Genomic DNA, 57,671 nt, shown 5'->3' with positions numbered 1-57,671 from the left:
GCGGTGGTGTTTTTCCCGATTCTGTTGCGGCGGTTACCGACTACGTAGCTTCTGCCGTGTAAGGTGAGGAATGGTGTCGTGAATCGAGTGCGATTAGACTTGCACTTAACTGTGTCTTTTAAGGAGTTGTAATGTCTCAGACGGATGAGAAGACGATCGATCAGCTCAATGAGGAAGCTGACATCGCCGCCGATTACCTCGAGGGCCTGCTGGATATCGTCGATTACGAAGGCGACATCGAGATGGGTGTGCGCAATAACCGTCCGGTGGTGCAGATCGTGGCCGACGACGATACGGACATCAAGCATCTGATCGGCCGTAAAGGTGAGGTGGTTGACGCGCTGCAGCAGCTGACTCGTTTGGCCGTGCAGCAGAAGACCGGCGAGCGCTCGCATCTGATCATCGACGTGGACGGCTATCTCAAGCGCAAGCGTCAGCGTCTGAAGGACATGGCTCTGGACGCGATCGACGAGGTGCGCGAGACCGGAGAGCCGGTGTCGCTGGATCCGATGAACTCGTTCGAGCGCAAGATCATCCACGATGTGGTGCGTGACGAGGGACTGAAGTCCCGTTCCCACGGCGAGGAGCCGCACCGTTACGTGACGGTGTACCGCAAGGCCTCCGCGACCGCCGCCGACGTCGATGCCGATGTGGCCGACGACGGCGTGGACGAGGTCGAGGAGTAATCGGCGCAATCGATAGTGGTAAGAACGACGGAACGATAACGACAAGGACGAAGAGTACGCGCATATGACGGATCAGCTTGACGGTTCGCCGATCATTGACGAGGTGCTGGGCGCCGCGGCGGCCCCGCTGCGGGTGTTTCACGAGAAACTGGAACGTGAGGGGGAGCCGCGTGGCCTGATCGGCCCGCGTGACGTGGATATTCTGTGGGAGCGGCATATCCTCAACTCCGCGGCCGTGGTGCCGTTCATTCTTGACGCGCTGGGCGTGCCCGACGACGAGAACGGCGAGGGACGCCTGAACGCCACCGGTCAGCTTGCCGACGTGGGCAGTGGCGGCGGATTCCCCGGCATCATTGTGGCGGCGTGCCTGCCGAAGGTGTCGGTGTCGCTGATCGAGCCGATGGAGCGTCGCGTGGACTGGCTGAGCGAGGTCGTGCACGATCTTGACCTTGGCAATGTGCGTATCGTGCATGCGCGTGCCGAGGATGCGAAGAAGCCTGGTGAGGGCTTTGACGTGGTGACCTGCCGCGCCGTGGCGCCCATGCGTAAGCTTGCCGGCTTCACGATGCCGCTGCTGCGTTCCGGTGGCCGTCTGGTGGCGTTGAAGGGTCGTACCGCGCAGGATGAGATCGACAAAGGCATGAAGATGATCCTGCGTGCCAAGGGCCGCGATCCGCGCGTGGTGGACGCCCCCGTGGCACCCGGTCTCGAATCCACCTACGTGGTGCTGGTGGACAAGAAGTAGCGTTTGGCGGCTGGATTTTCTTCCTATAGGACGTAGACGTTTCATTCGCAGCCTGAATTTGGGACATCGAAAACAGAAAGGAGGAGCTGACGCATCAGCTCCTCCTAGGCGTCACCCGAGGGCTTCCGCCGCAATTGCTATGCAAGTGTAGCATGCAGCATGCGCTATAAGGGAGCTTGTCTCGGAAACACGGGCATTCACACCATTTTGTTCGTTACAGTGAAGCGAACGTCCGTATTGACTGCAGTTTCTGACGTGCCCCCGTATGAACGAGCCTACTAAAGATAGGCTGAGGCAGCTTTTGCTGATATGAATCAAGCAGCGACACGTAACCATCTAGAAAAGCGAGACGGTTGTGCTCGGGTGCTTGCAATTTGGTCATCAGATAGGCGAGCAGGGCCATGTAGTCTGTGATCTCCCCGAAATCCACTCCAATCATTCCCGTGTCCCCGGCGAGCATCTTGCCAATGTCGCGATTGACTCGGGCCTGCTTGAATCGGACATCCATGACCACGCCATTATGGGCGATGGCGTTACGGAAATCCTTGAGTGCGAAGATAATATTGCCAAGCACGGTGGCCGAGTCGTAGTTGCTGGGGAGGCCAAGCTCGCTGACGATGGCGGCCTTCACTCGTGCGTCCAGACATTTATAGAACGTACCAAAAGTTCCCAACGTCATTACCTCGAACAACGCCCAGATAGGGATGGCCTTGTCTTCATCCAGAAAATGCTGGATTACGGGAACCGAACTTTTATAGCGCTGCGCCATCAGAGCATCAATCTCATTTCTGAGCCGCATACGTTGCAATAAGGCCGGCTTGTAATCGCTTGTCCCTCGGTGCGCCCGATAGGCGGTTAGGCTCTGCATGTACACTTGATCGAACGATTCGGAGCCAGCATCCGCCAATACTGCTTCCAACGTATAGTTTTTCAGAGCGGTCTCCACGAACATGATTTCCGGGTATGCCAGTGATTTCAACGACATATCAAAATCGTTCAGTGCGATCACTTGCGCAAAATCAGTAAGTGGGAAACGATTCTTAGCCATACCGGCGAAGCGGTATCCCTTATAGCCGTGATAATAGCCAAGATTCTTTAACTCCTGACGCTGGGTTTCGTCAATGGCAACACCGTTATCAGAGAGATGCTGCATCAGCTCATCCACCGTCTTTATTGCTGGGGCCTTTCCTTAAGATTGCAATACGGGAATTGTATCGCCTGCGAAGGTGATAGGAGGCGGATTAAGGCACAGTGAGGTTGTCGCTGATCGCGCGTAGGTATGTTTATAACGAACGATCGATGGCTATTTTGCCTTGCGGTACGGCGTTGCATGGTGTTTCCCCGTGGCCGACGGCACACTGGAAGGAAGCCTCGTGTTTCATGGTCCTTTCCAACAGTGTCGGTTGGTGAATGAACTCCTGTGAAACAGAGCGTGCTTCATGATGGACAGACATGCCCTCGTGGTGTGAGGAGCGAATCGAGCGGACGCCAATCGGACGTGATGAAATCCTGACGTACTGAATAGTGCGTGTTATGCACACTATGTGGTGGATAGGTTGTGGATAACTTCAACAAAATTGTGGATAACTTTTTGGACGCTGTCTAATAGTTGCAATCGCAACGATGTTAAGGGTTCGGCAAACGATTGCTTTAATGGCAAGAAATGGCATCAAAGCCAGGTTTTCCACATCGTTATCCACAAATATCCACATTCGTCCACAATGGCCGATTTGACTTGCGTTGTCGGTGTGTGATGACCACAATGGGAATCCGATTCGGATACAATCGAAGAATATTTGAACGAAGAAAGGTGAACCATGGCGAATGTTTCACGTGAAACAACACAGGCCGATGGTCAGGAGCAGGGGGAACACATCGAATCCGCCAATGATGTGCTGAACCGCATCTTCAGTGATGGATCCTCCTCCTCGATGGGCTCCCAGCTGGCGGACCTCGCCCGCAGGCGCCAGCAGCTCAGTGAAGCGCAGTATCCCAAGCCCTCCGAGACCCGCGTGATCGCAGTCGCCAACCAGAAGGGCGGCGTAGGCAAGACCACGACCGTGGTGAACCTGGCCGCGGCGCTCGCCGACTCCGGTTCCCGCGTACTGGTCGTCGATATGGATCCGCAGGGCAACGCGTCCACCGCGTTCGGTGCGGAACACTCCTCCGGCAGCCCGTCGGTGTACGACGTGCTCGAAGGCCGTCTGGACATCAACGACGTGAAACAGCCGTGTGAGGACTTCCCGACGCTGGAGATCGTGCCGTCCACCATCGATCTGTCCGGCGCCGAACTGGAGATCGCGAATCTCGAAAATCGTACGTTCCTGTTGCGCGACAGCATCGTCGAATATCTGAAGAACACCGACGATCACTACGACTACGTCTTCATCGACTGCGCGCCGAGCCTTGGTCTGCTCGTGCTCAACGCACTGTGCGCCGCGCACGAGGTACTGATCCCGATCCAGGCGGAATACTACGCACTGGAAGGTCTGGGACAGCTGCTCAAGACCATCGGTCTGGTGCAGGGCACGGTCAACAGGAATCTGATCATCTCCACCATGCTCATCACCATGTTCGATCGTCGTACGATCCTGAGCCAGGATGTGTACGATGAGGTGAAGGAGCATTACCCCGACATCGTGCTCGACACCACGATTCCGCGCGCAGTGAAGATCGCGGAGGCGCCGAGTTTCAACAAGTCGGTTATTGCATACGACGCAAACGGTGCGGGTGCGGTGGCGTACCGTGAGGCGGCTCTGGAGATCGCCAAGCGTTCCGAAAGGGTTCTGAAGACTATCGCAGCACGAAGGAATGGTGACTGACATGGCAACGCGTTCACGTCGCTTGGGCAAGGGACTGGGAGCGTTGTTCCCGACCATCCCCGACGAGTCCGAACTGCAGGGGGTTCCGAAGCCCGAACCGGCTCCGGTTGCACCCGCTCCGGTAAAGAAGGCCGAGAGGAAGGCTGCGGAGCCGGTCAGGCCGGTTGTCGCGACGCCGAAGCCCGTCGCGGATAATAAGCCGAAGTCGGCGGCCGATGCGCCCAAGACCGGTGAATCCGGCGAAGGCGCCGCATCTGTTCGTCCGGCGAAACGTGCGGGCAAGAGCCGTCGTCCGAGCATGCCGTCGCTGGTGGATTCGGTGAATCCGAGCGATCATCCCAGCGATATGTTCTTCGGCGAGGCGCCGTCCGCGCCTGCCGCACCCGCCGCCAAGACCGAGGAGCCGGCCGTTACGGCCGAGTCGCCCGCCGTCGTTGAGGCTCCGGTCGCCTCTGCCACCGCCGAGGTGCCCGCCTCCGCGGTGAAGCTGTCCGTGTCCGCGCCGGCGTCGTCCGATGCGAACGATGACGATATCAAGCCGGTCGAGGGCGGATACCTCGCCGAGCTGCAGATCAAGGACATCATGCCCAACGAACATCAGCCCAGGCTGATCTTCGATGAGGATGAGCTGATGGAGCTGTCGCGCTCGATCCAGGAGGTCGGCGTACTGCAGCCCATCGTGGTGCGTCGTCGTGCGGCGAAGAACATCACCGCGGAGAAGCCCGCCGCATACGAGCTCATCATGGGCGAGCGCCGTATGCGCGCCAGCAAGCTCGCCGGGCTCACCGAGATCCCCGCGATCGTCAAGACCACGTCCGACGACGACATGCTGCGTGACGCGCTGCTGGAGAACCTGCACCGCGTGGCGCTGAACCCGCTCGAGGAGGCGGCCGCCTACCAGCAGATGCTGGACGAGTTCGGCCTCACCCAGGAGCAACTGTCGAAGTCGGTGTCGAAGTCCCGTCCGCAGATCGCCAACACGCTGCGTCTGCTGCAGCTGCCCGCCTCAGTGCAGAAGAAGCTATCGGCCGGCGTGCTGTCGGCCGGTCACGCGCGTGCGCTGCTGAGTCTGCCCACGTCCGAGCAGATGGAGGCGCTGGCCGACCGCATCATCGCCGAGGGCCTGTCCGTGCGCTCGGTGGAGGAGATCGTGGCGACCGAGGCCGCCAAGGATCCGGGCAAGAAGAAGCGCAAGCCGCGCAAGAACGTGTGGTCCGATTCCGACATGGTGCACTCGCTGGAGAACCAGTTCGACACCAAGGTGGCGATCCGCGGCACCAAGAAGAAGGGCCGCATCGAGATCACGTTCGCGTCGGAGGAGGATTTCGACCGCATCGTGCAGCTGCTGTCCATCGCCCGTCGCGACGACGCCGCTGCCGCCGGCAACGACGGTTGGGTGTGAGTTCGCTCGAAACAGCACTATCCCAACGTTTCACATGAAACATAACGGCTCTCTAGTTTCACATAGAGAGCCGTTTTTCGTCGGGCCGCCGGTCCGTCAGCCCCTAGTGTGATCACACTAAGTGTGAAACTTAGTCATCATTATGGTTTCACGTGGAACCACAATAATCAGTGTTCCACACTATCGTGCAGCGATACCGATCGCTACAGCAGCGCGATGAGTTCGTCGACGTGCCCGGGGGTGGTGGCCCAGCTGGTGCAGATGCGCATCACCGAATGATCGTCGTCGTACTTTTCCATGAAACCGAGCCGTACATGCGTGCTCAGCCGGTCGATGGTCGGCTGATCCAGCACGATGAAGATCTGATTCGTCGGCGCCTCGAAAGCGAACCGATACCCCTTCTCACGCAACGCCGTACGAATGCGCTCAGCCGCCTCGTTCGCGTTGCGGGCGATGCGCGTGTACAGGTCGTCGGTGAACAGCGTATCGAACTGCAGGCCGAGCAGCCAGCCCTTGGCCAGCAATGCACCGTGCTGCTTGACGAGCGTGAGGAAGTGCCTGGGCGCGTTGCCGCGCGGGAACACCACGGCCTCGCCGAACAGCGCGCCCACCTTGGTGCCGCCGATGTAGAACACGTCGGCGATACGGGCCAGATCCTTCAACGTGACGTCGTTGCCGATCGCGGTGAGCGCATAGCCGAGTCGTGCGCCGTCCACGAACAGCGGAATCCCGTACTTATGGCAGACGTCGGCGATGGCCTCCAGCTCGGCCTTGGCGTAGATCGTGCCGTACTCGGTGCACTGTGAAACGTAGACGCTGCCGGGAAACACCATATGCTCGTGGTTGTCGTCGGCGTAGAACGTGGCAATGTAATCACGCAGTTCGTCGGCGTCGATCCTGCCGTCGTGCTGGGGGAGCGTGAGCACCTTGTGTCCGGTAGCCTCGATCGCGCCGGCCTCGTGCACGTTCACGTGGCCGGATTCGGCGGCCACCACGCCGGCGTACGGCGGAGTGATCGTATCGATCACGGTCATATTGGTCTGCGTACCGCCTACGAGGAACCAGATCTCAGCGTCCGGGCATCCGCACGCCTCGCGGATACGAGCCTTGGCGGACTCGCAGTAATGATCCATGCCGTAGCCGGTGATCTGTTCCATGTTCGTTTCGGCGAGCCGACGCAGAATAGCCGGATGCGCGCCCTCGCTGTAGTCGTTCTCAAAAGACAACATGATGGTCTTCCCTCTGTTTTATGAACGTGTCGGTGTGATAGACGCGTGGAACAGCGAATATCGAATGTTTCATGCGAAACATCGAGTAAACGCGTGTTCCACGCGGACGGAATAATGCCTCGCCACGGGCGATGTCGAGGACGAGCATGACAGTCCGATCATTGTGCCGACCATCATGCAGTCTTCGAGGTTCTGTGACGTACCGCCTACTCCGTCTCCACCAGATACATCTGTGCGTCAAGCGCAGCGCGGCAACCCATGCCGGCCGCGGAAATGGCCTGACGGTACACGGAATCGGCGTTGTCTCCGGCGGCAAACACGCCCGGCACCGACGTGCGCGTGGAACCGCCGTCCACGATTACCGTGCCATCGCCCGCTAGCTCGAGCGCGCCGTCGAGGAACGCGGTCTGCGGCGTGTGTCCGATCGCCACGAACACGCCGTTCGCATCGATATCGCGCGTCTCGCCGGTCGTCACGTCACGCAGCGTCACGCTCGTCGCACCGTTCGCATTATCACCATGGATTTCGTCGACCACGGTGTTCATCACGAACTCGATCTTCGGATTCTGCTGCGCGCGTTCAATCATGATGCGCGACGCACGGAACTCGTCACGACGATGCACCAGCGTGACCGACGAACCGAAACGAGACAGGAAGTCGGCCTCCTCCATGGCGGAATCGCCGCCGCCGACCACCACGATCGGCTTGTCGCGGAAGAAGAAGCCGTCGCACGTGGCGCAGTACGAGACGCCACGGCCGGAGAACTCCTGCTCGCCGGGCACGCCCAGCTTGCGCGGCTCCGAACCGGTGGCCACGATCACCGTGCGGGCCCGGTATTCATTGCCGCCGTCGGTGCGCACGGTCCTGATGGCACCGGGCGTGGTGTCGGAGAAGTCCACCGACGTCACGTCATCGTACTCGATCATGGCGCCGAACTTCTCCGCCTGCTCGCGCATGCGGTCCATGAGGTCCGGGCCGAGCACGCCCTCGGGGAAGCCGGGGAAGTTCTCCACCTCGGTGGTGTTGATCAGCTGCCCGCCGGGATTGAGTACGCCGGCGATGACCAGCGGCTGGTATCCGGCGCGGGCGAGATAGATGGCGGCCGTGTACCCCGCAGGGCCCGACCCGATGATGATTGCGTCGCGAATGTCACTCATACGCCCCACCCTACCGTGCGGGTGTCGATTCCATGTATCACTGCCGGCGGAATCCGGGGGCGTGCCGAGGATGTTTGCCGGATCCGGTGCGGGTTCGCTCGTCGGACACTACAAACCCGCAGCGGAGCCGACCGTATACTGCGGGTCTGTCATGCGCGCACGACGAACCCGCAGTGAGATGGTGCGCTTGCTGCGGGTTTGTTTATCGAGCAGGACGAACCCGCAGCGAGACGGTATGTTTGCTGCGGGTTCGTTGTCGATCGGCGCCTAACCCGCAGCAAACGGCGGATGCGGGACCGATCGATGATGATCGATCGGCCTACTTCGCCTTCCTGATCGTGGCGATGAAGATGATCGACGCGAGCAATGCCACGATCGACAGCACGAACACCGGCTTGTACGTGCCGAGAACGCCGAACAGGATCGACGTGACGATCGGTCCGAAGATCTGACCGAACGTGTTCGACAGGTTCAGGATGCCGAGGTCCTTGCCGGCCTCCTCCTTGCTGGGCAGCACGTCCACGTTCAGTGCCTGATCGCACGTGTTGTAGATGCCCAGACCGAAGCCGGCGACCGCGCCGAACACGTACATGGCGGTGGCGGTGGGCCATACGAACGGTACGGCGAAACCGATCGCGATGATCACGGCGCAGGCGATGACCAGCGGTTTGCGGCGGCCGATCTTGTCGGACAGCGGGCCGGACACGACCATGGAGACCAGCGAGGCGACCATGCTGCACACCGATACGAGCGCGATCGTGGCGGCCGCGGTCTGCGCGTCCTGGCCGATGTAGTCCTCGACCACGTACAGCTGGTAGCTGATGATCATGTAGTAGCCGAGCATGATGAGCAGACGGCCGACCAGCGCCTTATAGAAGTCGCCGCAATTTTGTGTCGGGGGCTTGAAGCTCATGAGCAGCGACCTGACGCTGAACGCGACGTGCGGCATGTTCGCGGCCGACGGCTCCTTGGGCCAGGTGAGTGCGGTGGCCAGACCGGCGATGCCGAGCGCGATGCCCGCGATGATGAATCCGGTGAGCTGGTTCGTGATGAACCACGCGCCCACGATCGTGCCGAGCGTGGATCCGATGGTCACGCCGAAGCCGTAGGCGGCCGACATCTGTGCGCGCTTGGTGTCGGGCACGCGGTCGGACAGCACGGCGAGGAACGGGGCGAGCAGTGCGTTCAGACCGAGCTGGAATCCCGCCCAGCACAGCAGGATCAGAGGAATGGACGGGGCGAGTGCGGCCAGGAACAGGCTCAGGCCGGCGAGTGCGGAGCCGATGACCATGTACGGGGTGCGTCGGCCGAAACGGGAGCGTGAACGGTCGGACAGCGCGCCGAACACGAGGTTGGCGATGAGGGCTACGGCCGCGCCGACGGCGTTGAGCTGGGCGATGAGTGCGGTGGGGTTGGCGAATCCCTCGTCTCGGAATCGCTGCGGCAGCAGCACCTGAGAGGAGGCTGCGAACGGCACGACCCACAGCAGGCCGCAGATCAGGAAGCCGAGCATGAAGCGGACGATGTCGGCCTTGGTGAAGCGCTCGCCGAGCGCGTTGTCGGCCGTTGCGGCTGCGGCCGATGGGGTAATGGATTCGGTGAGGGTCTCGGTCTCCAATGTTGGTGTGGCGACGGCGCTTCCCATATATCCTCCTTTGGATATGCGGCTGGTCTTCCTCTTCCCTGAGGGTGCTGTGCGGTGACGCACATGCGTGTGCGGTGTGTCTGTGTGCGCGGCGCGCGTTGTGCGTGCGTGGCATGGTCGTTCATGCGGTATGTGGCTGCGATCGCGTCGATGATGACCGCCGCTTCCGTTGTGCGGCGTGCGTCGGTCATGGTTTTCAATCGATCGCGAAGCGGTTACCGATCGGTCACTAACCGGTCGGTAACCCATAATTTAGCACTGTGGGTCGAACGACACGCGGGGCGGTGGTGAGTGATGCCGATCATTCGCTGCGGGTTCGTTTACCGACTGCGACGAACCCGCAGTGAAACGGTGCGCTTGCGGCGGGTTCGTCGTCGGTCGGCACCGGACCCGCCGCGCAGCGTAGGCGAGTATTCGATGCCGGACGATTCGGGCTGCTGTACGGTCGTACAATATCCAGCAGAGAGAACACGAAAGGCCACATATGGAATCGCATATCAAGCCCATCCGGGAGATCCATCCGCGCGTCCGGCAGATCGAGGACGTGTCCGCCACACTGTTCGGCGAATCCGGCTACTACGGCACTTCGCTGCGCGACATCGCCGAGCGTGTGGGCATCTCCAAGGCCGGGCTGCTGCACTACGTGACCAGCAAGGACAACCTGCTGTGCATGGTGCTCAACGACTGCTACGACCAGCCCACCAGGGTCAACATGGCCGTGCATGAACTGTTGCAATACGATGGTCCGGTGCCGGACGACAAGCGTCTGCACATCCCCGCGTACTTCCGCGAGCTCGCCACCGTGAACGAGCAGCGACCGCAGCTCGTGCGACTGTTCACCACCATGAACGCCGAGGCGCTCAACCCCGACCACCCCGCGTACGAGTACTTCCGCGAGCGCGACGCCGCACTGACCGAGGTTGCGTACGCCGACATCTGGTATGCGCCGGATGGGGTGGCGACGCCGGAGGTGATGATGACCGCGTATCGGGCGATGGACGGCGTGCAGATCAGCTGGCTGCGCAATCCCGAACACACGCTGCTCGAACGGTGGGATGCGGTGGAGCGCTCGCTGTTCCCCGCGTCGATCTGGGAAGGGTATATGTAGCGCGGGCGCGCGGTTGTGGTTGCGTTTGGTTGCGACGATGCGACGGAACGTAACCGAAGACGGTTCCTTGAGTACGTTTCGTTGTGCGTGACTAGCGGAACGTACTCGGGGAGGGGGCTGCGGTTACGTTTCGCTGTGCGTGATTGACGAAACGTAACCGGGAGATGCGCTGCGGTTACGTTCCGCTACGGTTTATCTGCGGACCGTAACCGCAGCCGGGTGTGCGATTACGTTGTGCCACATTTGACTAACGGATCGTACTCGAAGGGTGTGGTTTGATTACGGTTCGTCGCGAATCGCTGACGGACCGTAATCCGGACTGAGAGGTTGTTTACGGTTCGCTGTTGAATGGCGGCTGGCTGTAATCAGGATGATCTGCGTATCCGTGCTCATTGGACGCATGTGTACGTCAGATACGCCTGCAACGAGTGGCTACGAGGTCTGTCCGATGTATACGTGCGTCGAATAAGCATGGAAGAACTCAGTATGGTGCTTGTTGGGCGCATGCGTGCGGCGAATAAGCACGGGAAGGGTCGATACGGTGCTTATCCGACGTATGCGTGCGGCGGATAGACCTGGAGGTGTGGCATACGAGGCTCATCGGACGTATGCGTGCGTCGAATAAGCATCGAAAGCGTCAAAAGCGGGTTTACAGGGAGGGGCGGAACGGAGTTGGATATGGACGAACCCGCCCGGATATGTGGTCTCGGACAGGTTCGGCGGATGTGCTGCGTAGAGCGGTTCACCTCAGTCGACTGGCGAAATGCATCAACGTCGCCTCGTGTTTCGGGTCCGACGGCTCCTCTTATCGAGGGGCTGCCGCGAGCGGGGCTTAGTAGACCTTGACGCCGTTGAAGTAGAGGCCGCCTTCGGGGGTGGTGTCGACCGGCACCCAGATGACGATGTCCTGCGTGTTCACGGTCTTGTTGAGCTTCACCTCGGTGGTGCCGCTTGCGTCGAACGAGAACTCGCCCACGAGCTCGCCGCCGGTCGGATCGCTGCTCGTGGCACCCGCATACACCTGCGCCTTGCCGCCCGACTGCCTGATCGACACGACCAGACGGGACACGTCCTGCGGCTGCGTGAGACGAATGTGCCATCCGCGGCCGTTGTACTGGCTCGTACGGTTCACGAACGTCTGCGACGACGTGGCGTATTCCGTGGTGTTCTGCGGCGCCTCGGTCTGCTTCGGATCGGGGACCTTCTTCGCGTTCTTGTCCGCGGTGATCACGGTGGGCGTGGCCTCGGCCGACTTCTTCTCCGACGGAGTGGAAGAGGCCGCGGACGACGAAGCGGATTCCGACGGGGACGCGCTCGCCGAACCGGACGCCGACGGCGATGCCGACTGCGTGGCACCCGGGAACGCCACATCGGACGAGTTGAACGACGGCCATGCGCTGGACTTCTGACCCTCACTCTTGGGGGAGAACAGGCCCAGAGCGGCGGCGGAACCCAGGAAGATCGCCAGCAGCGCCACCACGGTGCCCACCACGATCGCGATGCGCTTGCGTCCCAGCTTGCGCTTGGTCTCCGGAGTGGCGTTGGTCTCGGCCGGCTCGGGGGTCTCCATGTACGACGGCGGATTCACCGGCACCTGCGGCTCGAAGCTCGCGGGCAGCGGTTCGATCACCATCGTGGTCTCCGGATCCTCCTCGGCACCGGCAGCGGCGCCGTTCTCGGAACGTTGCGCGGCGCTCTCGGCCGGCGTGAAGCTCGGCGGCGCCACCTGCCCGGTCACACCACCCGGCAGCGGCACGTTCTCGGGATCTCCCTCCCACGTGTCCTCGTCGCCGAAGTCGTGCGCGCCACGTGCGGCGCGAATCGACGCCACGTCGAGGCCCATCGTCGGACGTCCGCTGAAGTCCTTGCCGCCCTGGGGCATCACGCCCAGCGGTACGCCATCGTCCTCGAAGTCGCTCGGATCGACGTTGTCCACCTCGCTCTTGGAAAACAGCTGATTCGGACGCCACGTCAGCTCGCTCGGCTGCTGCGCGATCTGCGGCTCGCTCACCGCAAGGAACGACTGCGGAATCGGCACGATGCTCGTCTCATTGGCCGGACGGAACTCCGCCAGCTTCACCGACGGGCTCGAGGGATGCGACGGAATGACGATATCGTCACGGGTCAGCTCGGTCATCGGCTTCCACGTGCCGAGCAGCGCTTCGAACTCGTCGAGCGTGCTGATCGGGATCGGCGCGTCATGATCGCGGTCGTGAATGCCGAGACCGCGCGCGCACAGAATCGTATACTCGTCGGGCGTGCCGGCAGGCAGCTCATCGAGCGCGTTCGCGTCGGCCGGATCGAACACGTGACCGGTCAGCGCCTGATAGAGCACGGCGGCGATCTGACGGATCACCACGGACTCGGAGTCGGGGTTCTCGCCGGCATGACGCAGCAGCGGCGGCACGAGCGCGGCGGAGATCGGCGCATCGGCCAGCGTCACGCTCTGCGACGTCATACGGATCGTGGCAGCGGAGATGGCACGATGGTTCAGACCGGACTGACGCAGCGACTTGGCGGCCTCCACGGTCTCGCCCACGATCGTGCGGATGGCCTCCGCGCTCAGCGCGTGCGTCGAATCGTCGGCGTTGTGTGCAAGATAACGTTCGAGCGAAATGCCGTGATCAAGATCGGTGACGATGATGCACGCGCCCTCGTCGGAACGGATCTGCTGGATGGGTGTGAAGTGCTTGTTGTGGCTCAGGGTGAGCGCGCTCGCCACATCGTTGGCCATGCCCGCGAACGTGGAGTCGGTGATCAGGAAGAGCTGGCAGTCCTTGGCCATCACACTGTCGTTCGCCCGCCAGACCGAGATGCCGGGCTCCTCACGCAGGATCTGCACCAGCGTATAGCGGTCGATGAGGGTGTCTCCAAGTCCTGGCTTCATAGTGGTGTTGCTCTTCCCTGCGAATAAATCAAGCTGTTGATGGGCCTTAGTCATTCTATAAGTGGGACTGCCCGATGGGATGCGGTCCGCGGCCGTCTGCGGTGAAGGTTTCGACGACGTCGAAGGGGCGGACGGGGGTGCCACGGGCGGCGTTACGGGCGCTGTGGCGAGTTTTGTGGTCTTGTCACGGTCGGCAATGCCGTGATCCGCATTGTCGTCGTTGGCATCGCCGGACGCGGGCTGATTGTCGGGCGACGAGGCCACAAAACTCGCATCCTCGGTGGCGGAGTCCGATTCGGCGGCCGTGTTCGCCGCGTCTGAGGCGCCATTCGCGCCGCCGCGATGCAGGAACCGCGCCTTGACCGCGTTGACCAGCGACGTGAACTCGTCCACGCGCAACGCCATCAGCAGCAGCGCATACACCACGGCCGTCACGATCGTGCCCACGATGCAGATGATCAGCGAATCGATCCATCCCATATGACCGTCGAACGGACCGACGTCGACGTGCAGCAGTCGCATGACCGGCTTGCACGCCAGCCAGCAGGCCACGCCCGCCGCCACGCCCGCCACGATCGCCTTGGCATGCATGACGATGATGCGACGGCCGTCGAGATTGCCGCCCATGCGCTTGCGCAGACGCAGGAAGATGAACGGAATCGTAAGAATGTACGCGAGACTCAGCGCAAGACCCACCAGCGTGGCCCACTGCTGCGGCGGCGCGATCATGATCGCCGGCAGCAGCAGTGCCATCTGCACCGCATTCTCCAGCAGGGCGAACAGGAACGGACTCTTGCCGTCCTCATACGCGTAGAACGTGCGCTGGATCAGCAGGAACGCGCTGATCGGCACCAGACCGATCGACAGCGTCACCAACGGCCCGGCGATCAGCAAAGCGTCATGCACGTTCACGGACGGCAGCAGCGCTCGCGTGATCGGCACGGGCATAGCGATGAGCGCCGCGGAGAAGAACACCATCGACAGGCCCACCGTGCGTAGCGACGAGCTCAGATCCTCGCGCGCGGTGGCCACGTCGTGATCGCTGATCGCGCGCGACAGTTTGGGGAACACGGCCGTGGTGATCGACACCGCAATCAGCGAATACGGCAGGATGTACAGCGAATACGCGTACTGGTACGAGCCGTTGCCGGCGATGTTGTACAGATCATGGCCGGCGTGCGGCGCACCCGTATTGATCTGCGACGTGACCATGCCCACGACCAGATTGAGCATGGTCATCGCAAGACTCCACGCGGCCACCTTGCCCATCGAACGCAGACCGATGCCATGCAGACCCCACTTGGGACGGTAGTGCAGACCCAGACGCATGAGCGGCAGGAACAGGATCACTGCCTGGAACGCCACGCCCAGCGTCCACGTGCCCGCGGTGAGCAGGATCTTGTCCTCCGTCCAGAAGTCCATCGGCATGCGGTCGGCCTTGCCGAACAGCATGATGAACGCGGTGAAGCCGGCGCAGCTGATCACGTTCGCACCCACCGAGCTCCACGCGTACATGCCGAACCGGCCCTTGGCGGCCAGAATCTGGCCGAGCACCAGATACAGTCCGTAGAAGAAGATCTGCGGCATGCACCACAGCGTGAACGCGTTGACGAGCGCTCGCTGGTCGGGTGCCCAGTTCGGGTTCACGTACAGTCGGGTGACGAGCGGTGTGCCCAGCATCATCACGGCGGTGACGGCGATGAGCAGCGTGATCGACACGGTGATGAGCTTGTTGAGGCGCTCGTTCGCGTCCTCATGCTTGAGCGTGCGCACGATCTGCGGCACGAGCACGGCGTTGAAGATGCCGCCCGAGATCAGCGTGAAGATGACCTGCGGGATCATGGAGCCGGTCTGGTAGGCGTTCGCGGCGATGCCGGTGGTGCCGATCGCGGCGGCCAGCAGGATTGAGCGAATCTGTCCGGTAACGCGCGAGGCCGCCGTGCCGGCGGCCATGATCAATGAGTTGCGTCCTACGGAATTCGTTGTTTCGGAGCTCTGGGAACTCATTCGTCGGGGTCCTTTACACGATGGAACTGTCGCCACAGGCCAAGCAGGCCCAGCAGCACGGCGAGCGCGAGGATCGCGTAGCCGCTCCAGTCATTGATCTGCAGCACGCTGGTGATCTTCGCCTCGGCGGTGTCGCTGATGGGCTGACCGTTGGAGTCCTGCAGTTGGATGGTCACGGTGGCCGTGCCGGAGCTCAGCACGCGGATGGTGAGCGTGGACTGCACTTCGGAGTTGGCGGGAATGGTGAGCTCCTCGCCGGAGGAGGAGACGATCTGTTCGGAGTCGGTGCCCGCCATGAGTCGGACGCGTACGGCGTACGGGTGGCTGTTGGCGATGGTGACGGGCATGCTCGCGCTCTGGCTGACGATGTTGATCGAGTCGGGCTTGGCGACGGTGACGCCGGAGAACAGGCCGTCGGCGATGCGTCCGGCGGCCTTGACGAGTCGTTGGTCGTTCGTCTTGGAGCTGCTGAACGCCTTGAGTGCCAGATCGGTGTAGGCGGAGCGCAGTGAGGTGACCCAGCGGGCGGCGGATTCGCTGAGCTTGGCGGTGGAATCGCCGTTGGCGCCGGAGTCGGTGTTGCCGGTGTCTTCCTTGGCAAGCACATTGTCGGCGAAGCGCGTGATTTCGACGTAGGCGTCGCGCAGCGTGGAGACCTGACCGCTCAGTCGTTCGGCGGTGGCGGCGGTCGTGTTGGCGTTGTCGGAGTCGGTCGTGCTTGAGTCGGCGTCGGTGTTGGTGGCTTCGGTCATCGACGGCACTTCCGCCGCACGCTTGGCCGCGTCGTTGCCGCTGACCGACGGTTCGGCCTGCATCAGATCGTCGAGTCCGGCGAGCTTGAGCCAGGAGCAGGATTCCAGCTGCGTCATGAGCGATTCGACCGTGGTGGCGCTGGCGTTGGTGCCGAACGAGACGAGCAGCGTGCGGTCCTCGTACGGGCGTTCCATCTGGTAGAACGCGCTCTGCGCCACGAATCGGGCCATGCGGCCTGCCGTGGTGCCTTCGGCCTGCGCCTTGGCGTCGGATGAGGTGGCGGAGTCCTGGGCGAGCGCGCTGAGGTCGCGCTGCGTGGTGAGCACGGTTATGTCGCCGGCGTCGGTGGGCACGACCATCTTCGACGTGTGCACGGCGGTGGGGGAGTCGGTGTCGTAGTCGGTTTCGGCCACTACGGCGGAGTATCCCTGTGATTTGGCGGCAGCGAGCGCGCTGAGCGTCCATGAGGCGGTGGACTGCCAGGCCACGGTGGCGGGCGTGGTCTTTTCGTCGCCGGTGACGCTGTGGTACATGTCTGTGGCGGTGGATGCGCTCCACAGGTCGTCGGTCAGGCCGGCGTCCTTCCAGGGCAGGGTGTCGGCGGTCTGCGACTGGAAGGCGATGTCGAATCCGCGCGGCTGCATGAGTGCGGCGATCTGCGGGGTGCCTGAGAACGTGGTGAGATACGACGAGTCGGCCACGGCCTGCACGGCGGTGTGGCGGCGCAGTGTGGCGGCGAGCGACGACTGGTTGCGCCGCTGCTTGTCGGTGAGCGAGGTGACGGTGGTGGATTTCGCCGCTGCGTTGCCGGAGTCGGTTGCGTCGGAATCGTTGCCGTTGCCGGACGCGTTGGACGTGCTGGATGCGGCGCTGGCGCTCTGATCGTGGGTGAGCAGGTTGCGTACGTCGTTAGTGCTGACCTGCCAATTGGAGCCGGTCAGCGGCAGGGCCATGGTCAGTCCCAGCTGTGGTGTGGCGTCGACGTTGAGCCCGTCCTGCGTACGCGTGACGAACGAGTGGATGTTGGTCGTGACGTTCTCGCCGTCGGAGTTCTGCGACGCGTACGTGATGTTGAGCGGCTTGGCGCCCCAGGAGGTGAACTGGTCGAGCACGCTGTCGGCGCTGTTCGAGTCCGACGACGAGGAGTCCGACGAATTCGACGACGTCTTGGCGTGTGCGGTGAGCGTGACGGTGCGGCTGCCGCCGGCCTCGATGGAGTCCACGGTGGCGGTGGCGAGCGTGGTGTTCAGTCGGCGCAGACGGGGATCGGGCGTGGAGCCGTCGGCCCACGACTGCATCAGCGAACTGGAGTTGAACGAATACTTCGGATTGGTCAGCACCTTCACTTCGCCGGACGCGAGCATGCTGTTGGTGCCGTTCGTGATCGTCACGACGGCGGTGTAGTCGTTGGTGCCGTCGATCGTGGCGCTGGTGCCCGATTCAAGACTGACCGAGACCTTGCCCGTCGCATCGTCGGCGGCGTACGTGGGCACGACCCCGGCGAACACCATCGCCAGCGCGATCATCATGGCAAGGCAAACATCAACGAACACGCGTAGGCGTCGTACCGCCCCGCCGGGCATAGTGCCTCCGCTGCGGCCGGTATGGCCTCCGGTATTCACAAGCAAAACGGCCCTTACTTCTAATGACTTTCAGCGTTACTTCTTAGCGTTGCTCTTATGCTTTCGCGCGTACAGCCACGCAATCCTACGTTCGTTAGGATAGCTCAGGACGTCACTTAAGTCATCAAAACGTACCCAGATGGCGTCTTCCGCTTCGTGATCGGGGTCGCCCTCCACGGTGAGTTCGCCGCTGACGCGTCGCAATGCGTAGTGATGGACGAGCTTGTGCACGCGCTGGGCGGTGCCGGTGAACCAGTAGTCGATCGTGGCGATGGAGGTGATCACCTCGCCGAGGATGCCGGTCTCCTCGTGCACTTCGCGCACGGCGGTCTGCTCGGGCGTCTCGCCCTTTTCGATGTGTCCCTTCGGCAGGCACCATTCCAAATGGCCGGAACGGGAATGACGGGCGATGATCGCCACGCGGTCCTTGTCGTCGAAGATCAGTCCGCCGGCGGAATACTCGCGCACCACGGGCAGCTCACGGGCGTCGAGCGACGCGAACGTGGTGGGCTGGGTCTGCTTTTTCGCCATGATCGCGGGCGTCGGACGCATCGGAATCGGACTGTCGGACACTTCACGCACGTCGATCTGCGCCTCGACGTATTCAACTTGTCCCTCAGGCAGTCGCAATGTGATACTTTGTCCATATTTCGGTGTCTGAGAGCTGTACAGGGGACGCGGTTCGCACGCTTCGAAGTCATCGTCGAGCAGGTCGGAAACCCCATCGTTTTGGGTATGATTGCCCGAAGAACTGGCGGCACGGGCCATCATGCGCGCAACATCCCCGGGAGTAGTCATACCTTCTACAATACGCAAAACAATGTGCAGGTGGGGTAACGGTAAGCTTGATTGCGCACAGCGAAAGGAGCACGGAGTGGGATTCGAGGTATGGCCTGAGGCCATTGAACTGGGTGAGCTGTTCAAGGAACAGGGCTACGAGCTGGCGCTTGTGGGCGGGCCCGTACGCGATCTGCTGCTGCACAGGCCCTCGCACGATCTCGATTTCTGCACCTCCGCGCGCCCTGAGGAATTCGAGCCCATCCTGCGCAAGTGGGGCAACGGATTCTGGGATATGGGCCGCAAGTTCGGCACGCTCGGCGCGATGAAGAAGCGCGCCGACGGCAGCGAGATCGGCGTGGAGGTGACCACCTACCGTTCCGACAAGTACGATCCCGACTCGCGCAAGCCGGAGGTCAACTACGGCGACAGTCTTGAAGGCGATCTGTCCCGCCGTGATTTCACCGTCAACGCGATGGCGTTGCGCGTGCCCGAATGCGAGTTCGTCGACCCGTTCGGCGGTGCCAACGACATCAACAAGAAGATCCTGCGCACGCCCGTCGATCCGCGGCAGTCGTTTGACGACGATCCGCTGCGCATGATGCGCGCCGTGCGATTCGTGGCGCAGCTCGGCTTCCGCATCGAGCCGGAGACCGCCGAGGCGATCACCGACATGGTGGACCGCATCGAGATCGTGTCGGCCGAACGCGTGCGCGACGAACTAACCAAGCTGCTCATGAGCGACGATCCGCACGCCGGCATCGAAGCGCTCGTGGAATCCGGCCTGGCCGACATCGTGCTGCCGGAGATCCCCGCGCTGCAGCTCGAACTCGACGAGCATCATCGCCACAAGGACGTGTTCCAGCACACGCTCATGGTGGTGGACCGCGCGATCGCGCTCGAAACCGGTCCGGACGGCCCCGTGCCCGCGCCCGATCTGACGCTGCGCCTGGCCGCGCTCATGCACGACGTGGGCAAGCCGCGCACCCGCCGATTCGAGGCAGGCGGCAAGGTGAGCTTCCACCATCACGATCTGGTGGGCGCCAAGATGACGCGCAAGCGGCTCAAGGCGCTGCGCTTCGACCATCACATCGTGGAGGACGTGGCCGATCTGGTGGCGCTGCACCTGCGCTTCCACGGCTACATCGACGAGCCGTGGACCGACGCCGCCGTGCGCCGCTACGTGCGCGACGCCGGACACCTGTACCACCGGCTCAACCGGCTCACCCGCGCCGACGCCACCACGCAGAACAAGCGCAAGGCGCGCATGTTCGCCGAGGCCATGGACGACATGGAGGCGCGCGTAATCGAGCTGAAGAAGAAGGAGGACATCGACGCGATCCGTCCCGATCTGGACGGCGACGAGATCATGAAGATCCTCGGACTCACGCCCGGCCGCGAAGTGGGCCGCGCGCGCAAGCACATGCTTGACTACCGACTCGACAACGGCCCCGTGGAACATGACGTGGCCGTCGCCGAGCTCAAGCGCTGGTATGCGGAGGAGGGCGCCGCGGCCTGATCGCCGGCGCTTCCTGCGTTCTCCCTCCTTGGGAGGGGGATGTCACGACATCGTCGTGACAGAGGGAGGGGTCGGAGGGTTCATCTCCCAAAACGCTCCGGAACCCGCACTGTAGGCCTAGTTCACGGCCTCGTGATCCACGGCCTTGGGCAGGTTGCCCATCTGGTCGGCGGCCTTGCAGCCCTCGATCGCGGTCAGATCGGCATCGGTCTTGGTCGCGATCTTGTCCTCGTCCACGAGGTCGGAGAACGTGGAGCCGATCACCACGTCGATGAGCTTGTCCTCGCGGTCGTCCATACGCAGGATCGCGTCATTGAAATGACCGGCGAGTGTGTACGCCTCGTTGATCGTGTTCTTGCCGAAGCGGATCTCCGTGCGCTTGATCGTGGCGGTGCCGGGGTAGTTGGACACGCCCTTGGACACGAAGCCGCGGTTGGTCAGCGACTCGCTCACCGCGTCGGCCAGGCCGGCCTTGTCGGTGCCGTTGAGCACGCGCACGTTGATGGTGCTCGGATTCAGGGCCTTGGCGGTACTGCCCTCGGCCGCGGTGGGGCACGGGGCGGTCACGCCGTAGTTGGGCTGCGCGGCGTTGGTGGTCGTGGCGGTCTTGCCAAGCACGCCGAAGTAGAAGAGGAACGAGACGACCAGAGCGATCGCCAGAGCGCCGATGGCGACGGTGAACACGATCTTCTGGCGGTCGCGTACGAATTGCTGACGTGCCTTGCGTTCGTCGAAGGCTTCCGGAGTCGTCATGACGGTCCTAGCTCCTTGTCTGTCTGTGATTGCATTACACATTAACCCGACTGCCTGACGGTCCTTTGGGGTTGGCGCTGATGCTTACGTTCTCCCTTCGGGGGAGGGGAACACCCGGGGCGTATGGGAACAGACGCGCGGTGAATCCGAAACTAGGAGATGATGGGCGTTACCGGGGCGGTGGTCTCGAAGAGGCGGTCGACGTGACGGCCGTTGATCCAGGCACGGCAGACGGCGGCGGATACGGTCTCATCAGGTACGCAGGCCACCACGGACGGGCCGGAGCCGGAGACGAACGCGGCGGTGGCGCCGGCCTCCAATGCGGCACGGATGGCTTCGCCGGAACGTGGATGCAGGGTGACGGCGGCGTTTTGCAGATCGTTGGCCGTGAACGTGAATCCTGTGCCGCCCGCGTTGTTCACGCCGGCGTCCGTGCTCGTGCCCGCGCCGATCGCGTCGAACATGCGGTAGACGTCAGGCGTGCTCAGCTGCGTGTTGTATGCGCCCACGACCATGCATCCGAGCATGCCGGGCAGAATGTCGGGATGGCCGGCATCCACGGTTTCGATGACCTCGCCGTAGCCCGTGCCGTGCGCAAGTCCGCCGGCAAGACAGAACGGCATGTCCGCGCCGAGTTTCGCGGCGATCGGGCGCAGACGCTCGACCGGCCAGTTCAGACCCCACAGGCGGTTCAGCGCGAGCAGTGTGCCCGCAGCGTCGCTGGAGCCCCCGCCAAGCCCCGCGCCCACGGGAATGCGCTTCTCCAGCGTGATTCCCACGTCGGTGGACTGACCGGCCGCCTCGGCGAGCGCGAACAACGCCATGACGGCGTGATTGCGGCGCATGTCGGCATGATCGAGCGCCAGATCGCCCAGATGGCTGCCGGCGAGTTCGAGACTGAATCCGGTGCCGGGCGCCTTGCGCGTGACGGTGACCGTGTCGTAGATGCCCACGCCGCAGTAGATGGTGTCGAGCCGGTGACGGCCGCCCCATTCGGCGCGGGATTCGCCCACGCGCAGGGTGAGGTTGGTCTTGGCCGGGCATTCCACGCGTACGGAGTTCAACGGTTCCGTGGATTCCGTGGAACCGGATTCGGGCGAGCGCGCGGGAACCACGGCCGGCGTTGGCGTGCCCGCCGATTCGGTGGAATCAACGCTGTTCATGATGCTGGGTGCGGTCATCAGGCCTCCTTGCCGTCCGTATCCGCCTCGATGCGGGCCGCGGCCTCGGCGAGCGCGGCGAACCGATCGATCGTCAGCGTCTCGCCGCGCAGCGTCGGATCGATGCCGGCCAATGCGAACGCCTCCTTGGGCATGATCTTCTTCAATGCGGCGTTGAGCGTCTTACGGCGCTGGGCGAACGCGGCGTCGACCAATGCGAACGTGCGCTCGCGGGCGGCCACGTCGGCGTCGGTGCGGTCGGTGTGTGTGCGCGTGAACTTGACGAGTGCGGAATCCACGTTCGGTGCGGGCCAGAACACGTTGCGGCCGATGATGCCGGCGCGTTCGGACGTGCCGAACCAGTGGAGCTTGGCGGTGGGGGTGCCGTAGATCTTACTGCCGGGCTGCGCGGTGAGGCGGTCGGCCACCTCCTTCTGCACCATCACCACGAAGCTGTCCAGGTTCGGATAGCGTTCGAGCAGGGTGATGATGATCGGCGTGGCCACGTTGTACGGCAGGTTGGCCACGAGCGTGAACGATTCGGCGGCCGCGAGCTGCGGGGTGTCGTCGGGCGTGACCTTGAGCGCGTCCTTGTTGATCACGTTGAACCGTGCGGCGGCGTCCGGCATACGTTCGGCCACGGTGTTGGGGATGCGTTCGGCCAGCGGCGGGTCGATCTCCACGGCGGTCACGTGCGCGCCGGTCTCCAGCAGTGCGAGGGTGAGCGAGCCGAGGCCGGGGCCCACCTCCATCACCTGATCGCCTTCGCCGATCTCGGCGGTGCGGGCGATGCGGCGCACGGTGCCGGGGTCGATCACGAAGTTCTGTCCGAACTTCTTGGTGGGGGTGATGCCGGCTTCGGCGGCGATGCGACGGATGTCGGCCGCGCCGAGCAGTCCGCTGTCGTCGATGTCGGCCTGATGTGCGGCGGATTCGGTGGTGTGCGCATTGCCGGGATTGCCGGCCGTGGTGTTCGTCATATCGCTCTCGTACTACGTGATGTCGGTGTGGTCAGGGTCGGTTGATCGGCTCTGTGCTCTTTAGTACCAGCCGGTCTTCTGCGAGTGCGCCCAGGCGGTGTCGGGGTTGCCGTAGCGACCGGAGATGTAGCTCAGACCCCAGTTGATCTGGATGGCGGCGTCGTCCTTCCAGTTGGCGCCGAACGTGGCCATCTTGCTGCCGGGCAGCGACTGCGGGATGCCGTACGCGCCAGAGGACTTGTTCTCCGCGCTCCAGCTCCAGCCGGACTCCTTGTTCCACAGCTTCACCAGCGAGTCGAAGTTGGTGCCGCCCCAGCCGTACTGCGCCACGGCGCCGCGGGCGTAGGTCTGCGCCGCGGACGGGGAGGCGTGCCACAGACCGCTCGAGCTGCTGCCCGAGTTGGAGGAGCTGCCGGAATTCGACGAGCCGGAGTTGCTCGACGAGCCGGAGTTCGAATTATTGCTCGACGAATTGTTGTTGGAGCTGCCGGAGTTGGAGGAGTTGTTCGATCCGGAGTTCGAGCTGTTCGAGTTGCTGTTGCTCGAATTGTTCGACGAGTTGTTGTTCGTGTTCTGGGTCGGCTTCTGCGTGGGCGTCTCCGCCGGCTTGCTGGTTTCCGACTGGCTCGGGGAGCTCGACGGCTTAGACGATGCCGATTCGCTCGGCTTCGATGAAGATGACGCCGACGAGGACGCCGACGAGCTGGGCTTGCTGCTCGGCTTGGACGAGCTGGAATCGGACGAGTTCTTGTCGGAGCTGTCGGACTTGGAGTCGGTCTTGTTGGAATCCGACTTGTTATCGGACTTGTTGGAATCGTTGGAGTTCGAGTCGCTGCTCGAGTTGTCGCTCGGCGTCTCCTCGGTCTTCTCTGGACCCACGGCCACCACCTGGTTCACGGCCTCCTTGGTGGTCGTCTCCTTGAGCAGTACCGCGGATTCGGCCTGGCCGTCCACGAACGTGGTGTTGTAGGTCTGCGTCTTCTCGCCGTTCTGGCCCTGCTGGCGGACCACGGTCTCGCCGGGCTGCAGCGTATCGTCCACGATCGTCTGCGTGACGAACGGGATCTCCACGGTCTTGGTGGTCTCGCCATGGGTGACGCGCTTGACGCGAAGCACGGTCTGATCGCCGTCCTTTTCCACGCTCACGCGATCCTCCTTGCCGAGCACGATGCCCTTGGAATCAAGGATCGACGCGGCGGGCAGCTTGCCGTTTGGCGCCTCGCTGGACTTGCCGTCGGCCACCACGGTCACCGGACCGTTGGCGTTGATCACGAATCCGCCCGTCAACTGGTTGTACACGTTCTGAATGTTCACCGTGACCTGGCTGGCCGCGTTCTCGTTGTCCTGGAAGAAGCCGAGCAGCTGGTCGGCGCTCGTGGCGATCGTCCAGAACGGCACGTCCTTGCCTTCGATGGTGATCGTCGCCTGATACGCGCTCTGCACCTTCACCACCGCATGGTTGGCCAGCGCGTTGCCGCTCGACGACGTGACGATGTCGTGGGTCTTCACGGCCACGCCCTGCTCCTGCAGCAGACGGTCCACGCTCATCGCGTACGTCTGCACGGTCTCGGTCTTGCCGTTCACCTCAAGCGCAACGGTTTTGTGCGTGCCGACCAGGAAGCTCGCCATGCACGCCACGGTCACCGCTGCGGCGCAAGCCGCCACACGAATACGGCGACGCGCCTGAAAACGTTGCGGAGTCCACCTACGTGCCATCAAATCCTCCTGAAGAACTATAGAAACCAACCCTCATTGTATGGTGCCAACCTTGACAGCCCGTGTTTCGTGGACCGCGGACGCCGAATCCGCACAATTTCGGCGCTGATCGCCGGCCATGGGACCGGATCTGGGCTGGATTTGAACCGACCTCGGACCGGATCCGAACCGACTCTGGGTATATCCGCATCATAAGGACCCCCAATCGGCACGGTTCATGATACGGATATACCCAGATCCGCTTATATGGACCGGTTTGACCCAGAGATATCGACCGGATAGACCCAGATATCAGTCCCGATATACCCAGATCCGGTCCCGATATACCCAGATCCGGTTCCGATATGCCCAGATCGACGGTTCGGTGGTTGGTTGAACACCTCATCCGTCACGCTTCGCGTGCCACCTTCCCCTCGAGGGGAAGGATTATCAGAAAAACCTGCCTTCCCCTTGAGAGGAAGGTGGCAGCCGCAGGCTGACGGATGAGGTGACCGACCAAGATGACGGAAATAACAGGATGGGGAATAGGGGGATCAACGAAGAAAAGGAGAGGGGCCGGCTTAGAAGGGGGATGATTCCGGCCCCTCTCGCGGACGGAGCGGGTTGGGGGATGCTCCGTCCCATGTCTCAGAAGCTGTTTTTGATGGGGGAAGCTCCTGAGTTCTTACTCGCGGTAAGTCTTAAATCCCCGTTCGGTTACAGGCGTTGTAAACCTTCAACGTGTAAACCATATCACTCTTTATGGGGAAACACCTACGGCGTGTTCTCCTTGCGGACAGTAGGGAAGAGAAGGGTTTTCGACGTCCGTTGGGCATGGGGTGAATGTTCGGGTTCACATGTGATTCGCACTTGGATCGCACATGATGATTGCGGTATTGTCTCGTGCAATTCTGACCATGCATGATCGTCTCCGACCATCGGAGAGCGTTGAAGATTGCCGATGAATTATTCATAACGGGGGCATCGGCTTGGAGCCTCCTGTCAGGTTCGAACTGACGACCTGCCGCTTACAAGGCGGCTGCTCTGGCCAACTGAGCTAAGGAGGCGTGTCCGTCACGCGGCGCGCGGCGGACGAAGATTCAGTATAACGAATGAACTGGATTTACCGGTACGTCACGGGCTTCCACGGGCGCCCACTGGCGCTCGCAGACGCTCACGGGTAGAGCGGACCCTTGCTGTCGCCGATCTCCGGAACCACGCCGGACTGTCCCACCTGCGAGGAGTCGAGACCAAGCGCCTTGAGGAACGCGGTGCGCGTATCCACGCTGGAATCCAAGCCCTGACGGTTCCAGTACTTGCCGTTGAACGTGAGCGTCGGCGTGGTCATCTGCCCCTTGAGCGAGCCTTCGGTGTTCCACAGTTCGCTGCGCAGCGGCGTGTACTCGGCCATGGCCTGGACCCAGGTCTTGTACTCGTAGTCCTTGTCGGTGGCCTTGGCCGCCACGTTCTCGCTCACGCCGGCCGCGATCATCTGCTTCTTGATGTCGTTGTCGCTCACCGACTGGTAGTTGCTCTCGCTCGGCTGGAAGTCCTCCGCGTACATCAGGCTGATGAACTTGAGGATGTGATCGACGTTGTCATCGTTCTCCACGAGTTCGATCGTGGCGTTCGCCGTGCGCGTGGAGTATTCGTCGGTGGAGTAGCGGTCCATGAATCCGTTGGGATGGATCTCCAGATTGATCTGACCGGCGTCGACCAGCTCCGCGTAGGTGTCGCCCAGCGCGCGCTCGAAACTGCCGCAGCCCGGGCACATGTAGTCCATATATACGGCCACGGTGGGCACGCCGTCCACGGGCTTGTTCACGCCGTCCTTCGACAGGATGAAACCGCCCTTGTCGGTGGCGTTCGCCGGCTTGGGAGAGGCCTTCTCCACCTTGGCCCATGCGGCGTTGACGTCGTCGGCGTTGGCCGTGGGATGGTTCGACTTCCACACGTTGAATCCGATCACGGCGGCCAGGACCACCACGATGGCCACCACCACCATGCCGATGATGGTCTGGTTGCGGCGGTCGCGTTCCGCCTGTTCCGCGCGTGCCTTGGCGGCTGCCGCTTCGGCGGCCTGACGCGCCTTACGGTTGGTGGGTTTCGTCTTGTTGGCCATGGATCGCCTCGTGCTCCCTTGGTTTTCAATGGTTCCGGCACGATGCTGCCGGCTCGGTATAGCAGCCTCAATATAACAGTGGAGGGTAAATAAACGGTGATGATGCCCACGATCCACGGCTGCCGTATGGAGCGGGCATACGGTTGGGTGCGGGTGCGGCTGCACCTGGCGGTGTTCGGCGAGCGCACCGACCGACGTTCAGTCCAGCAGGATCGGCGCCCAGTCGATGCTGCCGCCGGCGAGCAGCATGGCCACGCCCGCGAGGATCAGCACGAGCCAGATCAGCGTGAGTGTCCAGCCGCGCCGATGCGCCGACTGTTCGAGCCGTTCCTGTTCCTCGGGCGGCAGCGGTCCCGGTCCGTTTGATCCGTTCGGCCCGTTGAACCCGACTGACGATTCCGCCAGACTGGCGTCGATCGACGGCGAAGGTGCGCCCAGATCGCCGCGCAACGTGCCTGCGCCAAGTCGCGCGAACCGTGAATATGGGCCGAGCGCCGCCGTGAACCATGCGGCCGCCATGCACGCCATCAGCGTGAATCCGGACGACGACAGCGCGCTACCGGCCAGCAACGGGAAACGCAACGGCGTACCGAACGCCGTGATCATTCCGGTGGCCGACGGCAGCATCAGCGCCGTGGTGAGGAACGCGGTCAGCGCGATGAACAGGGCCAGCATGAGCAGAGTCGGCACCACGGTCAGCGCCAGACCCTTGATGAGATGCCACGGCATGGCGCCGACGATCAGCGCACTGTCGGTGCCCTTGCGCAGACCGCCGCGTTTGTCCTCACGCTCCAGCTGCGAATTGCGCGACAATCCCATCACCGTGAACGCCCACAGCAGGAACGCCGCCGACATCAGTCCGGCCGCCGGCACGCTCGCCGCGAACAGACACAACGGCACGGCCAGCAGACACATGATCATGCGGCCGCGCGGAATATACCAGTCACGCATGGCGTCGGCATGGCCCTCGCGCGGCTGATACGGCTGCGGTTGCTGCGGCGGATACGGCGGCGCGATGGGCTGGCCATACTGGTCGTATTGCGGCTGACCGTACTGCGGCTGCTGTTCATACGATGCCTGACCGTACTGCTGTGCGTACGGGTCCGGGCCGTACCCCGGCTGCGGGTACGCCTGAGGCCGCTGATTCGGATTCGGTTCTTGCGGCTCCGACGGCGTCTGATATCCCTGACCCTGCGGGCCCTGCGTCGAACGTGCCTGACGCGGCTGTCCGTAGACCAGCGTGGCGTCCATGTCCGCCGACGTGCCGTCGAGGTCACCGACGTCCGGCATGACGGCGGTCTGCGACGCGGTGGGAACGGCGGTTGTGGACGCGGCGATGGGAGGCGCGCTGATCGGCGGTTCCTGCAGCGGTTCGCCGATGGTCGGCGCCTGCACCAGCGTGGTGGTGCCGAGCGCGGGATCGGGGCCGATGATGCGCGTCTGGCCGAGATCCGACGACGCCGTGCGCGGCGCGGGCCGCGGATTCGGTGCTGACGGATTCGACGTCGACTGTACGGTCCGACCGACATTCGGTGCGGACTGCGCGTCGACGGGACGAATGGCCGGCGCGGCGAATGCGCGCGTCTCGTCCGGCCGGTCGGCTGGCTGCCGTGGTTCCCGCGGCTGCGGCACCGATGGTCGCGGCACGGCAGTCTGTGATGCGGACGGCTGCGACGATACTGCCGTGACTGGCTGTGCGCCGGTGCCGGAAACCATATCGCCGGCGTTGGCTCCTCCCGGCGTGATCGGCAGGGAATCAAACAGGTGATCCAGCTCACCGCGCTCGCCGTCCGATTCCGTCGGCTCGTCGCCGAGCGTGCGCAGATCACGCAGGGGATTCGCATTCGTCGGCATGACGTTCGTCGACGTATTGTCGTCGTCCTTCAGCCAGTCAAGCTGGTCATACGAATGCACGGGCGCCGGGTAGCTCGCCGGCATGGTCGTGGTGGCGGCGGTCGGCGGAATCGCGGCGTTTCGTGCCACTCCGGCCGCCGACGCAGTCACGCGCGGAACCTGTGCGAGGGACGCTGCGGCCGCCGCTGAGGGTTTCGGCGCCGCGTGGAACGGATCGTCGGCGTCCACGGGTTGTGCCGAACTAGACTGTGCCGAACTAGGCTGTGCCGGGTCAGGCGTTGCCGGTTCGGTGGCCGTCGGGCCAGTAGGCAGCGGCGGATCGGCCGGCTGAAACGCCGGACTGTCGGATGGCGCACGATCGACCGGCACCACGCGGGTCTGCCCGGCAAGCACGATGGACGGCTTATCGACGTTCCATTCGTCATCGGTACCGAAGCCGTCGTCAAAGCCGTTGTCGAAGTCGTCGGTGCCGTTGAGGCCGTCGGAACCATTGGCATCGTCGGCACCCTCCGCCGGCGCGGCAATCGCGGACGGCGAATTCACGCCGATCACCTGCGTCAGCGCGGCACGGCGTTCGTCGAGCTCCTTCCACAACGAACGCGGATTATCCGAAGAGCTTCTTCCAAAAGGGCGCACCACCCCGGCTTCGCCACCCTCGTTCACATCGCGATTTCCGTCCGACTCCTCTCCGGCCTCTCCGGTCTTGCCGGACTCTTCGGACTGCGGCGCAATCGACGGCGGCAGGGCCGTCGGCATCGCACCGCTGAGCATCGGCTTGCCCGATAGCGGCGACTGCACCAAACCGTCGGCCGCGCTCGCCGCAGGCGACGCCATAGCCGCCACGGAACCGGCTTCCGTTCCCGATTCCACGCCCGTCCACAGTTCCGGGACCATCGCCTCCTGCTCGATGGTCTGCAGCAGTTCCATCGGCGTGCATCGGTCCTCGCGACGCGGACTCAGCGCACTACGGAACGCGGCCGTCGTGCGCGGCGGCAGTCCTGCGAGATTCGCATTGCCGGCCGCGGCGCGCTCCAGCACCGCCATCATCGGCTTGGACCCGAACACTGGCTGCCCGGTGGCGGCGAACGCAAGCACCGCGGCCGTGCTCCACCAGTCGGTCGTCTCGTCGGATTCCGCGCCGTCGATGATCTCCGGGGCGATGAAGCCCGGCGTGCCCATCACCAGACCGGTGCGCGTCACATGACTTTCGCCCTCGCCCATCGCGATGCCGAAGTCCACGAGCACCGGGCCGGTGCGCGACACCATCACGTTCGTCGGCTTGATGTCGCGGTGAATGATGCCCGCCCTGTGCACGGCGGACACCGCGTCGATCAGCTTGCGCGTGAGTCGTTCCAGATCGCCGGCCACATACTTGCCGTTCGCCAGCACGTCCTCACGCAGATTCTTGCCCTCGATGAGCTCGGTGACGATGAACGCCAGCGAATCATCCAACTCCATATCCACGATCTGGCACACGCCGGGGTGGTTCACGCGGCGCAATGCGGCGGCCTCGCGGCGCAGTCGTTCGCGCGCCATGCCTGCCGTGTCCTCGCCGCCCTGCTGAAAGCCCTCGGTGCTGTCGTCGCCGTCGTCGTTCAACGAATCACGCAGGATCTTCATGGCGTAGATGTTGCCGCCATCGTCCTTGACCCGCCACACCGAACCCATGGCACCGCCCCCAAGACGCGAGATGAGGGTGTAGCCCCCCACAAGGTTCCCCGGTGCCAGATTCAGCGCAGTCAAATCACTCATGCGCCCCATTGTGACACCCATGCTCTACGACCGGTTCGATGGTCACGAAACGGTTACAGTTCACCCGCGGAAGCGGTTGCGCACGTGGCGTCGGCTGGGCGCGCAGCCGGTCGCCGGACGGACGTCGTCCGTGTCGGAACCGGCCGTGTTCCTACCCAATCCCGTACCGGCCACTTACACTGATAACGAACCAGAACGTGTGGAGGATGTTATGAGCCGGGATGGTAAAGCGACTGCGATAAATGGCGGCAACGAGGACGCAGACAGCGAGGGGGCGCGCAGGGTCGGGCGGCTGATGGCGGGAACGCCGCGGAAGCTGCAGCTGTCGATGCCGAAGCTGATGGTGCCCGATCTTGGCAGTATGAAGGCCGAGAAGGTGTCGAAGGCCGTCAAGGGCCTGAATCTGCAGGAGCCGGCGCCGCTCGTGTCCGCGAGACTGGGGGAGCGGCCGCTCGTGTCGGTGATCGTGCCCATATATAAGGTGGAACGCTATCTCAATGAGTGCGTGAACGGCATCGTGAATCAGACGTACCGCAATCTGGAGATCATTCTCGTCGACGACGGTTCGCCGGACGCGTGCCCGCGGATGTGCGACGAATGGGCGGCTCGTGACGGTCGTATTCATGTGATCCACAAGTCCAACGGCGGCCTGTCCGACGCGCGCAACGCCGGACTCGCGCAGGCGACGGGCGACTGCATCTATTTCGTGGACTCCGACGATGCGGTGGAGCCGAATCTGGTGGAACGCGCGTTGGAGACCATGCGCGAGTACGAGGCCGATCTGGTCATGTTCAAGTTCGACACGATCTCCGAGAACGGCAAGCCGTTGCTGTCCGACTACAAGCACAACGATTTCGACGAGATCATGGTGCTAACGCCGCAGGAGGCGATCAAAGCGCAGGTGAAGGCGGAGATCGACGGATATTTCTGGTCGTTCATGGCCACGGCGAATATTTACAAGGACCACGACTTCGCATTCCCCGTGGGGCGCAAGATCGAGGATCTGGCGCGCATCTGCAATGTGATCGGCGAGGCGACGCTGATCGTGCGTATCCCCGAAGTGCTGTACCACTATCGTCTGCGCGGCGGTTCGATCATGAGCAGTTGGACGCCGCAGCTGTCGCGTGACTGGTCCAAGGCGGCCGATGATCGCGAGGAGTACATCGTGTCGCGCTATCCGGAGCTGAAGACGTTCATGAAACTGCAGCAGCTGACGTTCTTCGCGAATCTGGATTACGAGACGATTCGACAGTCGATGGGTGCGCGACTCGGCATCGACCCGGAGGAGGCCGATCGTCTGCGTCGGCGCATCGAAGGCCTGGAGCACGACGTCGCCGACGCGGGCGAGGAGGTGCCAGAGTCCACGCGCAAGCTGATCGACATGCTGCGTGCCGTGGTGAAGCCGGGCGCCGCCGCCGAACTGGCCGACGACGTGGCGGACGGGTTCGCCGACAACTTCAAGGAGATGCGCGAGGAGTGGCGCAGGATCAGCGCGAGCTGGCGCGGCTCGATCCGCGAGGCTCGCGAGGCGCATGAGGACGCCCGTGAGGAGGCTCGGATCGCCCGCCAGATCAAGGACACCGCGATCGAGTAGTTGTCGGGCGGTGCCGGCGGGGCGAACGGGTTTGGTCTCTGTCGTGCTGATTTGGTGATTCCCGGCCGATCTGTGCTGGTGTGGGGCTTTTCTTGGTCGAGGATGCCGAATGGCCGGGGTGGGCTGGAAGCTGAGATCGGGGCGGGAATTGAGGCCGAGTCGGATAGGGGCCCTCCCTCGTCGGGCGTGCGCCCGACAGCCCCCCAGGGGGGAGCACGACGGGGATGAGCTGATTCCTCCGTGCTCCCTCCGAGGGAGGGAGCTGGCCGGCGTAGCCGGTCTGAGGGAGGGCTTCATCCTTCGTGTCTCTCACAAACTGCGACCATCATCCATCTCTCCGAAAATCCGTCGCGACACGCCGATAGAGGCGTTGTGCGGTATGGGATTCGACAAATTTTGAAAATTTTTGTTAGATCGATCTAACCCAAGTCGTGCAACGATTGACGAAGACGGGTATGGTTACCGGTCGGTAATGTGCACGCTCTCAAAGGGTTTCCCGAGTTGATTGATTAACTCCCTTAACGTATAGTGAATCCTGCAAACACCAACATGCTTAATGGCAAAGGAGCTATGCAATGAGCATCCGCGACTACGTGACCGGCGTCGGACATGTCGGCATTCCCACCAACGATCTCGAGGGCACCATCGCCTACTACGAGAAGTTGGGCTTCGAGTGCGAAGGCATCTACCCGAACGGTGACGACCGCTGCACCTTCCTGCACCTGAACAACCTCACTCTCGAGGTGTGGACCATGGCCGAGCCGGCCGGCGTCACCGGTGCGATCAACCACTTCGCTCTCGACGTCACCGACATCGACAAGGCGTTCGAGCAGGCCGTGGAACTGGGCCTCAATCTGGTCGAGGGATCCGTCCAGCACATCGATACCTTCCACGAGAACGGCATCCGCTACTTCAACGTGCTCGGCCCGAACCACGAGACCATCGAGTACTGCCAGGTCCTGTAAGACCGACGCGTACCGGCACACATAACACTTCATCGTCGAGCGGAACCGATCACCGATCGACATTCATAACTCAATACGCATAATCGAACATCCATAACTGAATCCCCTTTTCCTTCGTTGGCCTTAGCTTCGGCGGGTTACGGCGAATCCAACGGGCCCGATTGCGGCAGCCGGCACGGCGGTACTGCGGATGCAACATGATCATTCGCGGTACGGCACGCCAAGGAGGTCGTGTCATGTCGTGCAGAAGCGGCGCGGACCCACCCGATCATTTATTCGTGTAACCACCTGTGTTTGTAGGGGCCAAGACCAACGAAGCCGTGCCGGCGGCATATTTCGCCGGCCGGCGGGCGGCTTTTTGCCCCCACAAACGCAAACGGTTGCACACGGTTTCCAGAAGAAGGAATCATGGCAGAAGCAACCGAAACCAAGATCGGCACCGAGGCCGGTCAGGTCGCCGAAAACGGCGGCAAGAAGACCCCGTGGATCGAGTTCTCCAACGGATACCTCGACCGCACCCCCGTACTCCAGTTCGCGATGACCTCCGTACTGTTCGCCATTTGGGCCATCGCATCCAGCCTCAACGACATCCTGATCACGCAGTTCAAGGCCGTGTTCTCGCTGAGCGACCTCGCCACCGCGTTCGTGCAGAGCGCGTTCTACGGCGGCTACTTCCTGATCGCCATCCCGGCCTCGCTGTTCATCAAGAAGACCAGCTACAAGCTGGGCATCATCGCCGGCCTGTCGTTCTTCGCCGTCGGCTGCTTCATCTTCTTCCCGGCGTCCCGACTGGTTACCTACGAGGTGTTCCTGTTCGCCATCTTCGTCGAGGCCATCGGTCTGAGCTTCCTCGAGACCTCCGCCGACACCTACGCCACCCTGATGGGTCCGAAGCGCCTTGGAACCGTGCGACTCAACGTCGCCCAGACCATGAACGCCCTCGGTCTGATCACCGGCATCCTGCTCGGCAAGTACCTCGTGTTCCAGGACTCCAACCTGCACGCCGAGATGGCCAAGATGACCCCCGAGGCCGCCAAGGCCTACGGCGCCGAGCAGAGCTCAGCCGCACGCTGGAGCCGTACAAGTACCTGCTCATCGTGCTCGCCGTGCTGATCATCCTGTTCGCCCTCACCAAGTTCCCGAAGTGCCGTCCGGCCACCAAGGAAGGCGCCGTCGCCAAGGCCACCCTCGGCGAGACCATGAACTACCTGTTCCACAACGGCCGCTTCTGGAAGGGCATCGGCACCCAGTTCATCTACATCGGCGCCCAGACCGGCATCTGGTCCTTCACCATCCGTCTGGCGCTGAACCAGGGCGGCTCCTCCATGACCGACCGCGACGCCGCGAACTTCATGATCATCAGCTACATCGTGTTCTTCGTCGGCCGTCTGCTCGCCAGCTACCTGCTGTCCAAGTTCCGTGAGACCCGCGTGCTCGCCGTCTTCATGATCGTCGGCGCGATCGTGCTGCTCGGCACCGCGTTCCTGCCCGGCATGACCGCCGTGTGGTTCGCCGTGGCCGTGAGCCTGTTCCTCGGACCGGGCTGGCCGACCATCTACTCCCGCACCCTGAAGACCGTCGAGGATCGTCGCCACACCGAAACCGCCGGCGCCATCATCGTGATGGCTCTGGTCGGCGGCGCCGTGCTCCCGACCTTCCAGGGCGCCCTGTCCGACGCCACCACCATGCAGTTCTCCTTCATCCTGCCGGCCATCGAGCTCGCCATCGTGGGCCTGTACTTCCTCAGCGAGTTCAAGCGCGACAAGTACACCCCGGCCCAGCTCAAGGACATGGCCGCCGAGGAGGAGGCCGACTGGGAGAAGGAAGCCTGATCCAAGTAGCATCCTGGCTTCCCTAGCTTCCCCCTAAAAACACGACAATCGCCGCGGACCCCCGATCATTTCGGGAGTCCGCGGCGATCGTCGTATTCGGCCGATCCGACCGTGGTGTCGGTCACGCGGCGCTCTGCGCGGCGTCGTCAACGCATCGCAGCGCGTTGAGCGAACGCGGGTATCCGATGTACGGCAGGCACTGCGACACCACGGAAATCAGGAACGCGCGGTCGTTGCCCAGGCGGATGTTCGCCGCCGCGTGCGCGGTCAGCTGCGGCTCGCATCCACCCTGCGCCGCGATGAAGCAGAACGTGATCATCTCGCGCTGCTTCAGGTCCAGCCCGGTGCGCGTGTAGTAGTCGCCGAAACAGTTGGCCGCCAGCCAGCGGTTGATGTGACGCTTCTCCGCAGGTCCGGACTTGTAGAAGTCCTTCATGCCGTCGCCGAAGATGTCGACCTGCGCCTGCGTGCCCTTCTCGCGACGATCCTCCACGGTGGTGGTGGACTGCGACTCCAGCGGCAGTTTCACGCCGCGTTCGCGCAGGATGTCGTTGAGTGCGGCGAGGAACGGGTAGACGCGGGCGATGCCCAGATACGCCACCGCCTGATACGTGATCTCCTTGGCCTCGACGGGCGTGACGCCGGCGGTGAGCGCGGCCGGCACGATGCCGCGGAACTCGGTGAGGCACTGTGCGCCGAGCAGCGTGGCGAGGATGGCCATGTATCGGGTGCGATCGTCCAGATCGTTCACGCCCGGCTCGTTCGGCACCTCGTCGAAGGCGAAGTTCTCGATGATCTGCGCGAGATCCGGGTCGTCGTCGCGCAGCAGTTCGGTGTTGGGGAAGAAGTGGCGGTGATATTCCTCCGCCGCGGGGGTGATTGCCATGATGATGCTCCTTTGTGTGCGGGACTGTTCCGGTACGCGCGCCGGCTGCCCCCATTCCTTAGTGTGATCACACTAGAAAACGGGGGAGGGCGAGGGGTTGCTAGGCGAGGGCGTTGTAGGCGTCGGCGTCCACGGGTTCGAGCCATTCGTTGGACGCACCCTCGGCCGTGTTCATGATCGCGATGTGCGAGAACGCCGAGTCGGGTGCCGCGCCGTGCCAGTGCTTGGTGCCGGGTGCCACGTACACCACGTCGCCGGGGTTGAGCTCCTGCGGTTCCTTGCCCCATTTCTGGTAGTAGCCGCGGCCGCCCACGGCGATCAGAATCTGGCAGACACCGTGATGGATGTGCCAGTTGTTGCGGCATCCGGGCTCGAACGTCACATTGGCGACGTTCACTTCCTTGCCGCCGACCAGCGGCGCCAGATAGCTCTGGCCGACGAAGTACTGCGCGTATCCGGTGTTCGGCTCGCCGAGCGGGAAGACGCTGGGATTCTCGATTGCCATGATCGGTCCTTTCCTCGATGATTGACGAATGATCGGCAATTGATCGACGATCCGATTCGATGCGACGATCCGGACCGACCGATTGTGATCCACCCTAGGCGCGTTCGCTCGTCATTACAATTGCGAATCAGGCATGTCCTTCCATACGTTTTCGGTATGCCATTTGTCGGTGATGCATTGACGACACGCGCGGGCGAATCGTGACTGCAAACGCTTGTGTCATCACGCAGTCATCATGTGTGCGCTAACAACTATTGAATATTGCACAGATGGTACGTTGCCTAGCGTTTCGTGGTGTATATTGAATCTTGGCTCATCGGAGAGTGATTTCCGCAACCGCCAACAACGCAGTTTGAGGTGCAACCGACCAGCAAACCCAATGCAGGGATGCAGGGGACATGCAGGACACGTGAATCCAAAAACGGTGATAACTGAATACCCAATGAACAACCCCTTTTACAACGGATCGTGAGGCACGTACCTGCCTCTGAAAGGAAACTGATTACCATGGCAGAAGTGGTATTTGACCATGTCACCCGTATCTACCCGGGCAACGACAAGCCCTCGGTGGACAATCTGAACCTCAACATCAAGGACGGTGAGTTCCTTGTGCTCGTTGGCCCCTCCGGTTGCGGTAAGTCCACGACTCTGCGAATGCTGGCCGGCCTCGAGGAGGTCAATAAGGGCCGCATCCTCATCGGTGATAAGGACGTCACCAACATGCAGCCGAAGGACCGTGACATCGCCATGGTCTTCCAGAACTACGCTCTGTACCCGCACATGACCGTCGCCGACAACATGGGCTTCGCCCTGAAGATCGCCGGCACCCCGAAGGACGAGATCCGCAAGCGTGTGGAAGAGGCCGCCAAGATCCTCGACCTCACCGAGTTCCTCGACCGTAAGCCGAAGGCGCTGTCCGGTGGTCAGCGTCAGCGTGTGGCCATGGGTCGTGCAATCGTCCGTAAGCCGAAGGTCTTCCTCATGGATGAGCCGCTGTCGAACCTCGACGCCAAGCTCCGTGTGCAGACCCGTACGCAGATCGCCGCCCTGCAGCGTCAGCTCGGCGTTACCACCCTGTACGTGACCCACGATCAGACCGAGGCTCTGACGATGGGTGACCGCATCGCCGTCATCAAGCTTGGCATCCTGCAGCAGGTCGGCGCCCCGACCGAGCTGTACGATCGCCCGGCCAACGTGTTCGTCGCAGGCTTCATCGGATCCCCGTCCATGAACATCAACACGCACCCGGTCGTCAACGGCCACGCCCAGATCGGCGACGACACCGTTGAGCTGCCGGCCGACGTGGTCGCCAAGCTGACCCCGGAGGACAAGGGCCAGATCGTCGTCGGCTTCCGTCCGGAGGACGCCGACCTCGCCACCTCCGAGGACAAGAACGCGTTCCAGCTGCACGTGGCCAACGTCGAGGACCTCGGTTCCGACGGCTACATCTACGGCACCATCGTGACCGACGGCTCCGCCGCCGAGCAGGCCGGTTCCGTGATGGGCGATCAGAACAAGATGACCACCGTGCGTGTCAACCCGCGCAAGCTCCCGAAGGTGGGCTCCACCGTGCGCATCAAGATCGATCCGACCAAGATGCACCTGTTCGCCCCGAGCACGGAGCTGCGTCTCAACTAATAAATAAACGTCGGCGAGAAGGTTTGTGGGATTCCGTTCCCGCCGATAAAACGAGATGAGTTCCCCTCTCTTCCTCTCTGTCTCATCTCGTTTTGCAGTGTAGCCCCGCAGCCAGTGCTGGTTGCGGGGCTTCCCTTTTTCGCTGGGTTTTTTTGATGGGGTTTGCACGTCGGCGGCCCTCCGAATGTTTGATTTGTTCGATTATGTTCGCGATGATGAGGCGTCTGTGGTCGCGGTGGTTCACAAATCGAAGATACCGAGGGAGGAGCCAATGAATTATTGGGCTGAACGCCGGTATCTTCGATTTGTGAACCGGTCTGAGTCGAGACCGCTCATTACGCCCCTTTCCCCTCCTACAAAACCTCTCAAAACCCCACAGAATCCGATCATGAGCTATCCCATATGGGACATCCCATGCCGGGCGCCCCTCACAGTAGATTGGTGACTATGGAAAACGTGGAATTTGACCCCAGACTCGTACAGGCGACTTCCGTGAAGTCCGCGGATGAAGGTGTCCCCGGACGGAAGGCCGCGCAGCCCAAGGCGCTGAAGATCACCGCCGCAAGCTCCAACCCGAAGATGTTCACGCTGCCGTGGCACAAGCCGCTCTCCCAGTGGCCCGACGACCTGCTTGCCAACCTGCCGCGAGGCATCTCCCGTCACGTGGTGCGCTTCGTGCGCGTGGGCAACGACGTGTACGCCATGAAGGAGATCACGCAGTCCGTGGCCCAGCGTGAGTACGAGCTGCTGCGCCAGCTCGAGAAGATCGACGTGCCGTCGGTCAAGCCGATCGCCGTGGTGACCGGCCGTCACGACCGCGACGGCAAGCCGCTCGAGGCCATGCTCGTGACCGAGCACCTCAAGTTCTCGCTGCCGTATCGCGCGCTGTTCGCCCGCAACCTGCGCGAGGACACCGCTGACCGTTTGATCGACGCGCTGGCCGTGCTGCTGGTGCGCCTGCACCTGATCGGATTCTACTGGGGCGACGTGTCGCTGTCGAACGTGCTGTTCCTGCGCGACGCCGACTGCTTCGCCGCCGTGCTCGTGGACGCCGAGACCGGCGAGCTCTACCCGCAGCTGACCGAGGGCCAGCGTGAGTACGACATCGACCTGGCCCGCACGAACATCATCGGCGAGCTCATGGATCTGAGCTCCGGCAAGCTGCTGCCCGACGACGTGGACGAGGTCGAGGTGGGCAACCGTCTGGTCGACCGCTACCATTCGCTGTGGAGCGCGCTCACCGACGTGGAGAGCTTCAGCCCCGACGAGATGTGGAAGATCGAGAAGCGCGTCAACAAGCTCAACGAGCTCGGCTTCGACGTGGACGAGCTGGAGATGAACACGTCCGAGGACGGCAATCGCGTGCGCGTGCGTCCTCGCGTGGTGGACGCCGGTTATGCGTCGCGCAAGCTGCTGCGTCTCACCGGTCTTGACGTGCAGGAGAATCAGGCGCGTCGACTGCTCAATGATCTGGACGCCTACCGCACGTCTACGTGGCGGCAGGGCGAGGATCTGGAGATCGTGGCCACCGACTGGATGCGCGAAGTGTTCGAGCCGACCGTGCGCATGATCCCGGCCGAGTACCGTTCCCAGATCGAGCCGGCGCAGTTCTTCCACGAGGTGCTTACGCACCGCTGGTATCTGGCGGAGAAGGTGGGTCACGACGTGCCGATGGCCGAGGCCGTGAACAGCTACATCGACACCGTGCTGCCGCAGTACAAGCTCGACGCCAAGGTGATGGACGCGATCAACGCGGACGCCGACGCCGGTGTGGTCGACGACGAGGATTCATACGGCGACGACGGCTACGGCAGCGACTACAACCCGGACTACGATCCCGACGCCGCCGTCTGGGCCAGCTGAGCTGCCATATACAGGCTTCCCCTTGGAAGCCGTTGCCGCAGTGGCTGATAAGGGGGAGTGACTGCTTTAGGTTAGTGCGTTGCGGTCCCTCCCTCTGTCACGGCAAATGCCGTGACATCTCCCTCCCCTGGAGGGAGAACCCAGAGATCCCCCGTGCTCCCTCCGAGGGAGGGAGCTGTCCGGCGGAGCCGGACTGAGGGAGGGAACCAATGGCAGGTCGCCTCAGGCGATCTACCGCCCTATTTCTTCGCGGCGGCTTCGGCGGCCTCGCGGCGGGCGCGGGCCACGGCGTAGAGGCTGATGCCCGCGGCCACGGAGGCGTTGAGCGACTCCACCATGGAGCTGATCGGAATGCCGGCGATCGAATCGCAGGCCTCGCGCACCAGTCGGCTCAGGCCCTTGCCCTCGGAGCCGAGCACCACCACGAGCGGGTCGGTCTCGAAGTTGGTCTCACCCACAAGCGCGTCGCCGCCGCCGTCAAGACCCACGACGTAGTAGCCGCGCTCCTTGAGGCTTTCGATCGCCTTGGTCAGGTTCACCACGCGGGCCACCGGCAGATGCGCGGCCGCGCCGGCCGACACCTTCCACGCGGCGGCGGTCACGGAAGCGGAGCGTCGCTCCGGCAGGATCACGCCGTTCGCGCCGAACGCGGCGGCGGAACGGATCACGGCGCCCAGGTTCTGCGGATCGGTCACGCCGTCGAGCGCGATGAACAGCGGACGGGCCTTGATCTGCGCCTCGGGGCCGGCGGCCTCCATGGCACGGGCCTTGCGGTCGGCGCGGTCCACGAGCTCCTGCAGCGAGGAATACTGGTACGGCTGCACCTTGAGCACCACGCCCTGATGGTTCGACGAGCGGGCGATACGGTCCATCTCCAGACGGTCCGCCTCGAGCAGGTGCAGGCCCTGACGCGTGGCCAGCTGCACGATCTCGCGCGTACGATCGTCGTGCTCAATGCGCGCGGCCAGATACAGTTCCTTGGCGGGCACGCCCACGCGCAGCGCCTCCACGACCGCGTTGCGGCCGATCACCAGATCATCGGAATCCGACGTGAACTTGGCGACGCGGCGCTTGGCGGCCAGTCGCGGATCGGCCATCTGACGGCGCTCGGCCGCCTTCTTGGCACGATATGCCTTGTGGTACACGCGGTCCTCGGCCTTGGGCGTAGGTCCGTGCCCGCGCAGCTTGTTACGATGCTTTCCACCCGACCCCTTGGTCGGTCCTTTCTTCATAGCCATAGATTCCATTGTCCCACAAGGGGTTCCGCGGCATGGAACGCACGCAGCGCACGCAGCGCACGCAGCGCGCCGAAGCGCCCGATGCCACGGAACCCCTTTGCGCGACTAGTACACGAGCAGTCCGCCGTCGATGGGGGTGTCGGTGCCGGTCACGTACGACGACGCGTCGGACGCGAGGAACACCAGCAGCCCCTGCAGCTCGTCGTTGCGCGCGAACCGGCGTTCGGGCACCATCTGCAGCATCGCGTCATGCTCTTCCTCGGTCACCGAATCGCCGAAGATGCCGGACCAGATGTAGCCGGGCGTGATCGCGTTCGACCGGATGCCGTACGGCGCGAGTGCGGCCGCCAGATACTGCGTGTACCGCGTCACGCCCGCCTTGGTCACGCTGTAGCTCATGTTCGGCGCAGGGAACCCGCCCATGTTGAGCACCGTGTGGCCGGCTGTGGACGACGTGAAGATCAACGATCCGCCGTGCTTGTGCTCGCGCATGATCTGATGGGCGATCTGTCCGGTCATGAACGCGCCGGACAGGTTGATGTCCAACGTCTTCTGCCACTTGTCGAATGGGATGTCGATCGAATCGTCCATCAGGCAGACGCCGGCGTTGAGGAACGCGATATCGACCGTGCCGAGTCGATTGACAAGCGCGGTCTTCAGTTCCGCCACGCTGTTCGGATCGGACACGTCGCAGCCGATCGCCACCACGTTCACGCCGTACTTGTCGGACATCTCCGCGGCCAGTGATTCCAACTGTTCGAGTTTGGCCGGCAGATCGACCAACGCCACGTCGGCGCCGGCCTCCGCCCATGCGGCCGCCGCGCTGCGCCCGATGCCTCCGGCCGCGCCGGTGACGAAGCCCTTCTTGCCGGCGAGGGAGAACTCCCCCATCACGGAATGGTCGGCGTCACGCCACTTGTCGAGCGGATACCGATCGTCGAAATTTGCCATGATATTTCCTTTCTGTCGTCGTTGACTGGATCATTGATCTGAAAATTCCGCGATCACACCACGCCGTACTCGTGCAGCAGCTTGGCGATGTCGGTGCCCTCGAGCTTCTTGAGCACCTTGCCCAGTACGGCCCGCTCCACGAAGTTGAGCTTCATCGTGGTGATCGGCTGGCCGTCGCGCAGCTTCACCGTGGAGTTGAGCAGATTACGCACGTCATACACGCTGCCCCACACTTCGGGCACACCGCGATCCACGTCGAGCAGCGTGTACACGGCCTCCATGCCGGTGCGCATCGAATACTCGGTGGTGAAGATCGTGTCGCGCGGCGTCTCCGCGAACTGACCGAGGAACGCGAAGTTCACGGCGCCGTCGGGCACCACATCCGGGCGGTCGCCGGCCGCACGCGGCATGAAGAACGCGGTGATGTACGGCATCATCACCGGCACGGTGTTCGCATGGTTCTTCGCCAGCGCATCGATCCTCTCCGCGGGCACGCCCATGTGGTAGAGCCACTCGGCGCAGATCTCCTCGCCCGTGCATTCGGTCATCGGCTTCTTGATGTAGTTGCCCGGCTTGTCGGGGAACAGACCGTACACCCACACGCACAGCTGGTCCTTGGGCTGGTCGCGGAACTGCTGCTGACGGTTCAGGGTCCAGCTCATCAGCCAGTTGGAGTCGGTCACGGTCACGATGCCACCGGTCACCACGCGTCCGCTGAACGGGTCGCGCTTGCAGATGCGCTTGATGTACGGCGGGATCTCGCCGTCGAGCGTGGTCACGGTGGCGCTCATCCACTTGGTCGCCTGCGGATCCGAGCAGAACGTGTCCGGGTGTCCGAAGCTCGCGTCCTGCGCGGCGATGCGCCGCCACATGTCCCATCCGCCGCCGGGGCGAATCTCCGGATTCCACGCCGCGGGGGAATGCTGGGAACCCATGGTCGAGTTCTCCACGCAGCCGCCGTTGGTGATGAACACCAGATCGTTCTCGGTCAGGTCGATCGAGCGCTCGCTGCCGTCCTCGTTGACGTCGATGCGTACGGCGATCTTCTTGGTGGGCGTGCTGTACGGGTTGCGCGGGAACATGCCGGATGTGGCCTGGATCTTCTGGATCGTGTCCTGCCCCACGCCGGTGCGCTCGCGCTTCGGCCCGTCACCGCCGCCGATCGCGAACTCCACGTTCTCCACCTTGGTGTTGTAGTGGAACTGCACGCCGTGGCCTTCGAGGTACTTCACCATCGGCAGGATCATCGACTCGTACTGGTTGTAGCGCGTGAAGCGCAGCGCGGAGAAGTCGGGCAGGCCGCCGATATGGTGGATGTAGCGCTTGATGTACAGCTTCATCTCCAGCGCGGAATGCCAGTTCTCGAACGCGAACATGGTGCGCCAGTACATCCAGAAGTTGGAGTTCAGCACCTCGTCGTCGAAGAAGTCGGTGATGGGCTTGTCATACAGGTCCTCGTCGGGCGTGAAGAACAGCTTCATGATCTGCTGCGCGGCCTTGTCGGACAGGCCGAACTTGCCCTGTGTGCCGGCGTCCTTGCCGAGTTCCTTGGTGGCTCGGCACAGCGAGTAGTTGGGATCCTCCTTGTTGAGCCAGTAGTATTCGTCGAGCACGGAGACGCCTTCGGTCTCGATGCTCGGGATGGACCGGAACAGATCCCACATGACCTCGAAGTGGTTGTCCATCTCGCGACCGCCGCGCATCACATAGCCGAGTCCGGGGATTTCCAGACCGTCGCAGGCGCCGCCGGGCACGGCGTCCTTTTCAAGAATGTGGATGTTCGCGCCGGGCATCTGCGCGTCGCGGACCAGATAACAGGCGGCGGACAACGCTGCCAGTCCGGTGCCGATGATGTATGCCGACTTGCCATCCACGCCCTCCGGCTTCTTCGGGCGTGCGAAGGCCTCGTAGTTTCCGCTTGAGTAGTACATGTTCCCCTCCTTGGGTCGGTGCCGCGACGGTGCGGTTTATTCCATGCTACGGCGGCTGGCCCGTCGACGCCGGGATCGACGCTGCCTTTGACGGCCGATGACCGGGGAGTGGGTGACGTTCCCGGTGGCGGCCTTGGCGTATGGTCCTTGGAGTTGGCCGGCGTCAGCGCCATTGTTGACGCCGTGATTGCTAGTATCGCGCTAAATCGACACGTGTTCAATAAACAGTTCTCGGCGGGTTGTCGGCGCGCTCGTTGCCGTCGGAAAAATCGCAGAACTGCAATGTACGAAAAACTCGGCCTTGGAATTTCAAGGCTCCGATTGTGGTATATCGCAGTTCTGCGATGTCTGGCGGAGTGCCTGATGCGCGTGTTGCATGTGCATGGGAGAGTCTGTTCGTTTCTTGGTATACAGTGCGACAAATTGTTGGGTTTTGTTGGTGGATTGCACGGACGACCATCGGTAGAATGACTGGAAACGAGTCGTTGTCCGACGACTCGACACATCCGCACAGTTCCGCGGAGGTTTCGACTGGAAACCTTGGAATGTCAAGGATTCGGGGTCTCGATCCCGAAGGGGAACTGACTACTCTGCGGCGGAACCATGAGGTGCGTTATGAAGGATCCCGCCCCAAACCGGACCGATCGAAAGGATCGTCCGAATCAGCCCGTCAATCATCCCGGCCAGTCTGCCGATCGTGCCGCCGATCATCCCGTTACGGCTTCCGCGGCACCGTCAACATTCGACGATCCGTCGCTGCTTGACGCCGCCACGGTGGCCGAAACGCTCGACACCGACATCGAACACGGTCTGACCGCAACCGAAGCCGCACGTCGACTACAGGAATTCGGGCCGAATGAACTCGCCGGCGCGCCGCCCACACCGAAGTGGAAGAAGTTCCTCGCCCAGTTCAAGGACCCGCTCGTTTACCTATTGCTCGCCGCCACGGTCATCTCGCTGATCGCATGGTTCATCGAACGCTCCGCCAACCCGGCCGAAGCCGAGGCCCTGCCGTTCGACTGCATCGTGATCGTGCTGATTCTGGTACTCAACGCCGTACTCGGCTACGCGCAGGAGGCCAAGGCCGAGCAGGCCGTCGCCGCACTGAGCCGTATGGCCGCCGCCCACGCCACCGTATTGCGCGACGGGCACCCCGTCTCCGTCCCCACCGCGGAGGTCGTGCCCGGCGACATCGTGCTGCTCGCCGAAGGCGACACCGTGGCCGCCGACGGCCGACTCGTCACCACGGCAGCACTGCACGTGGCCGAAGCGTCGCTGACCGGCGAATCCGTGCCCGTCACCAAGAACCCCGCCACGCTTGCCGGGGCCAAGGCGCTCGGTGACCGCGCCAACATGGCGTTCAACGGCACATCCGTCACACAGGGCACCGGCCGCCTCATCGTCACCGCCACCGGCATGCGCACCCAGGTGGGCAAGATCGCGCGCATGCTGTCCGAACAAAAGGAAGACCCCACGCCGCTGCAGAAGGAGATCACGTTCGTCTCCAAGGTGCTCGGTCTGGCCGTCTGCGTGATCGCCGCGCTCGTGCTTGTCCTGCTGGCCGTGGTGTACGGCTTCAACTCCACGCAGGACGTGATCGACTCGCTGCTGCTCGCCGTCTCGCTCGCCGTGGCCGCCGTGCCGGAAGGTCTGGCCGCCATCCTCACCGTGGTGCTCGCGCTCGGCGTGCAGCGCATGGCCAAACATCACGCCATCGTCAAGAAGCTCTCCTCGGTGGAAACGCTCGGCTCGGCGTCGGTGATCTGCTCCGACAAGACCGGCACCCTCACCCGTAACGAAATGACCGTGCAGCGCGTGATCACCCCGTCCGGCGAGATCACGCTCACCGGCACCGGTTACTCCACCGACGGTCATGCGGCCGACGTCGACGGTGGCGCGCTCGCCGACGATGATCCGCGACTGCGTGAGGCGCGGCGTGTGCTGTCCGTTGGTGCGCTCGCCAACGATGGCAAGCTCAACGACGACGGCACGATCGTCGGCGACCCGACCGAAGTGTCGCTGATTGTGGGCGCCCGCAAGATCGGCGCGGCCGATACCGACCGGTTCACGCGCGTGGCGGAGATCCCGTTCACATCCGACCGCAAACGCATGACCGTGATCGGGCAGATCGGCGTCGAAAAGACCGACGCCAGCGCCGCCGAGACGACCTCTCTCACCGCCTACGCCAAGGGCGCGCCCGACGTACTGCTCGGCTACTGCACACGCATCGAGGAGAACGGCATCGTCCGCGCCCTCACCGACGCCGACCGCACGCGCATCCTCGCCGACGTGGAACGCCTCTCCCGCAACGCCTACCGCACGCTCGGCCAGGCGTACCGTCCGCTGAACGCCACGCGCATCGACGACATCGACGGACTGGAACGCAACGCCGACGGCACACTCGCCAAGGACGTGGCCGACCAGCCCGACGTGATCGAACGCGACATGATCTGGGTGGGCATGGTCGGCATCATCGACCCACCGCGCACCGAAGTGCGTGACGCCGTGGCCGAGGCACATGGCGCCGGCATCCGCACCGTCATGATCACCGGCGACCATCCGCTCACCGCAGCCCGCATCGCCACCGATCTCGGCATCATCACGCAGAGCGACGGGAACTCTGGAGGCACCGACTCCGCCAGCCACACCGACTCTGCCGACCGCGCCGACCGCACGTATCCGCAGGCCCTCACCGGCGACCAGCTCGACCAACTGACCGACGCCGAATTCGCCGACACCGTACGCAACGTGTCCGTCTACGCGCGCGTGGCCCCCGAACACAAGATGCGCATCGTCGACGCGCTGCAGGCGCAGGGCGAGATCGTGGCCATGACCGGCGACGGCGTGAACGACGCCCCCGCCGTCAAATCCGCCGACATCGGCGTGGCCATGGGCATCACCGGCACCGAAGTCACCAAGGAATCCGCCAAGATGATCCTGACGGACGACAACTTCGGCACCATCGTGGCCGCCGTACGCGAAGGCCGGTCGATCTTCGACAACATCCGCAAGTTCCTGCGCTACCTGCTCAGCTCCAACATGGGCGAAGTGCTCACCGTATTCGGCGGTGTGCTGCTCGCCGGATTCCTCGGCATCAGCGAACCCGGCGCCGACAGCGTGACCGTGCCGCTGCTCGCCACGCAGCTGCTGTGGATCAACCTGCTCACCGACGCCGCGCCCGCCATGGCCATGGGCGTGGACCCGTCCACCGACAACGTGATGAACCGCAAACCGCGCAAGCTCACCGACCGCGTGATCGACGCGCGCATGTGGACCGACGTGATCGTCGTGGGCCTGCTCATGGCCGCCGTCACGCTGATCGGCATGGACCTGTACCTGCCCGGCGGACTGCTGACCGACGACTCCGCGATGAACGTGACGCATGACGAGCAGATCGTCATGGCCCGCACCATGGGCTTCACGATCCTCGTGTTCGCCCAGCTGTTCAATGCGCTCGCCGCCCGCAGCGCCGACCAGACCGCGTTCAAGGGCATGTTCGCCAACAAATGGCTGTGGGGTGCGATCGCACTGTCGGTCGTGCTGCAGCTGCTGGTGATCTACGTGCCGTTCCTGAACGTGGCGTTCGGCACCACGCCCCTCGACCCGCATCAGTGGGCCGAATGCCTGGGACTTTCCGCGCTCGTGCTCGTGGGCAGCGAGCTCTACAAGCTCGTGCTGCGTGCGGTGGACAGGGTGCGGAGGTAGGCGGCCGGCGTGCCGGCGGCCGGTGCCGGGCGTGCGTTCGGCGTGGTCGCCGGGGGGAGGGCATGACGGGCGTCATCGAGATCGGTGCTTGGCGGTTGGCGTGCTGTTTGATGCTGGTTGCTGGGGTGTTGCGGGGTGCGGAATCGACCTTTGGTCGATGCGTTGCCGTGGCGGCCTTCGGCCGGGTCACCTCATCCGTCTCGCTTTGCTCGACACCTTCCCCTCAAGGGGAAGGCCGACTGCGTCGGAGCGGATGCTCACCTGATTGGGGAATCGTCTAATGCCGGCTTCCCCTTGAGGGGAAGCTGTCGGCGCAGCCGACTGATGAGGTGATCACGGCCGAAGCTCTCTGCAACGGTATCGGTGCCGGATTGATCGTGCGGCCGGCGATGTGGCGTGATCGTCCGTGCCGGCCAGGGGCGTTCCGCGTCCATCCGTGCCGGCCAGGGTCGTTCCGCATCCGCGTTCGTCTTCCATGCCGATTCGCATCCCGTGACATCTTGTGGCAACGGAGGTTGAACGTTCACATTGTGTGGAATAATAATGGCTTAGACAGGCGCGTTACGGTGATGTGGAACGCGCCGATGAGACCAGATACGGTTCGCCACAATGCGAACCGGCACAATGTGAACGCCTCCCTGAACGGTTGGCGTCGGAAAAAGGGGTGTGGGAATGGTCAGTATTCGTGATGTGGCACGCAAGGCGGGAGTCTCACACCAGACGGTGTCCAACGCGATCAACTCGCCGAGCATCGTGTCGCAGGCCACGCGCGAGAAGATCGAGCAGGCCATCAAGGAACTCGGCTACAAGCCCAACGCATCCGCCCGCCGTCTGCGCTCCGGCCGATCCGACGTGGTGGCGGTGGGCATCGCCGCCGGCGAGAACCGCGCCCCGTCGCCCATCTTCGACGAATTCCTGCACCTGCTCGCCGCCGAGGCGAACAACGACGGCAAGCAGATCATGCTGTATCCGCGCATCGACGAACCCAGCGAGATCCAGCACATCCAAAGCCTGATGGAACAGTCCGACGTCGACGCGATCGTGCTCAACGAACTCGAAGTGAATGACGGCCGTCCGAGCTGGCTCATCGAACACGATCAGCCGTTCGTGCTGTTCGGCCGTCCATGGAATCTCAGCCCCGAGGTCGCCTCGCGCATTCCGTGGGTGGACGTGGACGGCTACAGCGCGATCAAGGAGATGGTCAGCCGTCTGGTCGCCGCCGGTCGCAGGCATATCGGCTACATCGGCTGGAGCTCCGGCACCGGCACCGCGATCAACCGCTATCAGGGCTGGTACGACGGCCTTAAGGAGGCCGGACTCATCGTCGACGACATGTACGACGGACAGCCGATCGATACGTGGGCGATCGGCACGATCGAGGCCATGCGCGCCGGCGAGGCTGCGGCGGCCGAACTCTATCAGCGTCATCCGGGGCTTGACGCCATCGTCTGCCCGTCCGACAATCTCGCCGTGGGCGCGCTGTCCAGCATCAGCCACATCGTGAAGCACGCGGTGATCGATGGCAACCCGAACGTGAACATGCTGTCACGCCCGGTGTGGGTGACCGGTTTCGACGATTCCGCGCTCGCGCACGCGTTCTCGTTCCCGTCGATCCGCCAGCCGCTCACCGTGGTGGCGAAGGAGCTGCTGCGTATGACGCGCGACATGCTCGCCGGAGCGCCGATCACCGACGAGCCGCGCTGGCACGAACTGCTCAAGCCGGAACTGGTCTGGCGACAGTCTCCCTACGCCGACATCGAGCGGTAGGCGGTCCCAGCGTGCTCCCTCCGTGGGAGGGAGCTGGCCGCCGCACGGCGGTCTGAGGGAGGGATCCGCCTCTTGCAAGCCCCGATGAGCCTTGACGGTGTACGATCCCTCCCTCTGTCATGGCTCTGCCATGACATCTCCCTCCCTCGGAGGGAGAACGCCGGGCTCTGGACCTACGCCTGCTGCGCGCTCGGGTCGATGCCTTCGCCGTCGTTGACGTCGGCGCAGTAGAAGTTCACGTAGGAACGGCTCGGGGTCGGGCCGCGCTGACCCTGATAGTGCGAGCCGAGCTTGCCGGAGCCGTACGGGTTGTCGGCGGGGGAACTCAGAGAGAAGAAGCACATCTGGCCGATCTTCATGCCTGGCCACAGCTTCACCGGCAGCGTGCTCACGTTCGACAGCTCCAGCGTGATGTGGCCCTCGAAGCCGGGGTCGATGAAGCCGGCGGTCGAATGCGTGAGAATGCCCAGACGACCCAGCGAGCTCTTGCCCTCCAGTCGTGCGGCGATCGACGAATCAAGCTTCACGTACTCCCACGTGGAACCGAGGATGAACTCGCCCGGGTGCAGGATCCACGGCTCGCCGGGCGCCACCTCGAACTGTTCGGTCAGATCGCCCTGGTTCTCGGCAGGGTCCACATACGTGTACTTGTGGCTGTTGAACACGCGGAAGAAGCGGTCCAGTCGCACGTCCACCGAGGCCGGCTGCACCATTTCCGGGGTCCAGGGGGTGAGCGAGATGTTTCCGCTCGCCTGTGCGGCCAGAATGTCGTGATCGCTGAGCAGCATGTGATGTTCTCCTTCGCGTGGATTGCGCTGTGGGCGCCGCGCTTCGCCGTCGCGCGTTGTGCATGGTCGCGTGCGGGCGCGGCATTATACGTCTAACCCGTTCAGTCTAGCCGCCGGCATGGCCCTAGCGGTCGGCCGATGATCGGCCCGTTGGTCCGTCCGTTCTCGCCGTCGTCAGCGCTTCATCTGCCACATGGCGCCCAGCACGTTCTGGGTGTCGCCGAGATCCACGTTCTTCTGCTGCGCGGCCACCGCCAGGCATTCGATCGCGGCGAGCACGTCGCACGGCAGACGCTTGCCCTCCGCCACGCGTGCCGGACGGCCGGGCGACGTGATGATCAGGCCGCTGGATTCCAGCTCCTCGTAGGCGTGCTGTACCGTGCCGAGCGAAACGCCGAACTGTTTGGCCAGACCACGCATCGGCGGCATGCTGGCGCCGGCTTCGAGCAGTCCCACGCGGATCAGACCGTCGAGTTGCGAACGGATCTGTTCGAACGCGGGCGTGGCGCTGTTGAGATCGATGGTGATGAGGAAATCATCGCTGCCATGATCGGCGTCGTGCGTGGCGGCGGACATCGTCTCGGCCGGGGCGAACAGATCGGCGATCATGTCCTCCGTGATGTCGTCGTCGATGACGTCCGTGTCCGGCGCTTCCAGAATCCCGATTTCGTTCCCCATGGCGACCTGCCTTTCCCAACGGTTCCCCGACGACCGCCTATGCGAACCGTCGATCTGTATCCAAACTGTACTACTCGGTTAGTACGCCGACGTTCGTTGATTTCGTTGATATTGCAGTGGTTTGCATGAACGGTTCTCTGCCGGCTGAGGATGTCGCCGGTCCGGCGAGACAATGATGGCGTCAAGGCTTTGCCGCCGTGCGCGACGGCGGCTTCAACAACGAATCGTTGCAAACCATCAGGAGGAAACATGGCCAAGATTCTGTTCATCGTGGGTTCCCTGCACAAGGACGGCTTCAACAAGCAGCTGGCCGACGAGGCCAAGGCTCTGATCGGCGACCGTGCCGAGGTGGAGTTCCTTGACTACACCAACGTGCCGTTCTTCAGCCAGGACATCGAGTACCCGGCCCCCGAGGCCGTGTCCGCCGTCCGTCGTGAGTTCGTGCTCGCCGACGGTGTGTGGATCTTCTCCCCGGAGTACAACTACAGCTACCCGGGCGTGCTGAAGAACCTGCTCGACTGGCTGTCCCGCCCGCTGGAGCCGTTCCCGGCCGAGTCCTCCTCCGTGCTGCCCGGCAAGAAGGTGGCCCTGAGCTCCGTGGCCGGCCAGTCCGCCGGCGCCGGCACTCGCGCCAAGCTCACCGAGGTGCTGGGCTTCGGCAAGGTCGAGCTGCTCGGCGACCAGCTGGGCGTGACCCTGGCTCCCGAGGCCTGGGGCACCGGCAAGCTCGGCCTGAGCGAGGACGACCGCAAGGCCCTGTCCGCTCAGGTGGATGCCTTCCTCAAGTTCATCGCCGAGTAAGACTGGCGGAGACGGCTGATGGACGTTTGTCCGTCCGAGTAGCCGCCCACTGCTATCGTCGTTGACGGCGGTGACGTCGGATGGTGCACGGTCCGACGCCTGCCGCAAATCGTCCAGGAGGCGCGTTCCGCGATCATTGCGATCCGCGGAATGCGCCTCCTGTCGTATGTGGGGGATGTAGCGCGTAGTTATGCAGTCATATCGCGTAGTTACGCAGTCATACGGCATCAGAACCCTGCGTAACTACGCGGCGGTGTGTGCGCTACGGTGCACGCATGATGTATGCGGGGGTAGGGGGTGTCGTAAAAGCGGTATACAGTGAGGGGGTGTTGGCGTTCCCGGATGTTGTGTTGTGGTGTGTTCCCGGAACGCCGATCAAGAACTCTCGTCAGAGAAGACCATAAAAGGAAGTATTCAGGAAGAAGCAAACATGAGTTTTCCCACGCAATCGGTGCGGCCGTTCGCGCGTCTACGCAACATCGCGGTCGCAGTGGTCGCCACCTGCGCGATGATCGTCCCGCTGGGCGCTGCTGTGGACACCGCGTCGGCGGCCTCCTCCAGCGCTCCGGGCATCACGGTCAACCAGCAGTCCGGCTACACCGCCACCAAGATCTCCCATCCGAACGCCGGTCTCGGTGAGGACGACGGCATCGTCAACGTCGATGCGAACGGTAATCCGACCATGTCCGGCACCACGGGCGACCGCGGTCAGAGCTATTCATGGGCATCCGTCGGCTACGGCGACTGGATGTACATCGGCACCTGCTATTCGCCGATGAACAGCATGGTCAGGCTGGTGTCCGCCACCACCGGCGTGAAGTACAGCACCCTCAAGGCCGGCGTCGACGCGATGTTCAACGGCGAGCTGTACTTTGACGACGGCGTCATGCGCCCGGTGCTGCTGAAGGTCAATACCCGCACCGGCGAAGTGAAGCTGGTGAGCACGGCCAAGGCCGGCTCCGGCTACCGCGCCGCCGTCGAATTCCACGACAAGCTGTACTTCGCGGCCGGCACCGTCCCCACCCCACAGCTGATCGAAATCGATCCCGCCACTGACAAGACCCGCGTGGTGTACACGGGCAAGGCCGCCGACGGCAAGGGCGTATCCACGCTCATCCGCGGTCTCGCCGTCACCAACGACCAGCTGGTCGCCAGCATGATCGGCAAGTACGGTGACGAGGGCAAGACGGGCGCCTACATCGTCTCGTCGTCGAACCCCACCGCCGGTCAGGACTCGTTCAAGATCATCGGCACGCAGGACGATTTCCTCGGCTATCCGGCGTTCCACACCACCGACAACATTGCGGGCGGCGCGATCTGGGACATCGTCCCGTTCAACGGACATCTGTACATCACAGTGGTGACGGGCACGAGCAAGATGAAGCGTTCGTTCGCCCTGTTCTGCGGCGACCAGAACGGTGACGGCACGTGGTCGTACAAGCTGCTCGTCGGCGACAAGTCCAAGGGCGCGAAGTACGACTTCGGATTCGGCGCAGACCGTTCCGGCGCGGCCAACATGGTGGTGTACAAGAACCATCTGTACATCGGCGGCTACAACGATCCGATGATCTCGATCCCCGACGTGCTGAAGTACAAGTTCGAAGGCCTGTACAAGGATCTGCACGGCTCCGTGAACCTGTGGCGCATGGACGCCGACGAGAACTTCCAGATGGTCGCCGGCGAGGCGAACGACGCGTTCCCCGAAGGCCCGATCGGCACGATCGACGGCAAGACCATGCGCGCCGGACTCGGTTCCGACGACGAGGCCAGCCGCTTCCTGAACCAGTACGTGTGGCGCATGCAGTCGTACGACGGCAAGATGTACGCTGGCACGTACGACATCAGCGACATGACGTACCCCATCACGCAGTTCGTCAACGGCGATATCCTGCACCGCACGCCGGAACAGTGGAAGAAGCAGGTCGGATACATCGAGGAGTTCCTCAAGACGCTTGAGGACGAGCAGACCAACGCCGCGTCCACTGACGTGCAGTCCGACGATGCCGCCGCCCAGTCCGACGATCAGAAGGCCGCCGCCAAGACCCTCGAATCCGGCAAGGCCGACGCCGTGCAGTCCGACGTCAAGCAGATGCAGGATCTGCTCGGCAACATGCAGAACGATCTGGAATCCAAGCAGACCGACGTGAGCTCGTCCGTCGCCGAGGCCACGCCGATGGCCGCCGACGCCAAGCAGTACACGCTGCAGGACCGCGAGCAGTTCCAGACGTGGCTCCAGCAGCTGTACGACCTGTACCAGAAGAACAAGCAGTACCTGCCGGACGATCTGGTCAAGGAACTCGACCAGTGGCTCACCCAGGCCAACGTGGACAACTTCGGCTACTTCGTGGGCGTGCTCAAGTACCTGAGCGCCGCCACCCCGGACAAGCGCGGCTTCGATCTGGTGGTCACCGGCGACGGCACGAACTTCAGCACCATCACCCGCAACGGATTCGGCGACAACAACAACCACGGTCTGCGTGTGTTCGCCATCACCGACACCGGTCTCAACGTGGGCACCGCGAACCCGTTCCACGGCACGCAGGTGTGGAAGCTCGACGACGGTCGCGGCGACGCGGTCAACGCCTCGCTGAAGCAGAATGCGTTCGACTACGACAAGTACGACGCCTCCACGCGCGGCGCGAACGCCAACGGCCTGTCCGCGGGCATCGATTTCAACGGCAACACCGTGCAGTCCGTGCAGTACGACTACAAGACGCTCACCGAAGGCACCGACTACACGGTCACCGACGCGGGCGTGACGCTGAACAGCAGTCTGCTCAACGGCAAGGAGACCGGCAGCATGGGCAACGTGGTGGTGTTCTTCAACCGTGGCGCACGTGCGCGCCTGTCCGTGGCGATCAAGGACAGCACGCCGGGTGTGCAGCCGTCGCAGCCGGGGGCAAACGGCGCCGACAAGAAGGCCGATGGCGACGTCGACGGAGCCAAAAAGACCGTGACGAACGCGAACGGCAAGACCCAGGGCGAGCTGTCCCGCACTGGTACGGCCGTGGCGGTCATCGCCGTGGTCGTGGTCGTGCTGGCCGTGGCCGGCGTGGCCGTGCTTGTGGTGCGTCGCAAGCGGAGCTGAATGGCTGATCGGTCGGCCGGTTGCTGGCTGATTGCCGGTCGCTGGCCGTGAACCGCTGAATGATGAAGGGCGTTCCCTGCCGATGTGCGGGGAACGCCCTTCATGTTGTTTATGCGTTACGTGCGCGTCTACTGCTGCTACTGCTGCTACTGCTGCAGCTGGGGAATGTAGTCGGCGTAGCCTTCCTCGGCCATACGTGACAGCGGGACGAAGCGCAGTGCGGCGGAGTTCATGCAGTAGCGGTGGCCGCCGAGCTCGGCCGGTCCGTCGTCGAACACGTGGCCGAGGTGGATCTGCGTTTCGGACGTGCGAATCTCGATGCGCGGTCGGCCGGGCACGCGGTCGTCGTCATGCTCGGTGACCAGATCGGCGCTGATCGGCTTGGAGAATGCCGGCCAGCCGCAGCCGGAATCGAACTTGTCGGTCGACAGGAACAGCGGCTGACCGCTGACGATGTCCACGTAGATGCCCGGCTCGAACGTCTCGTCGTATTCGTTGACGAACGGGCGCTCGGTGGCCGCGTGCTGCGTGACCGCGAACTGTTCGAGCGTCAGATCCCAGATGCGGTCCACGTACTTCTGACGGTTGCGCACGTTGTGGATCTTGGCGATGTCGATGTGGCAGTAGCCGCCCGGATTCTTCTCCAGATAGTCCTGATGGTGCTCCTCGGCGGGGTAGAAGTTGCGCAGCGGTTCGATGAGCACGGCGGGGCGGCGCGGCTCGCGGTCGATCAGCTGCTCGATCGCGGCGATGAACACGGCCTTCTGATCGTCGTCTGTGAAGAACATGCCGGTGCGGTACTGACGACCGGTGTCCTCGCCCTGACGATCCACGGAGAACGGGTCGATCACCTCGAGGAACAGCAGGCTCAGCGTGCGCAGCGTCACGCGGGACGGGTCGAACTCCACGCGCACGGTCTCGGCGGCGTCGGTCGTGCCCGAGCACACCTGCTCGTAGGTGGGGTTCGGGGTGTTCGACTGCGCGTAGCCGACCGTCGTGGCGGTCACGCCGTCTACGTTGCGGAAGTATTCCTGCAGGCCCCAGAAGCACCCGCCGGCGAAGTACGCGGTCTGGGTGGGGGAGTCCGGGGTGGCCGGTGCGGCTGGGGAGGCGGTTGGCGTGTTTGACGCGGTCGGCGTATTCGGCGCGGCCGCGGTGTTCCTGGTTGCGTTCTCGGTGTTCTCATCACTCATGCTTGCCAGTGTAGGCGAGCGCGTGGTGCACAAGCGGCTCGGTGTTGACGGTGACGGCGCACTTTTGGGGCGTCGAATACCCGAATTCCACAATTCACAGCGCCAAAAGGACGAAAAACGACGCAAAAACGGGTGTTTGACGCTGTAAAGAGCAGATTATTTCGCATAGTGAGACAAATTCGGCGGCAGATTCCGCAGTGTGGGCGACGGCGCGAGTGTGCGCGGACTGCCTGCGCGCGAATACGAGAAAACCCCGAACCGTTTTCACGATCCGAGGTTTTATTCGTGCGAGCGGGGGGAGTTGAACCCCCACGAGCATACACTCACTGCCACCTGAAGACAGCGCGTCTACCATTCCGCCACGCTCGCAGACAAGTGATTAATTTAGCACTACGATTCCGGATTGTGCAAATCGGCGTGTCTTCGGCGTGTCGCGCCGGGGGCGGATGGCTTGGATTCGTGGTCCTTGAGCGCGAACTGTGGTGTCTCTGCACCCCGCGAGTGGCATGAGAGACGAATGCGGTTCCGCAAATGGCTTGATTGCGGGGTGCATTACCTGCCGTCACTCTGGGGGAAACCACAAAACTCGCGTGTCGATGGCTCAAGGAGACCATACGCTGCGGAGCGAGGCGAGCGAGGCACACCGGGCCCCAGCCTGGCACAGGCGGTTCGCCGAGCGCTAACGCCAGTTCACGGTGTGGCCGGAAGCCGCCTCGAAGTGGTAGATGGCGCAGCCGAGGCTCACGTGGGCGAACAATCCCTCGGTCGCACGGGCGCTGACGGTGCCGTCGGCGTGCAGCGTGAAGTGGAACGGCTGCTGGCTGAGCGACGTGGGGGCGAGCATCGCCGCCTCCATGCCGGCGCGGAACCAGTCGGGCATGTTCTCACCTTCGGGGATGGTGCACAGATCCTCGATCGGTTTGCTGCGGTGCTTGCCGCCGGGGCGCGCGCCATGACCAAACGCCAGCACCCACACGATCTTCTCGCCGGGAGCGAGCGTCCACCACGGGTTCTCCGCGCTCATCGCATCGTCGAGCACGGCCCATGACGTGGCCAGACCAAGCTGTGTGGCCTTCAGCGCCAGACGCTCGCCGTAATAGCCCACGGTCTGCTGCAGTGCGATTTCGCCGGGGTCGGTTGCAGCGGCATCCTCCGAGCCCTCTTTCGTCCAACCGGAGTTCGTGCCGTCCGCAGCGCCGATCAGTGCGATCGTGTTATGCACGCCCTTGAACCGTCCGTAATGCGTTTTCAGACCCAGAAACGCGTCGTTCAGTCCGGTCGTCATCTGAATGTGCAGGCCGCTTTCGGTGTTGCACGTGTCGATCTCCGACTGCAGTGCGGCGATGACGTCGTCGGCTACCGGTTCGTCGGTGTACATGCGGATGGCGTGGCGTGCTTCCATCGCTTCGATCAGATCCATGATCTTCCTCTTGTTGTGGTGATTGTTGTGGGGTGGTTGTGGAGTAAGTGGGGATTGTTGTTTTCTGCTGAGTTGAGGCCGGGTGGGGATGGGGGGTGCTCCCCTCAGTCTGCTGCGCAGACAGCTCCCCTCCGCGGGGAGGGGAGCCAGGGG

37 protein-coding genes, 2 tRNA genes and 1 pseudogene are annotated in these 57,671 nt (G+C 63.2%); 16 read left to right on the top strand and 24 right to left on the bottom strand.

Annotated features, from left to right (window positions below):
• Positions 1-131: 131 nt before the first annotated feature.
• The gene (locus D2E23_RS09405; protein ID WP_126030654.1) at positions 132-686 is read left to right on the top strand and encodes a Jag family protein; all 555 of its coding nucleotides are present in this window, start codon (positions 132-134) and stop codon (positions 684-686) included.
• Between the two features lie 64 nt (positions 687-750).
• Positions 751-1,431, top strand: coding sequence for a 16S rRNA (guanine(527)-N(7))-methyltransferase RsmG (rsmG, locus tag D2E23_RS09400; RefSeq protein WP_126030653.1), 681 nt, complete (start codon positions 751-753; stop codon positions 1,429-1,431).
• Positions 1,432-1,645: 214 nt separating this feature from the next.
• Here the strand turns inward: rsmG and D2E23_RS09395 are convergent, their stop codons facing one another.
• Complete coding sequence (locus D2E23_RS09395) at positions 1,646-2,596, bottom strand: Abi family protein (RefSeq protein WP_126030652.1); 951 nt, start codon at positions 2,594-2,596, stop codon at positions 1,646-1,648.
• 652 nt (positions 2,597-3,248) lie between these two features.
• Between D2E23_RS09395 and D2E23_RS09390 the strand changes: the two genes are divergently transcribed.
• A complete protein-coding gene (locus tag D2E23_RS09390) occupies positions 3,249-4,253 on the top strand; it encodes a ParA family protein (RefSeq protein ID WP_126030651.1) in 1,005 nt (334 codons plus the stop codon).
• Between the two features lies 1 nt (position 4,254).
• Positions 4,255-5,655, top strand: a complete 1,401-nt coding sequence (locus tag D2E23_RS09385) for a ParB/RepB/Spo0J family partition protein (RefSeq protein ID WP_126030650.1) — start codon at positions 4,255-4,257, stop codon at positions 5,653-5,655.
• Between the two features lie 203 nt (positions 5,656-5,858).
• Here D2E23_RS09385 and D2E23_RS09380 read toward each other — a convergent pair whose 3' ends face one another.
• From D2E23_RS09380 to D2E23_RS09370, 3 genes are all read right to left on the bottom strand, one after another.
• Positions 5,859-6,884 carry a threonine aldolase family protein gene (locus D2E23_RS09380; RefSeq protein WP_126030649.1) on the bottom strand — a complete coding sequence of 342 codons (1,026 nt, stop codon included), beginning with the start codon at positions 6,882-6,884 and terminating at the stop codon, positions 5,859-5,861.
• A gap of 206 nt (positions 6,885-7,090) precedes the next feature.
• The gene (trxB, locus tag D2E23_RS09375; RefSeq protein ID WP_126030648.1) at positions 7,091-8,041 is read right to left on the bottom strand and encodes a thioredoxin-disulfide reductase; all 951 of its coding nucleotides are present in this window, start codon (positions 8,039-8,041) and stop codon (positions 7,091-7,093) included.
• A gap of 319 nt (positions 8,042-8,360) precedes the next feature.
• Entirely contained in the window at positions 8,361-9,686 is a 1,326-nt protein-coding gene (locus D2E23_RS09370; protein WP_164520769.1) for an MFS transporter, read from the bottom strand.
• Between the two features lie 484 nt (positions 9,687-10,170).
• On the opposite strand from D2E23_RS09370, the gene D2E23_RS09365 reads away from it, so the two are divergent.
• Positions 10,171-10,794, top strand: coding sequence for a TetR/AcrR family transcriptional regulator (locus tag D2E23_RS09365; RefSeq protein WP_126030646.1), 624 nt, complete (start codon positions 10,171-10,173; stop codon positions 10,792-10,794).
• 832 nt (positions 10,795-11,626) lie between these two features.
• Here the strand turns inward: D2E23_RS09365 and D2E23_RS09360 are convergent.
• The 3 genes from D2E23_RS09360 to D2E23_RS09350 all read right to left on the bottom strand — a co-directional run bounded on the left by D2E23_RS09360 (position 11,627) and on the right by D2E23_RS09350 (position 18,861).
• The gene (locus tag D2E23_RS09360) at positions 11,627-15,688 is read right to left on the bottom strand and encodes a murein biosynthesis integral membrane protein MurJ (RefSeq protein WP_126030645.1); all 4,062 of its coding nucleotides are present in this window, start codon (positions 15,686-15,688) and stop codon (positions 11,627-11,629) included.
• Positions 15,685-17,994 (bottom strand): DUF6049 family protein, encoded by a 2,310-nt coding sequence (locus D2E23_RS09355; RefSeq protein WP_126030644.1) that lies wholly within the window; start codon positions 17,992-17,994, stop codon positions 15,685-15,687. Before D2E23_RS09355 ends, D2E23_RS09360 begins: the two co-directional genes overlap by 4 nt.
• A 105-nt stretch (positions 17,995-18,099) precedes the next feature.
• Positions 18,100-18,861, bottom strand: coding sequence for an NUDIX hydrolase (locus D2E23_RS09350; protein ID WP_276313584.1), 762 nt, complete (start codon positions 18,859-18,861; stop codon positions 18,100-18,102).
• 76 nt (positions 18,862-18,937) lie between these two features.
• On the opposite strand from D2E23_RS09350, the gene D2E23_RS09345 reads away from it, so the two are divergent.
• A complete protein-coding gene (locus D2E23_RS09345; RefSeq protein ID WP_126030643.1) occupies positions 18,938-20,359 on the top strand; it encodes a CCA tRNA nucleotidyltransferase in 1,422 nt (473 codons plus the stop codon).
• A gap of 117 nt (positions 20,360-20,476) precedes the next feature.
• On the opposite strand, the gene D2E23_RS09340 is transcribed toward D2E23_RS09345, so the two are convergent.
• The 7 genes and pseudogenes from D2E23_RS09340 to D2E23_RS12045 form a co-directional block, all read right to left on the bottom strand.
• Complete coding sequence (locus tag D2E23_RS09340; protein ID WP_126030642.1) at positions 20,477-21,112, bottom strand: LytR C-terminal domain-containing protein; 636 nt, start codon at positions 21,110-21,112, stop codon at positions 20,477-20,479.
• A 152-nt stretch (positions 21,113-21,264) separates the two neighbouring features.
• Complete coding sequence (locus tag D2E23_RS09335) at positions 21,265-22,275, bottom strand: 4-(cytidine 5'-diphospho)-2-C-methyl-D-erythritol kinase (RefSeq protein WP_126030683.1); 1,011 nt, start codon at positions 22,273-22,275, stop codon at positions 21,265-21,267.
• Positions 22,276-22,292: 17 nt separating this feature from the next.
• Positions 22,293-23,252 carry a 16S rRNA (adenine(1518)-N(6)/adenine(1519)-N(6))-dimethyltransferase RsmA gene (gene rsmA, locus D2E23_RS09330; protein ID WP_126030641.1) on the bottom strand — a complete coding sequence of 320 codons (960 nt, stop codon included), beginning with the start codon at positions 23,250-23,252 and terminating at the stop codon, positions 22,293-22,295.
• 60 nt (positions 23,253-23,312) lie between these two features.
• The gene (locus D2E23_RS09325) at positions 23,313-24,968 is read right to left on the bottom strand and encodes an aggregation-promoting factor C-terminal-like domain-containing protein (RefSeq protein ID WP_126030640.1); all 1,656 of its coding nucleotides are present in this window, start codon (positions 24,966-24,968) and stop codon (positions 23,313-23,315) included.
• Between the two features lie 969 nt (positions 24,969-25,937).
• Positions 25,938-26,014 (bottom strand) — tRNA-Thr (locus D2E23_RS09320).
• A gap of 107 nt (positions 26,015-26,121) precedes the next feature.
• Positions 26,122-27,069: a DsbA family protein gene (locus tag D2E23_RS09315; protein ID WP_126030639.1), complete on the bottom strand. Its 948-nt coding sequence runs from the start codon at positions 27,067-27,069 to the stop codon at positions 26,122-26,124.
• Between the two features lie 2,730 nt (positions 27,070-29,799).
• Positions 29,800-30,675 (bottom strand): annotated as a pseudogene (locus D2E23_RS12045) (serine/threonine-protein kinase); the annotation flags it as partial.
• A 436-nt stretch (positions 30,676-31,111) separates the two neighbouring features.
• On the opposite strand from D2E23_RS12045, the gene D2E23_RS09305 reads away from it, so the two are divergent.
• From D2E23_RS09305 to D2E23_RS11850, 4 genes are all read left to right on the top strand, one after another.
• Entirely contained in the window at positions 31,112-32,269 is a 1,158-nt protein-coding gene (locus D2E23_RS09305; protein WP_164520772.1) for a glycosyltransferase family 2 protein, read from the top strand.
• Between the two features lie 575 nt (positions 32,270-32,844).
• Positions 32,845-33,234, top strand: a complete 390-nt coding sequence (locus D2E23_RS09300; RefSeq protein WP_093960805.1) for a VOC family protein — start codon at positions 32,845-32,847, stop codon at positions 33,232-33,234.
• 408 nt (positions 33,235-33,642) lie between these two features.
• The gene (locus tag D2E23_RS11855) at positions 33,643-34,347 is read left to right on the top strand and encodes an MFS transporter (protein ID WP_241227272.1); all 705 of its coding nucleotides are present in this window, start codon (positions 33,643-33,645) and stop codon (positions 34,345-34,347) included.
• Positions 34,341-35,066: an MFS transporter gene (locus tag D2E23_RS11850; RefSeq protein WP_241227271.1), complete on the top strand. Its 726-nt coding sequence runs from the start codon at positions 34,341-34,343 to the stop codon at positions 35,064-35,066. The genes D2E23_RS11855 and D2E23_RS11850 overlap by 7 nt, the downstream gene beginning before the upstream one ends.
• 121 nt (positions 35,067-35,187) lie before the next feature.
• Here D2E23_RS11850 and D2E23_RS09290 read toward each other — a convergent pair whose 3' ends face one another.
• Positions 35,188-35,952 carry a carboxymuconolactone decarboxylase family protein gene (locus D2E23_RS09290; RefSeq protein WP_126030637.1) on the bottom strand — a complete coding sequence of 255 codons (765 nt, stop codon included), beginning with the start codon at positions 35,950-35,952 and terminating at the stop codon, positions 35,188-35,190.
• A 100-nt stretch (positions 35,953-36,052) separates the two neighbouring features.
• Complete coding sequence (locus tag D2E23_RS09285) at positions 36,053-36,457, bottom strand: cupin domain-containing protein (protein ID WP_126030636.1); 405 nt, start codon at positions 36,455-36,457, stop codon at positions 36,053-36,055.
• A 507-nt stretch (positions 36,458-36,964) separates the two neighbouring features.
• Between D2E23_RS09285 and D2E23_RS09280 the strand changes: the two genes are divergently transcribed.
• Positions 36,965-38,095: an ABC transporter ATP-binding protein gene (locus D2E23_RS09280; RefSeq protein WP_093960809.1), complete on the top strand. Its 1,131-nt coding sequence runs from the start codon at positions 36,965-36,967 to the stop codon at positions 38,093-38,095.
• A 447-nt stretch (positions 38,096-38,542) separates the two neighbouring features.
• On the top strand, positions 38,543-39,958 hold the full coding sequence (locus D2E23_RS09275) for a DUF4032 domain-containing protein (RefSeq protein WP_126030635.1): 1,416 nt from the start codon (positions 38,543-38,545) through the stop codon (positions 39,956-39,958).
• 239 nt (positions 39,959-40,197) lie between these two features.
• Here the strand turns inward: D2E23_RS09275 and rlmB are convergent, their stop codons facing one another.
• The 3 genes from rlmB to D2E23_RS09260 form a co-directional block, all read right to left on the bottom strand.
• Positions 40,198-41,196 carry a 23S rRNA (guanosine(2251)-2'-O)-methyltransferase RlmB gene (gene rlmB, locus D2E23_RS09270; RefSeq protein ID WP_126030634.1) on the bottom strand — a complete coding sequence of 333 codons (999 nt, stop codon included), beginning with the start codon at positions 41,194-41,196 and terminating at the stop codon, positions 40,198-40,200.
• Between the two features lie 105 nt (positions 41,197-41,301).
• On the bottom strand, positions 41,302-42,147 hold the full coding sequence (locus D2E23_RS09265) for an SDR family NAD(P)-dependent oxidoreductase (protein WP_126030633.1): 846 nt from the start codon (positions 42,145-42,147) through the stop codon (positions 41,302-41,304).
• 53 nt (positions 42,148-42,200) lie between these two features.
• On the bottom strand, positions 42,201-44,078 hold the full coding sequence (locus D2E23_RS09260; protein WP_126030632.1) for an oleate hydratase: 1,878 nt from the start codon (positions 44,076-44,078) through the stop codon (positions 42,201-42,203).
• Positions 44,079-44,693: 615 nt separating this feature from the next.
• Between D2E23_RS09260 and D2E23_RS09255 the strand changes: the two genes are divergently transcribed.
• Positions 44,694-47,783 carry a cation-translocating P-type ATPase gene (locus D2E23_RS09255; protein WP_126030631.1) on the top strand — a complete coding sequence of 1,030 codons (3,090 nt, stop codon included), beginning with the start codon at positions 44,694-44,696 and terminating at the stop codon, positions 47,781-47,783.
• Positions 47,784-48,455: 672 nt separating this feature from the next.
• Positions 48,456-49,550 carry a LacI family DNA-binding transcriptional regulator gene (locus D2E23_RS09250; protein ID WP_126030630.1) on the top strand — a complete coding sequence of 365 codons (1,095 nt, stop codon included), beginning with the start codon at positions 48,456-48,458 and terminating at the stop codon, positions 49,548-49,550.
• A gap of 173 nt (positions 49,551-49,723) precedes the next feature.
• Here the strand turns inward: D2E23_RS09250 and dcd are convergent, their stop codons facing one another.
• A complete protein-coding gene (gene dcd / locus D2E23_RS09245) occupies positions 49,724-50,338 on the bottom strand; it encodes a dCTP deaminase (protein ID WP_126030629.1) in 615 nt (204 codons plus the stop codon).
• Between the two features lie 174 nt (positions 50,339-50,512).
• Positions 50,513-51,016 (bottom strand): GntR family transcriptional regulator, encoded by a 504-nt coding sequence (locus D2E23_RS09240; RefSeq protein WP_126030628.1) that lies wholly within the window; start codon positions 51,014-51,016, stop codon positions 50,513-50,515.
• Between the two features lie 249 nt (positions 51,017-51,265).
• Between D2E23_RS09240 and D2E23_RS09235 the strand changes: the two genes are divergently transcribed.
• Positions 51,266-51,817, top strand: a complete 552-nt coding sequence (locus tag D2E23_RS09235; protein WP_126030627.1) for an NADPH-dependent FMN reductase — start codon at positions 51,266-51,268, stop codon at positions 51,815-51,817.
• Between the two features lie 430 nt (positions 51,818-52,247).
• A complete protein-coding gene (locus D2E23_RS09230; RefSeq protein ID WP_126030626.1) occupies positions 52,248-54,905 on the top strand; it encodes a X2-like carbohydrate binding domain-containing protein in 2,658 nt (885 codons plus the stop codon).
• A gap of 146 nt (positions 54,906-55,051) precedes the next feature.
• Here D2E23_RS09230 and msrA read toward each other — a convergent pair whose 3' ends face one another.
• From msrA to D2E23_RS09215, 3 genes are all read right to left on the bottom strand, one after another.
• Complete coding sequence (msrA, locus tag D2E23_RS09225) at positions 55,052-56,098, bottom strand: peptide-methionine (S)-S-oxide reductase MsrA (protein WP_126030625.1); 1,047 nt, start codon at positions 56,096-56,098, stop codon at positions 55,052-55,054.
• Between the two features lie 286 nt (positions 56,099-56,384).
• Positions 56,385-56,467 (bottom strand) — tRNA-Leu (locus tag D2E23_RS09220).
• Between the two features lie 310 nt (positions 56,468-56,777).
• The gene (locus tag D2E23_RS09215) at positions 56,778-57,518 is read right to left on the bottom strand and encodes a nitroreductase family protein (RefSeq protein WP_126030624.1); all 741 of its coding nucleotides are present in this window, start codon (positions 57,516-57,518) and stop codon (positions 56,778-56,780) included.
• Positions 57,519-57,671: the final 153 nt, after the last annotated feature.

This window comes from Bifidobacterium callimiconis (genome assembly GCF_003952005.1).
Lineage (GTDB): Bacteria > Actinomycetota > Actinomycetes > Actinomycetales > Bifidobacteriaceae > Galliscardovia > Galliscardovia callimiconis.
The sequence above is the reverse complement of the archived record's forward strand: the minus strand, read 5'-3'. Positions and strand labels throughout refer to the sequence as shown.

Coding starts and splice junctions, on each gene's coding strand:
- D2E23_RS09250 (WP_126030630.1), top strand. CDS start 48,456: ATGGTCAGTATTCGTGATGTGGCACGCAAGGCGGGAGTCTCACACCAG.
- D2E23_RS09335 (WP_126030683.1), bottom strand. CDS start 22,275: ATGAACAGCGTTGATTCCACCGAATCGGCGGGCACGCCAACGCCGGCC.
- rlmB (WP_126030634.1), bottom strand. CDS start 41,196: ATGGCTATGAAGAAAGGACCGACCAAGGGGTCGGGTGGAAAGCATCGT.
- D2E23_RS09275 (WP_126030635.1), top strand. CDS start 38,543: ATGGAAAACGTGGAATTTGACCCCAGACTCGTACAGGCGACTTCCGTG.
- D2E23_RS09370 (WP_164520769.1), bottom strand. CDS start 9,686: ATGGGAAGCGCCGTCGCCACACCAACATTGGAGACCGAGACCCTCACC.
- D2E23_RS09365 (WP_126030646.1), top strand. CDS start 10,171: ATGGAATCGCATATCAAGCCCATCCGGGAGATCCATCCGCGCGTCCGG.
- msrA (WP_126030625.1), bottom strand. CDS start 56,098: ATGAGTGATGAGAACACCGAGAACGCAACCAGGAACACCGCGGCCGCG.
- D2E23_RS09360 (WP_126030645.1), bottom strand. CDS start 15,688: ATGAGTTCCCAGAGCTCCGAAACAACGAATTCCGTAGGACGCAACTCA.
- D2E23_RS09260 (WP_126030632.1), bottom strand. CDS start 44,078: ATGTACTACTCAAGCGGAAACTACGAGGCCTTCGCACGCCCGAAGAAG.
- D2E23_RS09235 (WP_126030627.1), top strand. CDS start 51,266: ATGGCCAAGATTCTGTTCATCGTGGGTTCCCTGCACAAGGACGGCTTC.
- D2E23_RS09285 (WP_126030636.1), bottom strand. CDS start 36,457: ATGGCAATCGAGAATCCCAGCGTCTTCCCGCTCGGCGAGCCGAACACC.
- D2E23_RS09390 (WP_126030651.1), top strand. CDS start 3,249: ATGGCGAATGTTTCACGTGAAACAACACAGGCCGATGGTCAGGAGCAG.
- D2E23_RS09265 (WP_126030633.1), bottom strand. CDS start 42,147: ATGGCAAATTTCGACGATCGGTATCCGCTCGACAAGTGGCGTGACGCC.
- D2E23_RS09215 (WP_126030624.1), bottom strand. CDS start 57,518: ATGGATCTGATCGAAGCGATGGAAGCACGCCACGCCATCCGCATGTAC.
- D2E23_RS09315 (WP_126030639.1), bottom strand. CDS start 27,069: ATGGCCAACAAGACGAAACCCACCAACCGTAAGGCGCGTCAGGCCGCC.
- D2E23_RS09230 (WP_126030626.1), top strand. CDS start 52,248: ATGAGTTTTCCCACGCAATCGGTGCGGCCGTTCGCGCGTCTACGCAAC.
- D2E23_RS09340 (WP_126030642.1), bottom strand. CDS start 21,112: ATGACGACTCCGGAAGCCTTCGACGAACGCAAGGCACGTCAGCAATTC.
- D2E23_RS09280 (WP_093960809.1), top strand. CDS start 36,965: ATGGCAGAAGTGGTATTTGACCATGTCACCCGTATCTACCCGGGCAAC.
- D2E23_RS09325 (WP_126030640.1), bottom strand. CDS start 24,968: ATGGCACGTAGGTGGACTCCGCAACGTTTTCAGGCGCGTCGCCGTATT.
- trxB (WP_126030648.1), bottom strand. CDS start 8,041: ATGAGTGACATTCGCGACGCAATCATCATCGGGTCGGGCCCTGCGGGG.
- D2E23_RS09255 (WP_126030631.1), top strand. CDS start 44,694: ATGAAGGATCCCGCCCCAAACCGGACCGATCGAAAGGATCGTCCGAAT.
- rsmG (WP_126030653.1), top strand. CDS start 751: ATGACGGATCAGCTTGACGGTTCGCCGATCATTGACGAGGTGCTGGGC.
- D2E23_RS09300 (WP_093960805.1), top strand. CDS start 32,845: ATGAGCATCCGCGACTACGTGACCGGCGTCGGACATGTCGGCATTCCC.
- D2E23_RS09385 (WP_126030650.1), top strand. CDS start 4,255: ATGGCAACGCGTTCACGTCGCTTGGGCAAGGGACTGGGAGCGTTGTTC.
- D2E23_RS09350 (WP_276313584.1), bottom strand. CDS start 18,861: ATGACTACTCCCGGGGATGTTGCGCGCATGATGGCCCGTGCCGCCAGT.
- rsmA (WP_126030641.1), bottom strand. CDS start 23,252: ATGACGAACACCACGGCCGGCAATCCCGGCAATGCGCACACCACCGAA.
- D2E23_RS09290 (WP_126030637.1), bottom strand. CDS start 35,952: ATGGCAATCACCCCCGCGGCGGAGGAATATCACCGCCACTTCTTCCCC.
- D2E23_RS11855 (WP_241227272.1), top strand. CDS start 33,643: ATGGCAGAAGCAACCGAAACCAAGATCGGCACCGAGGCCGGTCAGGTC.
- dcd (WP_126030629.1), bottom strand. CDS start 50,338: ATGCTGCTCAGCGATCACGACATTCTGGCCGCACAGGCGAGCGGAAAC.
- D2E23_RS09405 (WP_126030654.1), top strand. CDS start 132: ATGTCTCAGACGGATGAGAAGACGATCGATCAGCTCAATGAGGAAGCT.
- D2E23_RS09380 (WP_126030649.1), bottom strand. CDS start 6,884: ATGTTGTCTTTTGAGAACGACTACAGCGAGGGCGCGCATCCGGCTATT.
- D2E23_RS09240 (WP_126030628.1), bottom strand. CDS start 51,016: ATGGGGAACGAAATCGGGATTCTGGAAGCGCCGGACACGGACGTCATC.